Annotated in this window: 48 protein-coding genes, 1 tRNA gene and 1 other RNA gene (1 of these 50 running past the window's edge); 24 read left to right on the forward strand and 26 right to left on the reverse strand. The window is 44.9% G+C overall.

Annotated elements, in window-relative coordinates:
* Window positions 1-30: 30 nt before the first annotated feature.
* Window positions 31-115: transfer RNA gene (locus CSW98_RS00005), tRNA-Tyr, on the reverse strand.
* 345 nt (window positions 116-460) lie between these two features.
* Here CSW98_RS00005 and CSW98_RS00010 point away from each other — a divergent pair.
* The 3 genes from CSW98_RS00010 to CSW98_RS00020 all read left to right on the forward strand — a co-directional run bounded on the left by CSW98_RS00010 (window position 461) and on the right by CSW98_RS00020 (window position 5,176).
* Window positions 461-1,489, forward strand: a complete 1,029-nt coding sequence (locus CSW98_RS00010) for an efflux RND transporter periplasmic adaptor subunit (protein WP_100798403.1) — start codon at window positions 461-463, stop codon at window positions 1,487-1,489.
* Window positions 1,489-4,602 carry a vibriobactin export RND transporter permease subunit VexH gene (gene vexH / locus CSW98_RS00015; RefSeq protein WP_100798404.1) on the forward strand — a complete coding sequence of 1,038 codons (3,114 nt, stop codon included), beginning with the start codon at window positions 1,489-1,491 and terminating at the stop codon, window positions 4,600-4,602. The genes CSW98_RS00010 and vexH overlap by 1 nt, the downstream gene beginning before the upstream one ends.
* Window positions 4,603-4,717: 115 nt before the next feature.
* Entirely contained in the window at window positions 4,718-5,176 is a 459-nt protein-coding gene (locus CSW98_RS00020) for an Lrp/AsnC family transcriptional regulator (protein WP_100798405.1), read from the forward strand.
* A 54-nt stretch (window positions 5,177-5,230) separates the two neighbouring features.
* Here the strand turns inward: CSW98_RS00020 and CSW98_RS00025 are convergent, their stop codons facing one another.
* Window positions 5,231-6,535, reverse strand: coding sequence for an L-cysteine desulfidase family protein (locus CSW98_RS00025; protein ID WP_100798406.1), 1,305 nt, complete (start codon window positions 6,533-6,535; stop codon window positions 5,231-5,233).
* A gap of 161 nt (window positions 6,536-6,696) precedes the next feature.
* Between CSW98_RS00025 and CSW98_RS00030 the strand changes: the two genes are divergently transcribed.
* The 6 genes from CSW98_RS00030 to CSW98_RS00055 all read left to right on the forward strand — a co-directional run bounded on the left by CSW98_RS00030 (window position 6,697) and on the right by CSW98_RS00055 (window position 11,336).
* Window positions 6,697-6,987, forward strand: a complete 291-nt coding sequence (locus CSW98_RS00030) for a hypothetical protein (RefSeq protein WP_100798407.1) — start codon at window positions 6,697-6,699, stop codon at window positions 6,985-6,987.
* Between the two features lie 31 nt (window positions 6,988-7,018).
* Entirely contained in the window at window positions 7,019-7,369 is a 351-nt protein-coding gene (locus CSW98_RS00035) for a hypothetical protein (RefSeq protein ID WP_100798408.1), read from the forward strand.
* Between the two features lie 159 nt (window positions 7,370-7,528).
* Entirely contained in the window at window positions 7,529-9,814 is a 2,286-nt protein-coding gene (locus CSW98_RS00040; protein ID WP_157810295.1) for a CHAT domain-containing protein, read from the forward strand.
* 30 nt (window positions 9,815-9,844) lie between these two features.
* Entirely contained in the window at window positions 9,845-10,384 is a 540-nt protein-coding gene (locus tag CSW98_RS00045) for a hypothetical protein (protein ID WP_157810296.1), read from the forward strand.
* A 54-nt stretch (window positions 10,385-10,438) separates the two neighbouring features.
* The gene (locus CSW98_RS00050) at window positions 10,439-11,029 is read left to right on the forward strand and encodes a hypothetical protein (protein WP_100798411.1); all 591 of its coding nucleotides are present in this window, start codon (window positions 10,439-10,441) and stop codon (window positions 11,027-11,029) included.
* A gap of 19 nt (window positions 11,030-11,048) precedes the next feature.
* Window positions 11,049-11,336 (forward strand): ssr3402 family protein, encoded by a 288-nt coding sequence (locus CSW98_RS00055; protein ID WP_157810297.1) that lies wholly within the window; start codon window positions 11,049-11,051, stop codon window positions 11,334-11,336.
* A 56-nt stretch (window positions 11,337-11,392) separates the two neighbouring features.
* Here the strand turns inward: CSW98_RS00055 and modA are convergent, their stop codons facing one another.
* Window positions 11,393-12,139: a molybdate ABC transporter substrate-binding protein gene (gene modA, locus CSW98_RS00060; protein WP_100798413.1), complete on the reverse strand. Its 747-nt coding sequence runs from the start codon at window positions 12,137-12,139 to the stop codon at window positions 11,393-11,395.
* A gap of 405 nt (window positions 12,140-12,544) precedes the next feature.
* Here modA and CSW98_RS00065 point away from each other — a divergent pair, with 405 nt between their 5' ends.
* On the forward strand, window positions 12,545-12,787 hold the full coding sequence (locus CSW98_RS00065) for a hypothetical protein (protein ID WP_157810298.1): 243 nt from the start codon (window positions 12,545-12,547) through the stop codon (window positions 12,785-12,787).
* A gap of 162 nt (window positions 12,788-12,949) precedes the next feature.
* On the opposite strand, the gene CSW98_RS00070 is transcribed toward CSW98_RS00065, so the two are convergent.
* Both CSW98_RS00070 and CSW98_RS00075 read right to left on the reverse strand, forming a co-directional pair.
* Window positions 12,950-13,531: a methyltransferase family protein gene (locus tag CSW98_RS00070; protein WP_100798415.1), complete on the reverse strand. Its 582-nt coding sequence runs from the start codon at window positions 13,529-13,531 to the stop codon at window positions 12,950-12,952.
* 264 nt (window positions 13,532-13,795) lie between these two features.
* Window positions 13,796-14,443, reverse strand: a complete 648-nt coding sequence (locus tag CSW98_RS00075; protein ID WP_100798416.1) for a peroxiredoxin — start codon at window positions 14,441-14,443, stop codon at window positions 13,796-13,798.
* A 483-nt stretch (window positions 14,444-14,926) separates the two neighbouring features.
* On the opposite strand from CSW98_RS00075, the gene CSW98_RS00080 reads away from it, so the two are divergent.
* Window positions 14,927-16,243 (forward strand): FAD-dependent oxidoreductase, encoded by a 1,317-nt coding sequence (locus tag CSW98_RS00080; protein ID WP_100798417.1) that lies wholly within the window; start codon window positions 14,927-14,929, stop codon window positions 16,241-16,243.
* On the opposite strand, the gene CSW98_RS00085 is transcribed toward CSW98_RS00080, so the two are convergent.
* The 3 genes from CSW98_RS00085 to CSW98_RS00095 form a co-directional block, all read right to left on the reverse strand.
* Window positions 16,221-16,676: a TnsA endonuclease N-terminal domain-containing protein gene (locus tag CSW98_RS00085; protein ID WP_232733450.1), complete on the reverse strand. Its 456-nt coding sequence runs from the start codon at window positions 16,674-16,676 to the stop codon at window positions 16,221-16,223. The two genes, CSW98_RS00080 and CSW98_RS00085, sit on opposite strands and share 23 nt — an antisense overlap.
* A 112-nt stretch (window positions 16,677-16,788) precedes the next feature.
* An RNA gene (gene ffs, locus CSW98_RS00090) (signal recognition particle sRNA small type) lies at window positions 16,789-16,885 on the reverse strand.
* A 132-nt stretch (window positions 16,886-17,017) separates the two neighbouring features.
* The gene (locus CSW98_RS00095) at window positions 17,018-17,758 is read right to left on the reverse strand and encodes a VP0952 family biofilm-associated protein (RefSeq protein ID WP_100798418.1); all 741 of its coding nucleotides are present in this window, start codon (window positions 17,756-17,758) and stop codon (window positions 17,018-17,020) included.
* A gap of 57 nt (window positions 17,759-17,815) precedes the next feature.
* Here CSW98_RS00095 and CSW98_RS00100 point away from each other — a divergent pair, with 57 nt between their 5' ends.
* Window positions 17,816-18,118 carry an MGMT family protein gene (locus CSW98_RS00100; RefSeq protein ID WP_100798419.1) on the forward strand — a complete coding sequence of 101 codons (303 nt, stop codon included), beginning with the start codon at window positions 17,816-17,818 and terminating at the stop codon, window positions 18,116-18,118.
* 44 nt (window positions 18,119-18,162) lie between these two features.
* On the opposite strand, the gene CSW98_RS00105 is transcribed toward CSW98_RS00100, so the two are convergent.
* Entirely contained in the window at window positions 18,163-18,822 is a 660-nt protein-coding gene (locus CSW98_RS00105; RefSeq protein WP_100798420.1) for a YbaY family lipoprotein, read from the reverse strand.
* Between the two features lie 153 nt (window positions 18,823-18,975).
* On the opposite strand from CSW98_RS00105, the gene tesB reads away from it, so the two are divergent.
* On the forward strand, window positions 18,976-19,851 hold the full coding sequence (tesB, locus tag CSW98_RS00110; RefSeq protein WP_100798421.1) for an acyl-CoA thioesterase II: 876 nt from the start codon (window positions 18,976-18,978) through the stop codon (window positions 19,849-19,851).
* Between the two features lie 76 nt (window positions 19,852-19,927).
* On the opposite strand, the gene metE is transcribed toward tesB, so the two are convergent.
* The 3 genes from metE to CSW98_RS00125 form a co-directional block, all read right to left on the reverse strand.
* Complete coding sequence (gene metE / locus CSW98_RS00115) at window positions 19,928-22,210, reverse strand: 5-methyltetrahydropteroyltriglutamate--homocysteine S-methyltransferase (RefSeq protein ID WP_100798422.1); 2,283 nt, start codon at window positions 22,208-22,210, stop codon at window positions 19,928-19,930.
* Between the two features lie 215 nt (window positions 22,211-22,425).
* Window positions 22,426-26,295, reverse strand: coding sequence for a two-partner secretion domain-containing protein (locus tag CSW98_RS00120; RefSeq protein ID WP_100798423.1), 3,870 nt, complete (start codon window positions 26,293-26,295; stop codon window positions 22,426-22,428).
* Between the two features lie 58 nt (window positions 26,296-26,353).
* Window positions 26,354-28,060: a ShlB/FhaC/HecB family hemolysin secretion/activation protein gene (locus tag CSW98_RS00125; RefSeq protein ID WP_157810299.1), complete on the reverse strand. Its 1,707-nt coding sequence runs from the start codon at window positions 28,058-28,060 to the stop codon at window positions 26,354-26,356.
* 413 nt (window positions 28,061-28,473) lie between these two features.
* Here CSW98_RS00125 and CSW98_RS00130 point away from each other — a divergent pair, with 413 nt between their 5' ends.
* The 5 genes from CSW98_RS00130 to CSW98_RS00150 all read left to right on the forward strand — a co-directional run bounded on the left by CSW98_RS00130 (window position 28,474) and on the right by CSW98_RS00150 (window position 36,102).
* Window positions 28,474-29,787 (forward strand): CitMHS family transporter, encoded by a 1,314-nt coding sequence (locus tag CSW98_RS00130; protein ID WP_100798425.1) that lies wholly within the window; start codon window positions 28,474-28,476, stop codon window positions 29,785-29,787.
* A gap of 45 nt (window positions 29,788-29,832) precedes the next feature.
* Window positions 29,833-32,412 (forward strand): bifunctional aconitate hydratase 2/2-methylisocitrate dehydratase, encoded by a 2,580-nt coding sequence (locus CSW98_RS00135; RefSeq protein WP_100798426.1) that lies wholly within the window; start codon window positions 29,833-29,835, stop codon window positions 32,410-32,412.
* 215 nt (window positions 32,413-32,627) lie between these two features.
* Window positions 32,628-34,271, forward strand: coding sequence for an ATP-binding protein (locus CSW98_RS00140; RefSeq protein ID WP_198517239.1), 1,644 nt, complete (start codon window positions 32,628-32,630; stop codon window positions 34,269-34,271).
* Window positions 34,258-34,947 (forward strand): response regulator, encoded by a 690-nt coding sequence (locus CSW98_RS00145; RefSeq protein ID WP_100798428.1) that lies wholly within the window; start codon window positions 34,258-34,260, stop codon window positions 34,945-34,947. Before CSW98_RS00140 ends, CSW98_RS00145 begins: the two co-directional genes overlap by 14 nt.
* 9 nt (window positions 34,948-34,956) lie before the next feature.
* Window positions 34,957-36,102, forward strand: a complete 1,146-nt coding sequence (locus CSW98_RS00150) for a PrpF domain-containing protein (protein ID WP_100798429.1) — start codon at window positions 34,957-34,959, stop codon at window positions 36,100-36,102.
* A gap of 111 nt (window positions 36,103-36,213) precedes the next feature.
* On the opposite strand, the gene CSW98_RS00155 is transcribed toward CSW98_RS00150, so the two are convergent.
* Window positions 36,214-37,380 (reverse strand): iron-containing alcohol dehydrogenase, encoded by a 1,167-nt coding sequence (locus tag CSW98_RS00155; protein ID WP_100798430.1) that lies wholly within the window; start codon window positions 37,378-37,380, stop codon window positions 36,214-36,216.
* 182 nt (window positions 37,381-37,562) lie between these two features.
* Window positions 37,563-38,606: an alkene reductase gene (locus tag CSW98_RS00160; protein WP_100798431.1), complete on the reverse strand. Its 1,044-nt coding sequence runs from the start codon at window positions 38,604-38,606 to the stop codon at window positions 37,563-37,565.
* Between the two features lie 150 nt (window positions 38,607-38,756).
* On the opposite strand from CSW98_RS00160, the gene CSW98_RS00165 reads away from it, so the two are divergent.
* Together CSW98_RS00165 and CSW98_RS00170 are read left to right on the forward strand one after the other, a co-directional pair.
* Entirely contained in the window at window positions 38,757-39,332 is a 576-nt protein-coding gene (locus CSW98_RS00165; protein ID WP_198517264.1) for a TetR/AcrR family transcriptional regulator, read from the forward strand.
* Between the two features lie 62 nt (window positions 39,333-39,394).
* Window positions 39,395-39,874 (forward strand): LabA-like NYN domain-containing protein, encoded by a 480-nt coding sequence (locus CSW98_RS00170; protein WP_100798432.1) that lies wholly within the window; start codon window positions 39,395-39,397, stop codon window positions 39,872-39,874.
* Window positions 39,875-39,959: 85 nt separating this feature from the next.
* Here the strand turns inward: CSW98_RS00170 and CSW98_RS00175 are convergent, their stop codons facing one another.
* From CSW98_RS00175 to CSW98_RS00190, 4 genes are all read right to left on the reverse strand, one after another.
* Complete coding sequence (locus CSW98_RS00175) at window positions 39,960-40,427, reverse strand: RDD family protein (protein WP_100798433.1); 468 nt, start codon at window positions 40,425-40,427, stop codon at window positions 39,960-39,962.
* Window positions 40,427-42,037, reverse strand: coding sequence for a PTS transporter subunit EIIC (locus tag CSW98_RS00180; RefSeq protein WP_100798434.1), 1,611 nt, complete (start codon window positions 42,035-42,037; stop codon window positions 40,427-40,429). The genes CSW98_RS00175 and CSW98_RS00180 overlap by 1 nt, the downstream gene beginning before the upstream one ends.
* Before the next feature lie 361 nt (window positions 42,038-42,398).
* On the reverse strand, window positions 42,399-43,013 hold the full coding sequence (locus tag CSW98_RS00185) for an RraA family protein (protein ID WP_100798435.1): 615 nt from the start codon (window positions 43,011-43,013) through the stop codon (window positions 42,399-42,401).
* Between the two features lie 25 nt (window positions 43,014-43,038).
* Window positions 43,039-44,139 carry an AbrB family transcriptional regulator gene (locus CSW98_RS00190; RefSeq protein ID WP_100798436.1) on the reverse strand — a complete coding sequence of 367 codons (1,101 nt, stop codon included), beginning with the start codon at window positions 44,137-44,139 and terminating at the stop codon, window positions 43,039-43,041.
* A 167-nt stretch (window positions 44,140-44,306) separates the two neighbouring features.
* Between CSW98_RS00190 and CSW98_RS00195 the strand changes: the two genes are divergently transcribed.
* The gene (locus CSW98_RS00195; protein ID WP_100798437.1) at window positions 44,307-45,155 is read left to right on the forward strand and encodes an AraC family transcriptional regulator; all 849 of its coding nucleotides are present in this window, start codon (window positions 44,307-44,309) and stop codon (window positions 45,153-45,155) included.
* 51 nt (window positions 45,156-45,206) lie between these two features.
* Complete coding sequence (locus CSW98_RS00200; protein WP_100798438.1) at window positions 45,207-45,833, forward strand: LysE family translocator; 627 nt, start codon at window positions 45,207-45,209, stop codon at window positions 45,831-45,833.
* Window positions 45,834-45,953: 120 nt separating this feature from the next.
* Here CSW98_RS00200 and CSW98_RS00205 read toward each other — a convergent pair whose 3' ends face one another.
* From CSW98_RS00205 to CSW98_RS00220, 4 genes are all read right to left on the reverse strand, one after another.
* On the reverse strand, window positions 45,954-47,480 hold the full coding sequence (locus CSW98_RS00205; protein ID WP_232733451.1) for a PTS transporter subunit EIIC: 1,527 nt from the start codon (window positions 47,478-47,480) through the stop codon (window positions 45,954-45,956).
* A gap of 279 nt (window positions 47,481-47,759) precedes the next feature.
* Window positions 47,760-48,992: an ABC transporter substrate-binding protein gene (locus CSW98_RS00210; protein ID WP_100798439.1), complete on the reverse strand. Its 1,233-nt coding sequence runs from the start codon at window positions 48,990-48,992 to the stop codon at window positions 47,760-47,762.
* A 23-nt stretch (window positions 48,993-49,015) separates the two neighbouring features.
* Window positions 49,016-50,461 carry an ATP-binding protein gene (locus CSW98_RS00215; RefSeq protein WP_100798440.1) on the reverse strand — a complete coding sequence of 482 codons (1,446 nt, stop codon included), beginning with the start codon at window positions 50,459-50,461 and terminating at the stop codon, window positions 49,016-49,018.
* A complete protein-coding gene (locus tag CSW98_RS00220; protein WP_100798441.1) occupies window positions 50,451-51,158 on the reverse strand; it encodes a response regulator in 708 nt (235 codons plus the stop codon). Before CSW98_RS00220 ends, CSW98_RS00215 begins: the two co-directional genes overlap by 11 nt.
* A 199-nt stretch (window positions 51,159-51,357) precedes the next feature.
* Between CSW98_RS00220 and lplA the strand changes: the two genes are divergently transcribed.
* The gene (lplA, locus tag CSW98_RS00225) at window positions 51,358-52,374 is read left to right on the forward strand and encodes a lipoate--protein ligase (RefSeq protein WP_100798442.1); all 1,017 of its coding nucleotides are present in this window, start codon (window positions 51,358-51,360) and stop codon (window positions 52,372-52,374) included.
* Window positions 52,375-52,558: 184 nt separating this feature from the next.
* Window positions 52,559-53,542, forward strand: a complete 984-nt coding sequence (locus CSW98_RS17780; RefSeq protein ID WP_269799016.1) for a methyl-accepting chemotaxis protein — start codon at window positions 52,559-52,561, stop codon at window positions 53,540-53,542.
* Between the two features lie 70 nt (window positions 53,543-53,612).
* On the opposite strand, the gene CSW98_RS00235 is transcribed toward CSW98_RS17780, so the two are convergent.
* The 4 genes from CSW98_RS00235 to CSW98_RS17475 all read right to left on the reverse strand — a co-directional run.
* Complete coding sequence (locus CSW98_RS00235) at window positions 53,613-54,311, reverse strand: response regulator (protein WP_100798444.1); 699 nt, start codon at window positions 54,309-54,311, stop codon at window positions 53,613-53,615.
* Complete coding sequence (locus CSW98_RS00240) at window positions 54,298-55,953, reverse strand: ATP-binding protein (protein ID WP_100799125.1); 1,656 nt, start codon at window positions 55,951-55,953, stop codon at window positions 54,298-54,300. Before CSW98_RS00240 ends, CSW98_RS00235 begins: the two co-directional genes overlap by 14 nt.
* A gap of 181 nt (window positions 55,954-56,134) precedes the next feature.
* Window positions 56,135-57,472 (reverse strand): citrate/sodium symporter CitS, encoded by a 1,338-nt coding sequence (citS, locus tag CSW98_RS00245; RefSeq protein WP_100798445.1) that lies wholly within the window; start codon window positions 57,470-57,472, stop codon window positions 56,135-56,137.
* A gap of 196 nt (window positions 57,473-57,668) precedes the next feature.
* Window positions 57,669-57,671 carry the final stretch of a hypothetical protein gene (locus tag CSW98_RS17475; protein WP_157810300.1) on the reverse strand. It continues 141 nt past the right edge of the window, so only the last 3 of its 144 coding nucleotides appear in the window; its start codon lies beyond the right edge, outside the window — the gene reads right to left on this strand; its stop codon occupies window positions 57,669-57,671.

The raw sequence follows: 57,671 nt of genomic DNA on the forward strand, positions 1-57,671 counted from the left end.
GTTTTCCCAACGCAAGCAATCAAGTAAAAATGGTGGAGGGGGACGGATTCGAACCATCGAAGGCGGAGCCGGCAGATTTACAGTCTGCTCCCTTTGGCCACTCGGGAACCCCTCCAGGGTATTTGATACAACAGGTTTCGACACAATCAGAACCGGAGTATCCTTAAGAATAGTTTTCCCAACACTGTTCTCAAGTTCGGAGCGCATAATAGCAAACTGCATTTTGCTGTAAAGCGATTTCTTATAAATTTGAATCAAATGCTGTCTTTTTGGGCAAAGATGGCAGAAAGTATTCAAATACTTAGTTTTGCCTCCGAATGCCTGTCCCTTTCCATGCATCGGAATGGTCTGATTTTCGGCCATTTCTGTTTTTTGTGACCCTTTACATTTCTTTACGTTAAAGGTTATAAACTGGTTGAATACTCTCAATACCAACCATAGTTTTTAAGAAGTATCTCTTATGAATATTAAATCATTATATGCAGTGGCTTTTTTCTTTGCAGTAGCAACGACGGGAATACCCGCCACAGCTCAGGCGGCTGCTATCAGTGTGGTGACGAAGCCAGTGGCGCAGCATTCTATTTCTCAGTCTCTTTCGCTGGTTGGTAAACTGGCCGCTCAGGAGTCGGTCACCATTTCTTCTGAAGTATCCGGAAAGGTAAAGGGGATCCGGGTAACAGAGAATCAGAGCGTTAAAACGGGTGATGTATTGCTTGAACTTGAAGATGATAAAGTCAGGGCGGCGGTGGCAGAGGCCAAAGCCTACTTGAGAGATGAGCAGAGAAAGCTGAAAGAATACAGCCGTCTGGCTCAGAAGGGGGCGATTACCAGCACAGAAGTAGATGCTCAGCAGGCCTCTGTGGACATGGCGCAGGCTCGGCTGGATGCGCAGAATGCTAATCTTGACGATCTGAATATCAGTGCGCCGTTTACCGGTACTATCGGGTTGATCGACTTTAGTCTGGGTAAAATGGTCAGCAGTGGTGAAAGCCTGATGTCACTGGATAACCTTATGTTGATGCAGCTGGATTTGAATGTACCTGAGCGTTATCTTTCTATGCTGAGAAAAGGGATGGCGGTGACGGCCACAACCAGTGCCTGGCCAGAGGAAATTTTCCATGGTGAATTGGTCAGTATTGATTCCAGGGTGAACAGCGACACGCTTAACCTCAGGGTACGGATCCATTTCCCCAATAAAGATGAACGTCTGAAACCGGGGATGCTGATGTCGGCGATTATCGGTTTCCAGCCTATTACTGCCCCTATTATTCCTGCTCAGGCACTGGAGTATTCTGGAACGAAGCGATTTGTTTATGTCGTAGATAAAGATCATAAAGCCAGACGGGTACAGGTTTTCCTTGGCGCTCGTGTGGGTAATGAAGTTGTGGTTGAAAAAGGCGTGAATATCGGTGACCGCATTGTCGTTCAAGGAACAGTAAATATGCGTGACGGTGTGACGGTTAAGGAAGCTATTGAGGGAACAAACTAATGTGGCTGTCAGATGCGTCAGTAAAGCGGCCGATCGCTGCGATAGTACTCAGTATGCTGCTGTGTGTGTTTGGTCTGGTTTCTTTTAGTAAACTGGCGGTGCGGGAGATGCCGGATATCGAAAGTCCGGTTGTGTCTGTCTCGACCCGCTATGACGGTGCTTCTGCCAGTATTATCGAAAGTCAGATCACCAGTGTGATTGAAGATCAGCTTTCCGGTATTAGCGGTATTGATGAGATAACCTCGACGACCCGAAACGGAATGTCCCGGATTAAGGTGACGTTTGACCTAGGCTACGATTTGGACTCCGGGGTCAGTGATGTCCGGGATGCTGTGGCCAGAGCCCGCCGCAGTCTGCCGGATGAGGCGGATGAACCTATTGTGTATAAGAATAACGGTAGCGGTGAAGCCTCTTTGTATATCAATCTGAGTTCTGCTGAGATGGACAGAACCCAGTTAACGGATTACATAGAGCGGGTACTGGTTGACCGATTCAGTCTGCTCACTGGTGTCAGCTCAGTCGATATCTCCGGTGGATTATATAAGGTAATGTATGTGCGCCTGAAACCGGAACTGATGGCCGGACGGGGAGTTACAACGGCGGATATCTCTTCCGCACTTAATGCTGAAAATCTGGAAAGTCCCGGAGGAGAAGTACGCAATGATGCGATTGTGATGTCGGTGAGAACAGCCCGCTCATATCGTACCGAGCACGATTTCCAGTATCTGGTGATCAGAAGAACCTCTGACGGTGAGCAAATCTATCTTAAAGATGTCGCGGATGTCTTTCTCGGAGCAGAGAATGAAGATTCAACTTTCAAAAGTGACGGGATAGTAAATGTTAGCATGGGGATAGTGCCGCAGTCGGATGCTAACCCGCTGGAAGTGGCACAACTGGTGCGCAATGAAGTGGAAAAAGTACAGCAATTCTTGCCGCAGGGTACCCGCCTGGCTATAGATTATGATTCTACGATCTTTATTGATCGTTCCATCAGTGAGGTCTATAGCACGCTGTTTATCACCGGTGCTCTCGTGATTCTGGTGTTGTATATCTTTATCGGTCAGGTCCGAGCGACACTGATTCCGGCAGTGACCGTTCCGGTATCACTGATTTCAGCGTTTATTTCTGCCTATTTCTTCGGTTTTTCCATCAACCTTATCACGTTGATGGCGTTAATTTTATCCATCGGACTGGTGGTCGATGATGCCATTGTGGTGGTGGAAAATATTTTCCACCATATCGAACAGGGAGAAAAACCGTTACTGGCAGCCTATAAAGGTGCCAGAGAAGTCGGATTTGCCGTTATTGCTACCACATTAGTGCTGGTTATGGTGTTCCTTCCGATCTCCTTTATGGATGGAATGGTCGGACTGTTGTTTACGGAATTTTCAGTCTTGCTTGCTATGGCAGTGATCTTCTCTTCTTTGATTGCATTGACTCTGACACCCGTGTTGGGCAGTTATCTGCTAAAAGAGAAAGCACGGCAGAACCGCTTTAACCGTGGTCTTGAGAGAATGTTTACCCGACTGGAGCATGCTTACCGCTCTGCTCTGGGAAAAGCGATGCGGGTAAGGTTGGTCGCTCCGTTAGTCATTTTGGCTTGTATTGCCGGCAGTTACGGTGTGATGCAACTGGTACCGAGTCAGCTCACGCCACAGGAAGACAGGGGACTGTTGTTTGCATTTGTTCGTGCTGCCGATGCTACCAGTTATAACCGCATGGCAACGAATATGGAGCTGGTGGAAGACCGGCTGATGCCTCTGCTGGGAAAAGGTGTGCTCAAATCGTTCAGTATCCAGTCTCCGGCATTTGGTGGCAGTGCTGGTGATCAGACCGGTTTTGTGATCATGATTCTGGAGGACTGGGATGTACGAAAAGCGACCATACAACAGGCTCTGGGCGTAATCAGAAAGGCGTTGGGAGATATCCCTGATGTGCGTATTTTCCCTCGTATGCCCGGATTTCGTGGTGGCTCCAGTGAACCGGTACAATTTGTTTTAGGAGGGTCGGATTACCCGGAACTTCAGCAATGGGCAGAGTTACTAAAACGGGAGGCGGAAGCCAGTCCAATGATGGAAGGGGCTGAAACCAACTACTCAGAGAAAACCCCGGAACTGATGGTAACGATTGATAAAGCCAGAGCATCTGAGTTAGGAATTTCAGTGGCGGATATTTCTGATACGCTGGAGATTATGTTAGGTGGTAAAAGTGTTACCACCTTTGTTGAGCGGGGCGAAGAGTACGATGTTTATCTGCGGGGAGATGAGAATAACTTTAACAATGCGGCAGATCTGAGTCAGATCTATATGCGGACCAAATCCGGAGAACTGGTAACACTGGATTCAGTCACCCGTATTGAAGAAGTGGCTTCCGCACACCGGCTTGCGCATAATAATAAACAGAAATCGATTACCCTCTCAGCCAACCTGTCGGCAGGGTACACACTCAGTGATGCTTTGGATTATTTAGACGCTGTTGCAATAGAAAAACTTCCGGCCGATATTTCTGTCAGTTATTCCGGGGAGTCGAAAGATTTTAAGGAAAACCAGTCCAGTGTTGCGATAGTGTTTGCTCTGGCTCTGCTGGTGGCGTATCTGGTTCTGGCCGCTCAGTTTGAGAGCTTTATCAATCCGCTGGTGGTGATGTTTACTGTGCCAATGGGTGTTTTTGGCGGCTTTATGGGGTTGTATCTGATGCAGCAGGGGCTGAATGTCTATAGCCAGATTGGCATGATCATGCTGATTGGGATGGTGACCAAGAATGGTATTCTGATTGTGGAGTTTGCCAACCAACTGCGTGATAAAGGTGTCGTATTTGAGAAAGCGATCATCGATGCTTCTGCCCGACGTCTGAGACCTATTCTGATGACCGCATTTACGACTCTTGCCGGTGCCATTCCACTGATCCTGTCTACAGGAGCGGGTTATGAAAGCCGGGTCGCAGTGGGAACGGTGATCTTCTTCGGAATGGCGTTTGCCACACTGGTCACCCTGTTTGTTATTCCTGCTATGTACCGGTTATTGTCAGAGAAAACATCGGCACCGGGGCATGTCGAAGCGCTGCTGAATAAAGAGCTGGCCGGAGACGTGAAGGGCAGAATAAGTCATCCATAACAATGTCTGGGGGAAGGGGGCTGACGACAGAACTCTTCCTCTTTTTTTATTAAAGCGAGCTATTTTTCCTCATATATGGAATGATATAAGGAAGATTTTCTCTACTGGCTTTGTTATGAAACTCGATAAAACGGATAAGAAATTGCTTTCTCTGCTGCAGTATGACTGCACGCTTTCTCTGAACGATCTGGCTGAGCAGGTTAACCTGACGACAACACCGTGCTGGAAACGGTTAAAACGCCTTGAAGATGAGGGGGTGATCAGCAAACGGGTTGCTCTGCTGAACCCGGAAAAACTGGGGCTGCTGTTTACAGCATTCGTTCTGGTTAAAACCAGCGATCACTCCCATGAGTGGTATAGTCGTTTTGCCGATACTGTCTCTGACTTTCCTGAGGTGATGGAGTTTTACCGGATGGCAGGTGAGTACGATTACATGATGAAAGTGCAGGCGGAGGATATGAAGCGGTTTGATGAGTTTTACAAGAAGTTGGTGAACAGCATTGACGGGATCTCCAATGTGACCTCCACCTTTGCGATGGAGTCACTGAAATATACTACGGCTCTACCGATCTAACTGTATACTGAAGCGCTAAATAGTGAGATGGCTTCGGTACAATCGGTCTGCAAGTTATTTACTCACCATAATCTCTAGGATTTGACGGTCGGTTTGGGTCATGGCTCCGTTCGCCAGTGCCGACAAATTGCGGATAGAGGTATCAACATCATCAGCAACGATACCTTCACGACCAGTGACATAGACCCCATCAATGGCCATTAATGCTGCTTTTACAGCTGCTCCGGCGGAAGAAGAAACTTTCATCGCGCATGCTGCTTTGGCTCCGTCACAGATGATCCCGGCGATATCACCGATCATACTGCTGATGGCATGGCTGATTTGCTGATAACTGCCACCCAGAAGATAAGTGATCCCTGCAGCAGAGCCCATAGCCGCAGTCGTTGCTCCACATAAAGCCGAAAGCTTGTTCTGTTGTTTTTTGATATAGATAGCCATCAGATGTGAAAGGATCAGTGCCCGGAGAGTTTGCTCCCGGTCGGCTTTCAGATAGTCAGCCGCGACAACTACCGGCATGGTCGCTGTGATCCCTTGATTGCCGGAACCTGAATTACTCATGGCCGGTTTCATGGCACCGTCCATACGTGCATCAGAGGCAGCTGATGTTCGGATCAGTACCTCAGTCAGTAGACCTCCACACAGCAATCCGCGTTCGACATTGCGTAAAAAAGTTGCCCCGACTTTCAGACCATAGCGGCCAGATAGTCCTTCACGTGAAAGAGCGTCATTCAGGTCTTTGGCCTGTTCAATAAAATCGATCTTCTCTACCGGGATATGCAGAGCAAACTGGTAAATTTCTTCTGCTGTCAGTTGTTCAAACAGAGAATCATCGGCCGTCAGGTGTGTCTCTGCCGGAGAAAAGCGGTTGACTGATGGTTGACTGATAAATGTGGTAATACCATTTTCTTCAATAGAAACGACTTGTGTATGATGATCTGCGATCGTTACCGCAATATGGTTGGTTCCGTCACTGACCACCACTTTGGCATAAAGAATATGGCTGACATCTGCAACCTGAACCGATACAGAACCGGAATCCAGCAAGATTCTCGCCTGAACAACATCATCTTTGGTAATATCTTTCAGTACTTCTAATCCGGCATTTGGATTACCGGCAATGGCACCTATAGCTGCTGCAACAGGCAGTCCGACCATTTCTGTTCCTGGTACGCCTACTCCCATACCGTTTTTCATCAGGTTTGGAGAAACATAAGCAGCAATATGGGTTGGCTGGCCAGATAATTTCCCAGTCGCAATTGCGGCAGCCAGCGCCACCGAAACCGGCTCGGTACAGCCCAGAGCTGGTACGACTTCCTGTTTAATCAATTTTATTAAATTATCCCACATGTGCTTTTTCATCGGTATGTCCTGGTTACTGCTAATATCAGTTACGGTAAATATATGCATTATCATGGGGAAAGTTTTTGCTTTGTTTTCTTTAATAGTGTCTGTCAGGAGAAATAATTTCTCTTTATGGAGAGATATACTAATATAACGTTAATGTAATAAGAGAGATTAGAATGGAAACAACACCTTATAGCCATTTCACGGTATTAGCTGATGGTGAGGTTGGGGAGCTGACCGATGGCTTTGAATGTCCGAAAGGGATGGCAATTATGTCGATGAATATATGGGCCTTAAATGAAAAACAGTCAGTGGATGTCTGTATAGCTATTGGTAAACAGATCGGTTTTCAGGTTTCAGGGGAAGTTCAGATATATCAAACTGAGCCATCAGAATCACCGGGAGATAATCCTTTTGGGTATGGTATTAAATTTACGCCCTATGAAGAAATAGATGAACCAGATTGATACGATTTCTTATATTTAAACGATAATGATTATGTATAAAAGAATTATTTCCGGTACCGGGTTGCTGTTAGTTCTGGCTTTTAATGTCGTTGCTGCTGATGACTCTGTAACTACTTTAAGTGGTGGTGATGTTATTTTACCATTAACTAAAATAATCACATCTCCGAGAAGGGAGCAGATGTATGGGGTTATTGGCGTTAATAAAGACATTGGCATGCTGGTAAAATACCACTGTCTGACTAGCAAAGAAGCGAAAATAAAAGCCAATAAATTGCGATCTGATAAAAAGATTCGGGATGTCTCAATCTATAGAATTCCCCGGGATATAATGTATGTCGACAAAGATAAAGGCCCTGTTTATGCGTGTGAGTCTAGACAGTGAAAATATACCAACATTTTTGAGTTCATCACTTATACTGATAAATTGGTAATTCTGGAATAGTATCTACTCCGAATCGTAATTGTTAATAAAGGGATTTTTATGCGTTATTTAATTTTACTGCTGCTATTTTTCCTTCCATTTCTCTCAGGGTGTGTTGATATGAGAGGTGTGAATGCAATGAAAAATGGTACACAGAGCGAATATATAGAAAGCGTCGGTGGGAAAGCCTCATTTGAAACATTGAATGCAGAGGATCTGTCGTGGTTGTGCTCTATGTATGCTACCAGTGGAAAGATCAGTAGTTTTATTGACTGTACAGAAACGCTTATCCGTCGTTTCAGAAACAGCCCCGATGCCAAAATACATTTTCTTGTTGTCAACGGTCATGAATCCATGGCGTTGACTTATAACGGTTTTGGTAATAATGCATATGTGGATAAAACGATTGATGAAGGTCTTGCTCTGCTTGAAGAAAAGAATATGCGTGAAGACTGGGTTTATGGAAGCCTGATTAGAACGGTTGAAATAGAGTTGTATGCACTTAAAGCGGTTACAGCACACAAACGTGGTGATGCGGTTGCTGAGGCTAAAGCCCTTTCTTTTGTTGAGCAGTCGATGCCATGGCTGAATGAGCAGAACAGAGGATTGCGGCAAAAAACCAGAAAAACCCTGTCTCAGTCTTACCTTGCTCTGGAGGATTATGAAAAGGCGGCTGAGTTTGCTGAAAAGCTTCCGCCGGATGAGCCTACAAATTGGGATAAATTTGAAAAAATCGCGGATGCAGTGACAACATTCGGGTTAAGTCTTGCGATAGATGCTTATGGGGAGAAAAAGCTGAAAGAAGCAGAAAAAGAAGCAGATCTGGCTTTTGATACCAGTCTCTATTTTATGGGACGAGCCGATTTGGAAGCTCGGCGGTATGAGAAAGCTCTGGAACATTTTAAGGCTCTTGAATCTTATACTTCCATTTCTAAAGATTTTAATCTGCATTGGATGTATTGGTATGACTACGCCAGAATTTATCAGGGGTTGGGTAACCATGAGCTGATGATGGAAATGCTGAAAAAGTCGGTTGATGTGATTGAATCTCAGCGCATGGATTTTAACAGCGAAATGGGAAAAATGGGTTTTGCACGAAGTAAGCAGCAGGTTTATGAGCTGATGGTTAAAACTCTTCTTGAAGCCGGTAATACCGATGAGGCATTTTCTTATGTGGAGAGAGCCAAAGCAAGGGCTCTGGTTGACCTGCTGGCAGGGAGAGAAGACATCAACTTTAGTGACTCTCCTGAAGCACGTCAGTATCTGGCGCAGTTACAACAAGTCGAATCTCGGGTTCCGATGAGTATCAAGCCGAATCCGGAAGAAAATATACGAAGCTTGTCCCGTGTACCAAAGGAGCGGTTAGAGACCAATTATCCTGAACTGGCTTCATTGATCAGTGTTGATACCTTGTCTCGTGCTCAGGCTGGAGAGCTACTGGAAAAAGATGAAGTCTTGGTTGAGTACTATATTGCAGGCGATGATCTGTTTGCTTTTGTGCTTGAAAACCAACAGCTGAAAGTGTATCCGCTGGATGGTAAAAATTTAGCCGGAAACATTCGTGATTACCGTAAGAAACTAACTGCGTTGGATAATGGCTGGAAAAAACCGTCAATGGCTCTTTACCGGCAATTGATCCGTCCTTTTGGCCGGCGACTTTATAATAAAAACCTGGTTATTGTGCCCCACGGAGCCATGCACTATCTTCCGTTTGCTTCACTGTTTGATGGGAAGAAATTTATGGCCGATAAAGCACGTATCCGCTTAGTGCCAAGTGCTTCGGTTATGCGCTATATCGGCAAACATACTCAAACATCAGCTCAGATGATGATTCTGGGTAACCCTGATTTGCATAACCCGGCCACGGATCTTCCCGGAGCTGAAAAGGAAGCTCAGGCGATTGCAAAACTCTGGTCTGGATCCGATATTCGGTTAAGAAATCAGGCCACTGAAACGGCGTTAAAAAATGGTACCAAAAATTATGGGATGTTCCATTTTGCCAGTCATGGGGTTTTTGACCCGGTTAATCCACTGGATTCGAGCTTGCTTTTGGCTGCTGATCAACAAAATGATGGAAAACTGACTGTTGCTGAAATCTACGGAATAAGACTTAACGCAAATCTTGTGACTCTGTCGGCTTGTGAAACCGGGCTTGGTGATGTTGTCAGCGGTGATGATGTTGTTGGTTTGAACCGGGGATTTCTCTATGCAGGGGCGGATACCATTCTTTCCAGTCTCTGGTCAGTCGAAGATGAGCCAACAGCTTATTTTATGCAGTCCTTCTATGGGTATCTTAAAAAGCATAATAAGGTTGATGCATTACAACTGGCGCAGTTGAAAACCCGTAAAAAATATCCTCACCCATCAAGGTGGGCTGCTTTTCAGCTGACCGGAGCATCGCAGTAATCGGATGAATCTGTATCGGACATATAATGAATGACTAAAATATATTTGCTTTGTTTTATGTTGCTTATGGATCTCCCGGTTTGGGCTGATGACTTAAGTTTCCAGCCTGAGTTTGTGCATCCTCGTTCAGATCAGCAAGATATTATCGCCAATACTCTTGGCGATGATTTTTTGAATGCCGTCGGAGTTTTTCCGGCAGAGCTTTTGGTGTCGGAAGTTGATCTGAATAGGGATAGAAAGATGGATTTGATTGCGGTGCAAAAGGCTTTTTGCAGCAACCATGCTTGTACATTTCATTTTCTGATGAATAAAACTTCCGGCTACTGGATACGTCTGGCAACTATTGAGAGCTGGGCGATCCCGTTTGTTGTACCGAACCTTGAGCAAGATATGCCGGATATTATCCGGTTTGACCATTTGACGGATGATTGCTGTTCCTGCTCGGAGCCACAACCGATTCGGCTGATATGGCAATCGGCCAGCGGGACTGAATCATCCGGAAAATACGCTGAGACAGGTGCTTTGTCAGAAGAGGATATGCTGGTATTTAAACCGGACTGGCAGTGGTAAAATTGTATAGGAATATTTAGTTATCAAGCTGGAGCAAAGAAAACAGGAGGCGCAATGTTAGCAGCGAACATTAAAAAGATAATTACGAAGGTGGTTCTGTGTTTAAGCATTTTTGGATTAAATCATTCAGTTTTTGCCAATGATTCTTTGCAGACTCAGTCTTTTATGATTGGTGTTTCAGCCACATTCCCGGCTGACTGGACGTTTCTTGAGTCTTGGGATCCGAGTGACCTAAGTATAGAAATTGCCCCAAGAAAAGAAGATTCACCAGCATTTGCACTGATCTACCCACCCAACCCGGTTTTACCGGAAGAGAGCCTGGTTTCATACATGAATGATATGGCTCATTTAATGATGACTCATGACCATGACTCGGTATTAGTCAGGGTCGGAGAGTACCAGATCGGTGGCAAAACAGGTTATGAAACGGTCTATACAGCGAGTGATTTTGAAGGTACACCAACGGTTAATGCATTTTATGGTCTGATTGCTGATGGTTTTTTCTTTGTAATCACAACTTCAATTCCTGTTTCTGATGTCGAAAGAATTCAGCCATTGATGTCCGATCTTATTCGATCGTTCTCTTATGATGTTGAAGAGCTGACATCAGGGAAGAGTGCTTTGATGCGTGCAAATGGTTATTGAATTTAAATCGGAGAACTTAATGAAAAAAGGCGTTTTATTTTTAATCTGTTTCTGCAATTTATGTTATGCAGCACTTCCTCCACGAGCTCAAAATGAGAGAGATTTAGATGCTCTTATCGGGTTTATAAAAAATCACGAGTTAGTTCTGGAAACATTAGAGCTGATAGACTTTGAACATTACACTATTTTTTACCGGAAAGGCTGCAAGGTTATTTTTGAGCGCGAAGCGATAATAAGGCCGAAGGGATGGGTCGGCCCGGAAGCACCCCTAAAATATCAGGGAGCAACATGTGAGATAGATTATTGATTCAGCTTAAATTTACCCAACTCAATTGCGGTTAAAAATAAGATTTTCTATTTTGCTCAAAATGTTTTATAACCATAATTTTCCATGATTTTTTTTCCTTCAGGGGATCTTAAAAATGCCAATAACTTTATAGCGTAAGAATTATTTTTACCTCTTTGAAGTAACTGAGCCTGCTGTATTACCGGGCTATATAAATTCGATGGAATAATCCAATAGGAACCTTTTACCGGCTGTCCTTTACGGTAGATCATCGACCAGCTTATGACGCCTAATTCAGCAACACCGGAATCGACATACTGTGTTGTCTGGAGCATATTTTTACCCTCTACTACCATAGATTTAATCGAAGAATACAACCCCAGATTCTTAAACACTTCAATGGCTGAACGGCCATGGACACCTACCTTGGGATTAGCAATTGCAATATGTGAAAACGTTTGTTTTTGGAGAATATCTCCGTCTTGGTCGACGAGGTTTGATTGAGGAGACCATAATACAAGAGTACTTTCACAGTAGGAGAATCTTGTTCCTTTGACACCAATTCCTAACTCTTCCAGTTTTTCCGGACTGTTGATATCTGCACTGATAAATACGTCAAACGGTGCATTCTGAGTAATTTGAGCAAACAAACTGCCGACTGATGCATAGGAAACAAGCAGTGTTGTGTCATTTTGTTTTTCAAATTCCAGTTTAATCTGTTCCATTGCTGGTTTAAAACCTCCGGCAACGGCAACAGAAATTGATTCGGCTTGTGCTCGTAGTGTCACAAAGACAATACTTAACAGTAAAAAATATCGATACATTTTTAGCCCTCTTTTCTGTGCTGCTTATAGACTATATGCATATAGGAGACCAAAGCTGGGAAATGGTTATAAAAATAAAACACTTATATTTCAAATGGATATTTTATTGCTGTGTATGTTCTTGTGAAGAAATAAGCAACGTTTGTTTGATCTAAAGAGTGAAATGTCTGTTTTCCGACAAGGTGGGTTCGTAAGGCATTTATGATGGTTGTTGAATACAGGTGTTATTGCATATCAGCTACCAATTCTACTGATATAAAGTGGTTAATTTAAGTTCGATAAGCATTCCTACGGAGCCGTTGGGACGAGGTGAATCTCATCGTCTATACTTTGAGTGATATATGGTAAAGACACATGAATCTTTATTGTCAAAACGTTTCCATGGTTAAAGCTAGGGAGTTTATTATGGCTACAATGACGATTAGAACATACCATACTGGTGAAGAATTCTCATTTTGGCTAGATGCTGATACCGGCTATATTTATTTAGAAGGTGAAGAACTCAAAGAGTGTCTGGGGCGGCAAATTTGTGCGGGTGGTGGCTTTAGCGGTACTCTACTCTATGCGGATAGTGACGAACAATTCGAAAACCTATGTAGCCAATGGGTTCGATCTCACCAAAGAGAGAAAGAGAGGTATGACTACTAAAAAGGGCACTCACCCTTTGCCTGAACGGAAGGCCGATAGGCTTATTTTCTGTTGGCCTTCTTCTTGACGGGTCGTGGTTGTCCCTTGATGCTGGCGAAACCTCTCATCTTCTTGAAGAAGCAGTATTCTTGCATTCAAACTTATGCGTGCATGGTTATGCAATTATACAATAAATGGTATAAATCGCTTTGTTGTAGCCATGTACTTCAAGTATTCATTCCCAAACCTATTAATAAGTGCATTTTCTTCTGACTTCATCCGATAAAGGATACTCACAAGGTTTGGACAAAGTATTACGATAAATGAAATCCAGTTTGATAACGCAATACAGAATCCGGTCAATTCTAAAATTAACCCGCAATAAATCGGATGTCGGATCATTTTGAAAATACCACGCTGAACCAACTTCGATTTATCTGTAATTTTTATATAAACTGTCCATTCTGATCTTAGCGCCCACATTCCAGAAGCATGCACGACCAAGCCAAGAACAATAACCAGAAAACCCACGTAATTTAAATATGGAAATCCGAATTGATAAAGTGTGATAGTACTGTATTCAAAATTACCTGTTAAATATTGAATAGTTACCAGAAAGGGACTCAATGTTATAGCAATAAAATAAGTGCTCTTATCTTTAGTTTCACGGTCATTTTCCGTAGGTTGTCCAAATAAAAGAAGAAGTACTAACAGAAAAATCCATAGAACGGAGAAAAGCTTTACTAGGTAAAAAACGTTGTCCATGATGCTTATGCCTCAATATTACAAATAGTGGGTAGCCTTGAACAAAGCCATGTTCACTATGCGCCATATAAAATACTTGACAAGCTAATTGTTTCAGGAGCGTGATTTGCTCTCCCTAATCTATTCACCATTTGTCACCGATGACAGCTTTTGTCCATATTCTTTCATACTCGTCTTCCCGAGAAGTGGTGCTGCTTTTCTTTTTATAATAATGCGGGTGCTGATAACACCCGCATAGATATCCAACGTTTCAATCTTCTCTGATTAAAGGTTTTTTTTGCTGAAGTACCAGTCAACGTAGTTATAGCCTTGATCTTGACGTACATCTGCTTCTTGAGTGGTTGCTGGAGGTGGAACAATGACTTCGTCACCAGGTGTCCAGCTTTCAGGAGTTGCGCATGCGTTGGTATCTGTTGTTTGTAATGCTTTAACCAAGCGCAGGATTTCAGCTACTGAACGACCGTTGCTCATTGGATAATAAAGCATTGCACGCAGCACGCCTTCAGGATCGATGACAAATGTTGCACGAACAGCAGATGTGTCACTTGCTCCTGGCTGAACCATGCCATAGGCGCTTGCTACTTTCATGTTCAGGTCGGCAATAATTGGGAAGTTGATTTCAACACCAAAGTTATCTTTAATGCTGCGAACCCAAGCTATGTGAGCGTGAACACCATCGATTGACAGACCCATTAATTCACAATTGAGTGCGTTAAAATCCTGACTTGCTTTCGCAAAAGCCATAAATTCAGTTGTACATACAGGAGTAAAATCTGCTGGATGCGAGAAAAGAACTAACCATTTCCCTTTGTAATCTTTAAGACTAAGTGTGCCGTGAGTTGTTTTAGCCGTAAAAGCCGGAGCCGCCTCATTTAAAAGTGGCATTGCAACGACAGTTGTTTGTTCAGTCATAATTTGATCCTTCTCTCTAAATTAGATTTTGTTGCATTAGGGTTAGCTAATATTTGAATGTTACCGATATTCTTTGAATTAAAAAAATTGAGAAAACCAATTAATTCAATAGAAGAAACCTTTTATTTACTGCTTATCTGCCGCGAGTTGATGTCAACAACGTATGTCAAAGCAGGCTCGTTACTCTTACTAGAATAGGTAATTATTTGTGGCATATGAAAATTAAAAGAGAATCACTATACTATTATTTTTAATAATGATAACTGAGATAACAATTTGTGCGTGGGGGCAAATTTTCGTCAAAAAATTAGCGGGATATATGGCGAAATTGCGGTCAATCTGCGAAATTAACGTCTGCGTAAAAATAATTGTCATAAGCTAATAATTATCAACTTTCGTTGTTACTCTAATTAGAGAAGAACAAAAAATTAAACAATTCTTCGTCTGATAAGTCTTTAGATTTTATCGAGAAGGGAGCAGTTTATGTTTATAACACGTAGAACATTATTGAAATCCGGCCTGGCTGTAGGTGCCCTTGGGGCAGTTGGGATTGGATATACTGAGATCAGTAAAATTGATACTAAAGCCAAAATTGTCATCGTCGGGGGGGGAGCGGGCGGCATTGGTATCTCTAACATGCTATTGCGCAAGCTTAATGGTGCACATATCACAGTGATTGAGCCGCGAGACTTTCATTGGTATCAGCCTGGACAAACTTTACTGCTTGCTGGGACCTACGATACCAAAAGCGATGTGATTGCGCCGTTGGATCGTTATACCGACAGCGATATTGAGTGGATAAAACAAACGGTGGTGGCATTTCAACCTGATGCTAATGTCGTTATTACCGATAGCGGAGAAAAAGTTGCTTACGATTATCTGATTGTATCCACCGGTCTTGAGCTTCGTTATGACCTGATTGAGGGGATGGATACCGCTTTAATTGGTAAAGACGGTATTACAAGTATTTATTTCAGTCCCGAAGCCGGGTTGGCCAGTTATGATCAGGCTCAGCAATTTGTTCAAAATCCTGGTAATGGGCAGGCTGTCTTTACTCGTCCTTTCGGTGCAATGAAATGTGCCGGAGCTCCTATGAAAGTCACCAATCTTGTAGAGTATTTTGCTTCTCAAAGTGAGCGCAGGAACGAGATTGAATTTAACTATTATACCGCTGAGAATAAATTGTTTGCTGTTAAAGCATTCGATAGCAAATTAAAAGAGATTTGGCAGCGTCGTCAGATTAATCCCAATTATTTGCAGATCATGACCGGGATAGACAGCAGTACCAAGACAGCTTATTTCTCGCAACAAGATGGTTCGACTAACAAAGTTGAATGGGACTTTATTCATGTTGTTCCTCCTATGAGTGCGCCACAAGTTATTCGTCAGTCAGAGCTGGCGGATACTCAGGAGTTTATTGGCTATATCGACGTTGACAACTTCACCATGCAGCATAAACGTTATCCGAATGTGTTTGGATTGGGTGACTGTGTCGGCACTCCGATAGGAAAAACGGCAGCATCAGTGAAATCACAGTTACCAGTAGTGGCAGAAAACCTGTGCAGTATTATTAGCGGTAAGGAACTCACCGCGAAATGGGATGGTTATACTTCATGTCCCATGATTGTCGATGTTGGTCATGCCATGCTTTGGGAGTTCAATTATGATTTACAACCAGTAACGGCTTTACCGTTTGAAGTTGTTGATCCATTGAGTGAAAGCGCACTTGCCTGGCGTTTTGAAGCAACTTTGCTGCGTCCGGTTTATGATGTGATGCTTAAAGGATATACACCGGTTTAAGTCTAGGTGTGTTAACCCAGTTTGTATCTGCGACTTGGCTTTTTAGAAGGTATGTTTTTTTGAGACTAAATCGATCCGTGACTAATACCAATGGTTTTCCTTGGTGCTGTGCTGCAATACGCTTTAGAGCGAAGGAACGTTTGAAATCTTCAAAAAAGATTTTAGCTATAGGTTTAACTTCAAGGTAATATTCCGAACCATCTTGGTTTCGGACGAGAAAATCAGGAGTGTAAGGACAACGCTTGTTACCTGAAGAGTAATAGAAACCTTCGGGTTGTGATTGGAATGAAATAACGTCCTTAGAGTATTCGAGATGGTAACAACAATCTCGTTCTAAAGAACTTTCACACAAAATGACACTTTGATTTTTAGAACTCGCAAACTTGTACACATTTTTTGTTGCGGATGGTTTACGGAGATTGCGAACGTACATAACTTGTCCCTTAACGTTGTAATAAAACAACCAAATTAAGTTTAGAACCCTAAAAGGGTATCTTATGGTTTTTTTGGGGGATAGGATATGATTTCAGCGACAAAAAGGGTGGAAGCCCCAGCCACATCCCGGCACACAAGTCACCCGCCTTGGCTGCTTCCTTCCGGACCTGACCAGGTAAACGGGGTATTGTTGCGGGAGGACCAGGGCCTCCATAGATTTTGCTTCTCAGGTTTGTTACCCGGAGAGTGCGAAGGATTATGAGCTATCCCTTTCCCCATTGCAAGGGGATGGGTACGCAATTCCCGGAATTTGCATTTAAGTGCTTAATTCTTACTCTTTCAATCGTCCATTTCTTCTTCCTGAGAGCTCAGGACATAATCTGCAGCCCAGGCACTACCCAGAATAAACAGCCAGGCCACCAGTATTTGTGGTGGTACGTCTACATCCGGGAACATCAGCAGAGCGGCAAAACTTACTGTGGGTAGGGTCCATATCAGGAGCTTTTTCCACAGTCCAGAATCAATATGTTGCATCGTTTGGGAAGCCGCGAAAATACCGGTAACCGAAAGTGCGACCAGTGCGGCTTCCGGCCATCCTGCTAGCCACAATACCGGGATAAAAGCCAGCAGCCACCAACTGTGCCGGGAGGAACTTTTCCAGTTGGCAGAGGCGTACCAGATCAGAGAAACACAGAGAAGTTGCAGCAGCGTTGCCAGCGCATGCCCTCCCAGACGGCCATTTAACTGGGTTATCATTATACCGGCCTCCATCGATAAAACACACAGACCCAACGTGACACGCACGAATGTGCTGCTGTATTTTGAGAAGGCGACCACCAATGCCGGAAAAATTATCCATGTGCTGAGAGAAAGTGTTGCTGGTTGAACCGGAAGCAGTAAACCGTATATGCTCATAGCAATAAGGAGCAGACCTCCGGCGATACCATTTTTAGGCAGGATCCATAGTACCGGAATGATAAGGGCGATAAGGGGAATATTACCGTCGCTGACACTGACGGTTCTGGTACATACTATGGTCAGTAAGAGTGTCATCATAAACTGGATAATGCGTATAACCATAGTCACTCCTTTACAATCATTTTCAGGTGAACACATACCTGACAGGGTACAGACAGTATGGAACAATTTTTGGCACAAATCTTTAGCGTAATTCACCAAATTCCAATCGGAAAAGTGACAACATATGGTGATGTCGCTCGCATGAGCGGTTTCCCCGGCTACGCAAGGCAAGTTGGTAAGGCTTTAAGCCAGCTTCCTGAGGAGACAACACTTCCCTGGCATCGGGTAATTAATAGCAAGGGAGAGATATCTCAGTCCGGTGGTGCAATGATCCGCCAGAAGGAGAAACTTGTTCAGGAAGGTATTCACGTTTCTGAAACGGGAAAGATTGCACTAAAACAATACAGGTGGCTTATATAGTGCCACCTGTATTTGTTTTTATAACTGGAGTGATCTGAAAATAATTAAGCGCCAACCAGAGACAGATTAATCTGTTTGGTATTATTCACATCGGTAATAACCGGATATATTTTATCGGTTGTTAATTTAAGCTTTCCATCAACTTCTACACCTACCCGAACACTATATTGATGTGTTTCTTCGATTTTATTTGTGTCAAAGTTTAACTCAAAATCGATAGGCATCATTTCGCCCTCGGCCAAAAAAGTCTGCTGGGATACAACTTCAGCAGGAACGTCAGCGGTTGATACATCTTCCAGAGTTACGGTGACAATCGCACCTTCAGGAAGTGGTTCCTGAGCATCTGCAGAGATATTACCTTTAATTACATCAAGGATGGCCGCCTGATCCGTTGCTTCTGTTTCCTGTACTACTTCGCTTTCAGCAATAACGGGTTGTTCCGTTATGTCCTGTACCTGTTCTTCAATAGTCGCTTCTGCCTGTTCTGCAACATCTTCCTGCACAATGACATTAGCGGTGTCAGTCGCTGCAGTTTCTGTTGCATCCTGAGAGACCAGAGTATCCGTAACGACGGTTGCCGTGTCCTGAACAACTTGAACTTCACCTGCCATATCAGTTGACCCTGCTATTACTTTTTCTTCTGACTGGCAGCCGACGAGCAATACCAAAAATACTGAACTGACTAGAATTAATAACTTTTCCATAATATTTTTCCTGTTATTTGTTGGGGCATATATTAAGGCAGAAGATTGCCTCGAATAATTAACTCGATCGGATTATATGTTTGTCTTGCAGTTAAATCTTTAGCAAGGTAACTTCTTTACAGAAGTCTGACGGCAAATTTACGGAGATAATAAATGAGTCAATCATTAGAGTCGCTTTTGGCATTATTACAGTTGGAAAAACTGGAACAAGGGCTGTTTCGTGGTCAGAGTGAACATTTAGGGTTACCCCAGGTTTATGGTGGCCAGGTCGTTGGTCAGGCACTCTCTGCAGCCAGATACACGGTTGAAAGTGACAGAATGGTTCATTCGTTTCATAGCTATTTTTTGTATCCGGGCGATCCGCAAAAGCCGATTATTTATGATGTTGAAAATCTGCGGGATGGGAAAAGTTTCAGTACCCGCCGGGTTAAGGCCATTCAGAATGGCAGACCAATTTTCTTTCTGACGGCTTCTTATCATGGTGAAGCGACAGGATTTGAGCATCAGAATACCATGCCGGATGTTGCCGGCCCCGAGCAGTATGCTTCGGAAACGGATCTGGCCAATATGGTGGCGGATTATTTGCCGGAGAACATTAAGCAGATGTTTCTGGGAGATAAGCCTATTGAGGTGCGTCCGGTAAAAGTCATCAATCCGCTGAAACCCGCCAAAGAAGAGCCGAAGCAGTACCTGTGGATTAAAACAAATGGTGATATGCCGGACAATTTGCTGATTCATCAGTACCTGCTGGCCTATGCCTCTGACTGGGGATTTTTACCGACGGCGCTTCATCCGCATGGAGTAACCATGCTCACGCCAAACCTCCAGGTTGCCACAATAGACCATTCCATGTGGTTTCACCGCCCGTTCAAAATGGATGACTGGCTGTTGTATGCGATTGAAAGCCCGACAGCAAGCAACACCCGGGGACTGGTTCGTGGTGAAATATATGACCGGCAGGGTAATCTGGTGGCTTCTGCTGTTCAGGAAGGGGTGATGCGCTTTACTGAACCCACAGATAAAGAATAAATGAGATAAATAAATCCGGATTACCTTTTTAGATAATCCGGATTTTACGCGAGAGCGACGGATTCAGTTTGGTGATTTAAGCACGGGTCAGCTCTCGCAGAATACCCGCTGCTTTTACCATATTAGTTAATGCCGGGGTGACTTCCGCCCACTGGCGGGTTTTCAGACCACAGTCGGGGTTAACCCATAAGCGTTCCGCCGGAATACGTTCCGCTGCTTTATTCATGAGATTGACCATTTGTTCCACAGATGGAATGTTGGGTGAGTGAATATCGTACACACCCGGACCGATTTCCGTCGGATACTCGAATGCCTCAAACACATCCAGAAGCTCCATATCTGAACGGGATGTTTCTATGGTGATCACATCTGCATCCATATGAGCAATGGCTTCAATGATATCGTTAAATTCGGAGTAGCACATATGCGTATGGATCTGTGTTTCATCATTCACTCCGTTTGCGGTAATACGGTAAGATTCGACAGCCCAGTCCAGGTATTCCTGCCATTCAGAACGGCGCAGTGGTAAACCTTCGCGCAATGCGGCTTCATCGATCTGAATGACGTTAACCCCTGCGGCTTCTAAATCCTGAACTTCCTGACGGATCGCCAGAGCCAGTTGTAGACAGGACTGGCTACGAGGCTGATCGTCGCGGACAAATGACCAGTTAAGAATGGTTACCGGACCGGTGAGCATGCCTTTCATTGTCTTATCAGTTAATGACTGAGCGTACTTGATCCAGTCAACGGTCATTGCATGCGGGCGGCAGATGTCGCCAAACAAGATGGGGGGTTTGACACAGCGGGAACCATAAGACTGTACCCAGCCGAACTGGCTGAAAGCGTACCCCTGTAGTTGCTCACCGAAGTACTCAACCATATCATTGCGTTCAGCTTCCCCATGTACCAGTACATCCAGTCCCAGTTTTTCCTGTTCACGCACGGCAAATTCAATTTCTGCTTTCATTTTGGTTGTATATTCATCAACCGATATTTCTTGTTTTCTGAAAGCCAGACGGGCTTTACGGATCTCTGCCGTCTGGGGGAATGAACCGATAGTTGTGGTTGGGTATAAAGGTAAATTCAGATGTTCGCGTTGCTTTGCCGCTCTGATCTTATAAGGGTTTTGACGTTCGCCTAGTTGTGCTGTGATGCTGCTGACGGCTTCTTTTATTGCCGGATTATGTACTCGCTCTGAATGGTTACGGCTGTCAATTGCAAGCTGGTTTTCAGCCAGTTCTGCTGCAACAGCCTCTCTGCCGTGGTTAATGGCTTTACCCAATATTTGCAGCTCGACCAGTTTTTGCCGGGCAAACGCCAGCCAGTTTTGTATGTCTGCATCCAGCTTTTCTTCACTGTCCAGATCCACCGGTACGTGTAGCAGTGAACAGGATGGTGCAATCCACAGACGTTCACCCAGCCGTGCAGCAACAGGTTCCAGCCAGTCCAACGTGGTGTTTAAATCGGTTTTCCAGATATTGCGTCCGTTAATCACACCGACAGACAATACCTTATATTCGGGTAGGGTATCGAGTAGGGCTGCAATTTCATTGCGTCCTCTTACGGCATCCACATGCAGACCTGCAACAGGCAGTTCACAAGCCAGTGACAGGTTATCCTGCAGAGTACCAAAATAGGTTGCTAGCAGCAGATGAGGCTGAGCAGAGTTCAGAGCATGATAAGACGTAATAAAAGCTTGTTTCCATTCCGTGTTCAGTTCTGTCACTAAGACAGGCTCATCAATCTGTACCCATTCGGCTCCTGCTAATGCCAGTTTTTTCAGCAGTTCACAATAAACAGGCAGCAACCTATCCAGCAAATCCAGACGATCTGAATCGTCTTTTGCTTTGCTCAGCCACAGATAAGTGACGGGGCCAATGATTACCGGTTTGGCATTGACGTCGGCTTGCCGGGCTTCTGCTAATGTGTTCAGAAGGTGTTCTGCATTTAAAGAAAATACCGTATCAGCGGTGACTTCCGGCACGATATAGTGGTAGTTTGTATCGAACCATTTGGTCATTTCACCGGCATGAACACAATGACATCCGCTATCGTTAGCAGAGCGGCCACGCGCTATGCGGAAATAGTTATCCAGTTCGTTTCCTCCGAGCTCGGCAACACGTTTGGGTAAGTTGCCCAGCAGGAAGCTCATGTCCAGAATCTGGTCATACAGAGAGAAATCACCGACTGGTACAAGGTCAAGTGATTTCTGGGTTCCCCAGTTAATTGCACGAATATTGTGTGCGGTATCCTGTAGTTCATCGGCGTTGATTTCGCCTTTCCAGTATTTTTCCAAAGCAAATTTCAATTCGCGTTTTGCGCCAATGCGCGGAAATCCTAAATTATGTACGAGAGCCATATTTTTCTCCGATAGTGTCTGTTGATAAAAATACTAAAGGAGCCGGTTCCGGTTTGATAATGGTATAAATTAATGAAATAAATGAAATTTGTTCATGATTTACAGGAAGAGATTGAGCTGGATATAAAGAGGATATCCGCATTCACAGCGGATATCCTCTAATAAGGTGAAGGTTGTTATTAAAATTTAACCAGCAGCATATAGACTGATTCTGTTTAGATATTAGTACTGGTTCCCCCCTGCCCGGGGGTCAGAAGTATGGCTTTTATCCCTTTCAGGGTTATACCAAGTTCTTGCTTCACAGTTTTTAGCCCCATCAGTACGATTTGTTCTGTATCCAGTTGGATTGAAGAGTTAGCACCAGAGATGATCAGAACGCCACTTTCTGTGATGGTTGCTGTCAGTTCTAACGTTGCCACATCAGTCATTCCAAGACTGAAAGAAACACTACGATTCAGCTCTGTATTGGTTTCAGTTGAAAGGCTTATATCTGCACCGGTGCTGACGCTGGTCAGAGCAATGGAGGATGAATTCGCGTTGACCCGATATCCCCCTTCAAGAGAGATGGTGCCATTGGCTTCGCTGGTGAATACGGGAAGATAATCGACCTGTTCCACTAAAGAACCATTTCCGCTGGTTTCTGTGCTCAGAGTTAGTGTCCCGTTACTGCGCTGAAAGTTTACAGTAGCAATTTCACTGTCGGATACCAGGGTCAGAGTTCCACCAGTATTCAGAGTCGGTTCGGTCAGACCGGAGATATCTGTATTGCTTATTTCAGGGTTAAGAGACGTATGACTGACAGGAGAATAATGTGCATCGCCATTTGGCTCTAAAGCGGTATGAAGAGGTGTGTCAATGATCTCTTCAGAGGTGGCTTCAGAGGCGGCTTCACCAACGGTTATTGATGCATTTGTAAACCCGGTTAAATTATATCCGGTTCCTGAACTCAGAGAGCCCTGTGCGATTGTCAGTGTATATGGACTGCCATCAGTGTTTGCTCCTGACGAAGCTCCTTCTGATGTCATTACAGGGGTTCCCGTCAGAATGTCAGAAGCAGTGTCCTGAGTGAATACATTACCGTAGACTGAGGAATCTATGATGCCGCTCACTGTATAGTGAGTACCAAGAACAGGATTGCTGAGATCGATAGTTTCTCCATACGTTTTATCCATATTCAGAGCAGTAACCGTTGCTGTCGGTTGAATGCTGAAGAGATAGCGGTTTCCTGTTTGAGTAACACTTTCTGCCGGATAACTCGCATATGTTTTATTCCAGAGAGCTGAATTACCACTAATCAGACCACCAAAGGTATTTGTAGCAGGATCGGTGGAATAGATCAGCCAGCGTCCGTCGCCACTGGTTGTGATAGCTCCGGAACCCGAATTATTGATGAAATTTCCACCAGCTGCCAAAACTCCGGTGCCAGTGCCGATATCGAGAGTTACGCCATTGCCCAGAGTAATATTTCCTCCGGATAGAATACTCAGAGTATCAGTTGTCGTTGTAATATTGCCGTCGAAATTGACATCACCACCATCGGTTCGGCCAATTTCCAGCGTCCCGGCAGATATCTGGCTGAGTTCTGCGTTACCGATCACTGACCCCAGAGTAATCGCATTGGCTGCAGTGAGTTGCTGCATAGTCACTTTTCCTGTTCCACTGTCGGCAGAAATACTTTGTGATATGTTGAATGTATCCCCGGTAAGGACAATATCTCCGCTGGTGTTTGTCAGGCTTCCTCCGGTTATATTCACTGTCTGGTTGGCCAGTTCAAAATAACCGCTGGTGGCTACACTGGTATCTCCAACTACAGTGGTCGTCCCGGTTCCGTCACTTCGTCCGACGGTAATGTTGGAGAACCCGGTAAGGTGAGTGAAATTCGTACTGCTGAATGTCATATCACCACTACCGGCAGCGCCAATATCAACATTAGTGCTGGCGCTATATGGTTTAATGGTGATTGATGCTCCGTTACCTGTAATATCTTGTTGGATATCGAAAGAACTTGCTGTCAGTGTCAGCGTTGATAAGGCATTCTGCATGTATGATGTACTGCCAAATGTTAACTGGCCGGTGGTCTCAATTTCGGCACCTGTTCCGAAACGTAGAGGACTGTTGATGGTAACATCGCCAGTACTTGCTATTTTGGCATTGAGGTTGACATTGAAATTACGGACGGTTCCGAATGTATCAAAGTAGACCCTGCCTGCACCTGTTGTGATATCACCATTGATAGTGATACCACCGGTGCCCGAATCAAGATAGATATCTCCACCATTGGAATTAATTGCATTGCTTAGAGTAAAAGAGCCTCCACCTAAATCATCGGAGTCTGCCCAGAGTTCAATAATCCCGCCGTTAGTAGTAACGGTGTTTCCGACAATCAGCCCATTATCACCAAATAATCTTATTTTACCTGAACCAGTAGCGGTCAGTTTCCCTGCATTTAACCCACCGAATCCTGATGCCTGGATGGTAATATCCCCTGAGCCTGATGTCCGGATTTCATCATTGGTATCTACGGTGTTATAAGAACCCCGGCCACCAGATGCGTATACTCCTGCTCTTATATTTAAGCTTACATCCGTTTGTAAAAGCAGAAGGTTATCAGTCAGGTCTTCCAATGTAATGTTACCGGAAGAGCTGGCATCGGTCTGCAGATCGATGTTGGTCAGTTGAGCTTCCAGATTTTCTTCATAAAAAGTATTTGCAGTATTAACCCCTGAGCCGTTTTTAATATTGATAGTCGTAGGATCCAGTAGCAAAGTACCCATTTCACCATTTGCTGCCCGAGTATCTGTAAGGCCGGAGTATCCTAGACGTTCTTTTCCTGAAACTTCAACCTGACCGCCGTTACCTCCGTTAACACCACCATTGGCCAGAATGGTTCCCTCAAACATATTTTCATAATCACTCCAGAAGACGACGGTACCACCATCACCGTTGTCAGATGCAGAAGCATTAACAGTGACGGTATTATCTGCATTGATGTAAGTCGCATTGGTAATGGATGAGTCCTGGCCTTGCCATCCACCACCAACCATAATAGTCCCACCGCCAGAGGTACCGGAGGCGTCCAGATAAGCACCGGATGTTACCTCTATTCGTTCTCCGGTAATGATAATTTCACCGCCCTGAGATATTGTGGAAGAAACATCTAATGTTCCTGCTACAGCTGTCTGCCCTCCGTCAGCTGTTAATACAATGCGTCCATTGTCTTCGGAAAGTCCTTGGGCTTCGATTATTCCTGTTGTATTTATTACAGCATTGGTCAGTTCATCGACAGCTTTAGCCGTCAGAAAGACAGTGCCACCATTGGCCTGAATAAGGCCGCTGTTCTGGATTTGAGCATCAACAGCACCTTGGTCAACGGTAAAGGAGATAAGTCCATCACCTGAAAAATCAAGGTTAACCTTATCCCCGGCGGCCATGGCTACAGTACCGCGATTGACTGTGACGGTTCCGCTGTTGTCTATGACCGGAGAAATAAAGGCAATATAACTGCCTTCTGCGGCATTAATGATTCCGGCGTTGCTGATACTGCCGGCTAATTCGTTCGCTGAAAACTGATAATTACCATTCAGGAAATCTTCGTCTGTAATGTTTAGGGAAGAAGCAATTAAGCCACCCACATTCACCTGAGCAGAAGAACCGAATATGATGCCTGACGGATTAATCAAAAATATTTGTCCGTTGGATGAAAGGTTGCCCAGAATCTGGGTTGGATTTTGATCGGTAATTTGGTTCAGTGCGGTAGCTGCGCTGTTTGGCTGATAGAATGTCACTCCGGCACCGGAACCAATGTTGAAGCTATCCCAGGTCGCGACCATATTCTGACTGGTCTGATTGATAGTCATCTGATTGCCACTACTGGATATGCTAGCCGTTCCTGATGTGACAGTACCGCCTGTAGGCAAGGTGGTTGTTTCAATAGCAAGAACAGAGTTGGTGGTGAAAAGTAAGATTACAACACAAATTGTGGAGGTATTTGATCGGGAGCTTTTGACTCTCGTTGATGTCAGTTCAGACACAACTTGCCACTGGTTTTTGACTTTGGACCAGATGACGCGAAAAATTTTATTCATGTACTATCTCCTGAAAATATAAAAAAGGAGTAACTATTTAAATTCTTTCAGTAATGCGTCAAAAACGCCAAAGAGCCTGAAACAAAACACGATTTTCATCATTCTTACCGTCAGAGTCATTATCGTCAGTACTACGACCATCGTTATTGCCGATGACATGAGCCCAGGATGTCCTGATTGTCAGATTATCATCGTAGCTGTAGTCAAATCCTGTTCCGGCACCTTGCAGCCAGTATCGGTTTTTGTTCGTTGCTGTGCTGATTGCATTCGCCCAGGTATTTTTATGCAGCACGATTTGGCCTGCATCGTAAAAGATATTCCATTTTAGATCTCCGAAACGTTCCGGAATAGCAATAGCATAGCTAGCTTCAAGGTTAAAAAGATGTCCTTCGTCTCCCATTGCTTCACTTACCGGATAAGCTCTCACGCCATATGGTCCTCCAAGAGAAAACTGCTCACTGGAGTCTAGATTGTCCAGACTGTATTGAGAGCGCAAAGAAACACGCATCATTAAATCTTTGGTCAGCTTTTGTAAGCGCGCCAGATTTATGTTGAAGAACGTATAGCTTCCTTCAGTATCTGTTATGGCAATATCTGCTGTTCTTTCATTCATTGAACCGTGAGTAACAGAAGCTCCCCAACTGGTCACCCCTCCTCCGAAAAACACATCAGACATATCTCCGGCAGTACCCAGAGTCGCACTGTGCAATTGCTTATCGTGTAATTTTGTACCGGAAGCACTATCTGAAAGATCTTTAAATTCGTAGTTTACTGTTGTGGTAATGTTTGCTCTGCGACTACGGATCCAAGGATAACTGACCCCTACATTCACTGTGTGTGCATTACCGTCAGCATCCAGAGAGGAGAGTTCTTTACCGAGTTCATAGCGGATATCCGTGTAAGATAAGTCGGCACGCAAGCCACTGGTAGAGATAGGGGCTGAATAGCTGACTTGTCCGACCTTCAGATGTTCTGCCGTTGTGAATAGAAATGTAAAGCGATCTCCTATCCGGTGTGGGTCATTGATGTTAACCATAGCATTACCACGTTCAGCTCCGGTATAGCGGTTGCCGTAGTTATCAAACCAAAGAGAGCCATCAAAAAGTGCTCCCTCGGTGGCTTTTATCTTTACTGCTGTTGTTCCTGGGGCTTCTCCTGGTGATAGTGAGGCCTTAGCTGAGATGCCGGGTAGGTCATTCATAAGGAGCAGGCTGCGTTCTAAGTCCTGAGCTTTTAAGGGGGTATTTTTTTGTATAGCATGTTCACCAATATGCTGCAGATGTTCTTTACCGATCCGGAGGGTTTCATCTCCGATGACGGTCAGGCTTCCATCGCTTTTCCCCTGAATAATTGCGATGTGTATTACACCAGAAGTAATATCCTGATCGGGCAAATAAGCACGTGCGAGAAGCCAACCTTGAGATCTGAGGTAGTGAGTTACCCGGGTGACAAGGCTTTGAAGCTCATCGAAGGAAAGTTTTTTACCTATATCTTTAGCTACTAGGCTCTGTAGTTCAGGTTCAGAGAGAAGTCCTTCATAACCACTAAAAGTAAAACCTTTAACCAGAATGCGTATACCGTTTTCAGTTTTTTCGGGTGTTTTCTCAACGTCAGCTTGTGGGGGGAGTTGGCTAGGGAGTGGTTTCTGAGAGCGTTGTTCTTGAAGAATTTGCCCGGCATCAGGGGGAGCAGCCAAAACACTAAGCGGCAGGATAAGTGGTAAAAGGCCTGTCAGGGATAAATGTTTCGGCGATATGTTTTGCATAGAAAAAGACTCCTGTTTTGTTTTTATATCAATGAAGTACAGGCCTGACAGGTATGTCATACTAATCGCTTATTAGGAAGAACATCACATTGTTGTCAGATTTTATATTTAGTTTTTTCTGGCTGATGGTGAATAGACAGTTAGTCAGCCAATCGTAAAGAATAGCTGGTTACAATTAAGATTTATAGGATACATTTGTAACGAAAGAAAGCGGTTTGTTTCTTTTGTGTTTGTTTTTTCACAAAAAACAAACATGTAATGCGTAAAAGTTGTGGTGCTACTTTTAATCCATAAAAACCCTAGGTGCCTTAGAAACGTAAATTCTATTTGAATTATTTCACAATCGGTTTGCCGGTTAAATCTGACAATGACTGCTCCTAACAGAAACAAACCCTGCTTAAAAGGAGCAAACTATGTTAATGGCAATATCGGGATTCTTGATGCTTGCAACCATCATGTATTTCCTGTTCAAAGGGCGCACTATTCCGGTCGTCGTCTTTATCACTATACCTGTAATCGCTGCATTTATTGCTGGTTTTTCTATAGAAGAAGTCGTCGCTTTTATCGAATTCGGTATTAAGAAAACCAGTAAAATGGCCGTGTTATTCATCTTCTCAGTAACATTTTTCGGCATTATGTCTGATGCGGGTATGTTCGATGGCCTGGTTAATAAACTGGTTTCGAAAGCGGGAACGAACGTTGTTGCGGTTGCGGTTGCAACTGCCATTATCGGTATCGTTTCACACTTGGATGGTGCAACCGTTACTACGGTTCTGGTTACGGTTCCGGCTATGTTACCTGTGTACAAAAAGCTGAATATCAGACCTCATCTGTTACTGCTGATTGTCGGTTGTGGTATGGGGGTAATGAACCTTCTGCCATGGGGTGGTCCGGTTGCCCGTGCTGCAATCGTTCTGGGAATGGATCCTACCGATCTGTGGCGTGAGATGATCCCTCTGCAGGTTATGGGCATTTTTGCAACGATTGGCCTGGCTGTCGTTATGGCTATTCGTGAGAAGAAATTCCATAACGCAGGATGTGTAGATCTTGTTGTTGACGAGGCCAGTGGCGAAGTTGAAGTAAAAGAAGACAATAAAGAAGTTCTGAGCCTGAAGCGGTATAACCGTACCTGGGTAAACCTTGGAATTACGGCAGTACTTCTGGCGGTACTTCTGATGGATATCTTCCCGACTTATTTCACCTTTATGCTGGGTGTGTGTGCTGCGCTGATCGTGAACTATCCTGACGTAAAAGAACAGAAACGTCGTATGAAAGCTCACGCGCCGGCTGCACTTGATGTTGCTTCCGTTATGCTGGCAGCTGGTATCATGGTTGGTGTACTTGGTAAAAGTGGCATGCTGGAAGCCATGACAGTACCGCTTTTGGAAATCATTCCATCAGCACTTGCACAATACCTGCAAATCATCATGGGTATTATTGCTCTGCCTCTTGGCACCATGCTGGGTACAGACTCTTACTTCTACGGACTGCTGCCTCTGGCGATCAAAGTGGGTGAAAACTATGGCATCAGCGCTATGAGTATGGCGATTGCAATGACGGTGGGTAAAAACCTGTCTCTGCTGATCAGTCCACTGGTTCCTGCAACCTATCTGGGTATAGGTCTGGCAGAAATCGAGCTTAAAGATCATATCCGTTACAGCTTCTTTGGTCTGTGGATAGTCGGACTGATTATGTTCGTCTTTGCCTGGGGCCTCGGAATGTTCTGATACAGAACAAATACCAAATACGCTGTAAAAAATTAGGAAGCAATGATGTTAAGCAATTACTATGAAATGAAGCACGAGCGTGAGCAGCAGGGCATTTACCCTAAGCCTCTTACGGTCAGTGATACCGAAGAAGTTATCGGTAAACTGCAACATGCGGATACCGGTAGCGAGACTCTGGCTGAACTGAAACAGTTACTTTCTGAGCGGGTTCCGCCAGGGGTCGATGAAGCCGCACAAGTGAAAGCAGAGTTTTTGCATAAACTGGCAATCGGTGAATTAAACACTCAGGCTATTTCACCTAAAGAAGCCATACGGCTGCTGGGAACTATGCAGGGCGGTTATAATATCGCCCCTCTGGTCTCTCTGCTGACTCATCCGGAATTCAGCCGTGATGCGGTTGATGCCCTGAAACACGCCATTCTGGTGTTTGATGCGCTGGAAAATGTGTCTCAACTGGCCAAAGAGAACTGCTCTGCGGCACAGGATGTACTGAAAAACTGGGCTGACGGTGTCTGGTTTACCGACCGGCCTGACGTAGCGGAAAAAATCACGGTTACCGTATTTAAGGTTCCGGGCGAGATCAATACCGATGACCTTTCTCCGGCTCAGGATGCCTGGTCTCGGCCGGATATCCCGCTGCACGCTGAAGCCATGCTGAAAATGCCGAGAGAAGGTATGGTGGATGCGCCGTTAGCGAAAATCCAGCAACTCAAGGAAAATGGTTATCCAGTGGCTTTCGTCGGGGATGTAGTCGGTACCGGTTCTTCAAGAAAGTCGGCGGCCAACTCACTGATCTGGCATATCGGGCAGGATATTCCTTATGTACCGAATAAGCGCTTTGGCGGGGTGGTATTAGGCAGCACTATTGCGCCGATTTTCTACAACACGCTGGAAGATGCCGGGGCTTTACCCGTGGAAACCGATGTCACACAACTGGAAACCGGACAGGTTATCGACATCTATCCTTACAAAGGTGAGGTCAGAGACAATGCCAGCGGTGAACTGCTCAGCCAGTTTGAGCTGAAGTCTCCCATGTTGCTGGACAGCGTTCGTGCCGGTGGCCGTATCCCGCTGATCCTTGGTCGCCAACTGACCGATGACAGCCGGACAATTCTGGCGCTGGATCAGAGCAAGCTGTTTGTGCGTCCGGAAAAGATAACCAAAGACGCAGGGTTTACGTTAGCCCAGAAAATTGTGGGCAAGGCGTGCGGTGTCGACGGGGTTTATCCGGGACAGTACTGTCAGCCTAAGGTCACTTCCGTTGGCTCTCAGGACACGACCGGTCCGATGACCCGGGATGAAATTAAGGATTTGGCTTGCCTGAACTTTAATGCGGATCTGGTACTGCAGACTTTCTGTCATACCGCACCGTATCCTCGTCCGATTGATGCGGAAAACCATGCGACTATGCCGACGTTCTTTGAACAGCGCGGCGGTGTAGCCATCAAACCGGGTGATGGTATTATCCACTCCTGGCTGAACCGGATGATCCTGCCGGATACGGTCGGAACCGGCGGTGACTCCCACACCCGTTTCCCGATGGGGATTTCATTTCCGGCGGGCTCTGGTCTTGTGGCCTTTGCCGCCGCAACGGGTATGATGCCGCTGGATATGCCGGAATCGGTTCTGGTGCGTTTTAAAGGCACCATGAAAGACGGTATTACACTGAGAGATTTGGTGCATGCTATTCCGTATTTTGCTCAGCAAGCGGGTCTGCTGACGGTCGAAAAGTCGAATAAGAAAAACATCTTCGCCGGTAAAGTGGTTGAGATTGAAGGCTTATCGGAATTGTCTGTAGAGCAAGCATTTGAACTGGCGGATGCGACAGCGGAACGTTCAGCTGCCGGATGTACTATCGAGCTCGGACAGCAGAGTATAGCGACGTATCTGAAATCGAATATCACCTTACTGAACTGGATGATCAGTCAGGGGTACGAAAGCAAGGCTTGTTTGGAAAAACGGGTCCAGGAGATGGAAAACTGGCTGGCGGATCCAACACTACTGAAAGCGGATAAGGATGCCGGTTATGCTGCCGTACTGGAGATCGATATCGATGCGATCACCGAACCGCTGCTGTGTTGTCCGAATGATCCGGATGATGTGAAGCCGCTTTCTGCGGTGGCGAATACCGCTATTGATGAAGTGTTTATCGGTTCCTGTATGACCAATATCGGGCACTTCCGGGCAGCGGCTAAGATCTTGGAGCCGTGGGACGGAGCAAACCAGAGTAAAACCTGGATAGCGCCACCGACGAAGATGGATGAAAAGCAACTGATGAGCGAAGGTATTTATAATATCTTTGCCCGTCGCGGGGTAAGAACCGAAATGCCGGGCTGCTCTTTGTGCATGGGTAATCAGGCTCAGGTAGCGGAAAATGCGACCGTTATTTCGACCTCAACCCGTAACTTCCCGAACCGGTTAGGGAAAGGTTCTCAGGTGTATCTGGGCTCGGCGGAACTGGCTACAGTAACGGCCATGCTGGGACGGTTACCTTCAGTGGAGGAATATGTACAACATATTCAGCCCCTGAAAGGCAGTGAAGATAAGATTTACCAATATCTGAACTTTGACCAACTTGAGTCCTATCAGGCGCCATCGGAACTGGTTATCCGTCAAGTAGGCTAGTCATCTGAACTTATGTCACTCTTGATCTGTATCACGGAGATGGAGTGGCATATCCTTTCAACTCATATTAGCTATCCGTAAATGCCTAAAAAACACTTAATACCATAAAAACCACAAAAAATTTTTAAGTTTGTTATGTGTTATTTGCGCAAAAGGCTTTATCATCAGCTCCTCAAAATTATTGTATGTTTTATGCTCATTCAGATACCGACCAGATGATGTTTATAGGCAGTAAGTTATGCAACTCACTCAAGTTTAAAACCCGTGTCGGTTTGCTGCTGCTTTTCCTGTTTTTGACACTTATCGGCTTTCAGAGCGGCCTTTTTCTCTATTTTTTCGAACAGACTGTTGTGCAACAGGTGGGAACTCGCGCATTAGTGCAGGCGAAAGAGATTGCCTCTGATCCCCAGGTGATAAAAAGCCTGAATACAAACGATCAGGAACAGATCAATCAGATATTCAGACGCCTCAATCTGGAAAGTGATTCAGATTATATTGTGGTGGCGAATCAGAACGAAATTAGATTCTATCATCCGAATCCTGACTATATAGGAAAAAAAATACACAGTCAGGATAATGATGATGCCCTGAATAACGGGGACAGTTATATCTCAATTAAAAGAGGTGAATCTGGTTTATCTATCCGGGGGAAAGCCCCGGTTATCAGGCATGATGGAAAAATTATTGGTGTTGTCTCCGTAGGATATTTAATTACAAAACTCAGTAAACGAATATTTGAATATTCCATGCCGATATTTGCTACGGTAATTATTGCCATTATTACTGCCGTCATAGGTGCATATTATTTCTCTAATCATATAAAAAGTCAGATGTTTGATATGGAACCGGTTGAAATTGCCCAATCCTTACAGATCAAAGACAGCGTAATGCAGTCAATGCATGAAGGTATTATTGCCATAAGCCGGGATGGAAATATTCTTAATATTAATCGCTCAGCATTGAGCATGCTGTCTATATCTCATATGGTTTCCTATCTGAAAGGACGCTCGATTCAGGAATATGTTACTCCGGCGAATTTCTTTTTACCCTGTAGAGAAGATGAAGAAGCGCCTGATGTTTATGATGAGGTTATCGTCTGTAATGGTGAAAGTTTTATTGCGACCAGAGTAAAAATGCTGAGTGCCGATATGGTTGTGGGGTCGATAGTCAGCCTCAGGAGGCAGGATGATATAACCACACTGACGACCAAACTGGCTCAGGTACAACATTATGTGGATAACCTCCGGGTTTTGCGCCATGAACATAACAACCAGTTGTCGACTATCAGCGGGCTTTTACAGATAGGTGCATACAATAAGGCATTAGAACTGCTGGAAAATACCAGTAAGAAACAACAGGACTTTATTGATTTTGTTACTCAAATGTTTAAGCCGAAAATTGTGGCCGGATTGCTGCTTGGAAAAATAAGCCGGGCTGAAGAGCTGGGTTTGAGGCTGGAAATAGACAATATTTCCGGACTGGATGGGGTTGGTTGGCCGATTAATCAGGAAGAGTTATCAACGCTTCTTGGTAATCTTCTGGATAATGCTTTTGAGGCGACGATAAAAAATCCGGAGAGCAATAAAGTGGTCTCTCTGTTTCTGACTGACCAGGGTGATGAGCTGATTATTGAAGTCAGTGATAACGGCATCGGTTTTCAGGGAAAAGAGCCTGAGGATTTATTAATTAAAGGGGTAACATCTAAGGATGAGGATGGTCATGGTATCGGGCTGTATCTGGTTACCCAATATGTAAAAAAAGCGAAGGGAACGATGCTAATAGAAGAATCAGACCCACAAGGTGCGATATTTTCTATCTATATTCCTAAAAATAAAGAGAAACAAAATGAAATCGTTTAACGTGTTAATTGTTGAAGATGAGCCTAATATTGCTGAGTTTCATTCCGAGTTTTTTCGGGAGGCACCCAGATTTAATCCGGTCGGTATTGCCAGAAATATAAGAGAAGCGAAAAGTATGATAGCGACTTTGAAGCCGGATCTGATTATATTGGATAATTACCTTCCCGATGGTAAAGGGATTAGCCTGATGAAAGAAATGGCAGCCAAGGAAAGCCCAACCAATATCATCTTTGTGACAGCAGCAAATGATATGGAGACTGTCCATAAAGCCATAAGAGCTGGGGCATTTGATTATCTGCTAAAGCCGATTTCTTATGACAGACTGAATAATTCTCTTAAGCGGTTCCTTCAGTATATCAGTACGATAAATTCAACCGATTCTGTTAATCAGAAATACGTTGACCAAATGCTTAACTATCAGGCTAGTCCGGATGAGAAACTGGCCAATCTACCCAAGGGGATCGATCAGATAACTCTGGACCGGGTTAAGGGTATTTTTAATAATGATCAAATAACCCATACCGCTGATACATTAGTGGAAGCGGCTGAAATCAGTAAAACAACCGCCAGACGCTATCTGGAATTCTGCACACTCTCTGGTTTTCTTAAAGCAGAATTAGTTCACGGAAAAATCGGTCGTCCGGAAAGACGTTACAGGAAGAAAATCAATCTATAAGGAAGTCATATGTTAAATAATGCAGTTGAAATTCCAGTTTATTATGTAAGGGGGGGGACTTCGACGGGAGTTATTATTAACCGGAGTGACTTACCTGCGGATAAACATCAGATAGAAGCCATTCTGACAAATATAATGGGTGCAGAAGATGATGAAAAAAATTCTCAGATAACAGGTCTGGGGAGGATCATTCCGACGAGTAATAAAGTATTTATTGTCGATGTAACGGATAAATCAAAAATGCAGGTCAGGAGTGAACTGGCCCAGTTGGCTTATAACAGAACATCGGTAGATTGGAATGTTAACTGTGGAAACATGACCTCTGCTATTCCTCTGTATCTGCTGGAATCCGGTGAGCTGGAGTTTAACGATGGGTATAACAAGATAGATATCTATAATGTAAATACGGATAAAACGGCTTCAGCTTACGTGTCAGTTAAAGATAATCAGATTGCCGGATCTTGTAAGATACCCGGAGTTATAGGGGATTATCCTCAGATAGAGCTTGAGTTAAACGATCCTGAAGGCTCGAAAACCGGTATGGTTTTTCCGACAGGAAACCTCACCGATGTTATCGATGGTGTCGAAGTGACCTGTATGGATGTATCGGTACCTATGGTGATTATACCGGCCAGAGCCGTTGGGAAAACCGGGTATGAAAGTGGCGATGAACTGAACGATAGCGAATTTATTAATAAGATTAAAAGCATATGGATTCAGGCCGGTCAGTTAATGAAGCTGAAAAACTCAGAAGGCCGGTTGATGACCGATGAGGAACTGGCAAACAGTGAGACGATCCCTAAGGTCTGTATTGTTTCAGAGCCGGTGAATGGCGGACATATCAGCACACGCTATTTTACGCCACAGAAGATGCATAGTTCACTGGCGGTTTCCGGTGGTGCCTGTCTAGCGGCTTCAGCGATTATGCCGGGAACAGTGGCTAATCAACTGTGTCAGCATTCGGATGAGCATTTTTCAGACAGAGATTCGGTGGCTATTGATATTGAAAATCCGGCCGGGGTCCTTGAGACAGAGATCATAAAGCATGATGGTAAAATAATAAGTGTGAAGTATAAGAGAAGTGCTCAGATCCTGATGAAAGGTTTTGCTAAGGCATATAACCTTGATAAAGAACTGTCGGAGTTTTATCCGTAGGGACAGTAAACCGGATAATTTGATAATGCTAGATGTGCAAAAGCGGTGATATTTTGAGGGTGTCCAGAATATCACCGTTTTGGGTTTAATCAATCACGTCTGCAACAGAGATCAGAAACAAGCTTCCAGAATACTGAGTACTTCTGCTGAGGTCAGTTTTTTATATCCGCCACCCAGAATGATGGTTGATTCAGCAATTTTCGGCAGCATTTCTTTTGTTGCTCCCAGTTTCTCAAGGGAGGTGACAATGCCGCATTCTTTCGTGAACTGCTCTAGAGCATCCAGACCTTCCAGCGCAATGTCGTCTTTGGTTTTTCCCTCTGGTGATACGCCCCAGATTTCAGTAGCAAAACGGACAAACTTATCAATACCTGCCGCATAGATATGGCGGTAGTAAGGCAGTGAAATTGCCGCCAGCCCCATGCCGTGAGCACAATCCGTGTATGCCCCTAACTGATGTTCAATCATGTGTACCTGCCAGTCCTGAGTTTTAGACAGGCCGGTCAGAGTATTAAGAGCCATGGTGGCATTCCACATGATATTACTTCTGGCTTCGTAATCGTGGGGATTTTGCAGTGCAAGCCTAACATTATCAACAGACGATTTGAGCAGGCTTTCGATCAGATAATCACTGGTATTTACACCTTCATCGGAAAAATACTGCTCCATCAGGTGTGACATGGTATCAAACACACCACTGACCATCTGATATTGAGACACGGTGAAAGTATACTCAGGATTCAGAATGGAGAATTTAGGATAGACATTCACAGGAAAAACCCGGCCAGCTTTATATTTCATTTCATCATGAGTGATCACTGAACCGCCGTTCATTTCCGAACCAGTACCGACCATAGTCAGGATAGAAGCGACCGGTACGATTTTGTTGTTTACATCCTGAAAGTTGACCCAGTACTTCTGAAACGGATCTTCATCACAGTATGCGGAAACAGAAATGCCTTTCGAACAGTCGATAACAGAACCGCCACCCACAGCAAGGATCAGACTGACGTCATGGTCACGAACCAGTCTGGCACCTTCCATCATTTTTTCATAGGTCGGGTTCGGCATCACTCCGGACAATTCGATGGTTTTCTTTCCTGCCTCATTCAGAATCGAAGTCACCTGATCGTAGAGACCATTTGATTTAATCGCATTTCTTCCATACACAAGCAGGACAGTTTCTCCGTACTCTGCTAATTCTTCTTTCAGCTTTTCCAGAGAATGTTTACCGAAATGGATTTTGGTTGGATTGTAGTATGAAAAATCTAATTGCATTGTATGCTTCCTTTTTGTGTCAGCGAATCTGCATATTATAGTGGATGACGTAGAGTGCAGGATGTCTGATTTTCTTTATAACTTGCCTGATTCTGTATTTTTGTCCGGATCAGCCGTCGGTGATCCGGAAATAAAAGTCGCAGATACATTCTGCGACTCTGGAGAGCAAATGGAGCCAAAAGCTACACAAGGGTGTCCAGCATAGCCGGATCGTACTCTGTCAGTTCCAGTCTTTCCTGTATACGGGTAACATAATCCGGATTTGCAATAAATGGACGGCCGATAGCAAGCAGATCAAAGCGGGCATTATTTATCGCATCGGCTCCGGTTTCTGCGGTATAACCGCCAACAGCCAGCAGCGTTTTCGAATAGTTTTTCCGCATATAGTCAGAGACTTTTCCGCCTAGATGTTCGAATTCCATCTTGTCATCAAACATGCCTTCGTGCAGATAAGCCAGTTCGCGGTTTTCCAGTTCCGAGAGCAGGTAGTCAAAGACATCACGATCACGCGGATCCGGATTCAGGTGTGCATATCCTCCCGGAGAAAGGCGCAGGCCGGTACGGTAACTGCCGATGCGTTTGCTGACAGCATCAATAACCGCCAGAGGGAAACGCGCCATATTTTCCGGTGTCTGACCATATGCGTCGTCACGTAAATTAGTGTCGTAATGCAGGAACTGGTCAAGCAGATAACCGTTAGCAGCATGAATTTCTACACCATCAAAACCGGCACGAATCGCATTGTCTGCCGCAGTGGCATAGTCCTCGGTCAGCTGCTCGATTTCTTCTTTCGTTGCTGCTTTAGGAACGGTGTAAGTCAGTTCACGCATGCGGGGGACTGTCCCTTCGAAAGCCAGCGGAGAAGGCGCAAGTACATACTCACCGGTAAAAAAATACGGGTGGGCAACACGGCCGGTATGCCAGAGCTGAGCAAATATTTTTCCGCCATTTTCATGTACGGCAGCGGTAACCTTCTTCCAGCTTTCCACTTGCTGCTCTGTAAACAGTCCCGGAGTATTCGGGTAGCCCTGACCATCGGCGCGGATAATTACCGCTTCGGAAATAATGAGTCCTGCTTCTGCCCGGCGAGCATAGTAGGCCGCCATTTGATCGGTTGCTGTCAGCCCTTCTCCTGCCATACAACGGGTCAATGGTGCCATTACGATACGATTCGATAGGGTGATTTGGTCGTTCAGATGATAGGGTTGGAACAATATCTCTGTCATGGTGATGTCCTGATTTGGGATAAGTGACACTATGCTAAATCATATTTGAACAATCATTCAAGATATTTTTGAATGATTGTTCAAGAATCTTTGTCAGACCTTCTTTTTCGGGGTAGAATTGCGGCCGGGCCAGACGATGAGAGAAATACTGTGCGTGTAGCAGAATTTGACAGAAAACAAGTGTTGCGCTCTGCGATGTATGCCTTTATGTCGAAAGGGTACAATAAGACTAGCATGCAGGATTTGAAAAAAGCGACCGGATTGCATCCAGGTTCTATTTATTGTGCTTTTGACAATAAACGTGGATTGCTGCTGGCCGCACTTGAACATTATGCGGAAGAGAGAGCGGAAGAATTTGCTGCTGTATTTGCAACTCAGCCGACGGTGATAGATGGTTTACGCAGCTATTTTTCCATGATCGTGGATGAATGTGAGCGTGACGAAATTAAGGACTGTCTGTTACAAAAAGCACTCAGTGAACTGTCTCAGCAGGATGAAGAGGTTGAACAGATGATCCGTGTTACCCTGAATCGCTGGAAGCTTGGTATTCTGGAACAGTTACAGGAAGCACAGCGCCTAGGAGAAATCGCCTCTGATTCTGACTGTTGTTTTCTGGCGGATTACTTAGTCATGGGGATCTATGGCCTACGCTCTTTTGCTCACACCCGGCCGGAAAAAGGGTTGTTAGAGAGAATGGCCTTGAAGCTACTCTCCTCTATCCAGTAGTGGTTTTGGCGCGGTTATCCGGATTCGATAATTAATACTAGCCATAAAGGCGGAGAATTTACATGCAGTCAGTTGCTGTTCTGGTGGATGTGCAGAACGTTTATTATACAACACGTGAGAGATATAACGCCCATTTTGACTATAACCTTTTCTGGCGTCAGGTTACGTCCGGGCGAGATGTTATTAAGGCGAACGCTTATGCTATCGCCAGCCGGGATGAAAAACAGCGGCAGTTTCATCATATTCTGCGCGGCATCGGATTTGAGGTGAAACTTAAACCTTTTATTCAGCGCATGGATGGTTCAGCGAAAGGTGACTGGGATGTTGGTATTGCTGTCGATGCGATAGAGCTCGCAGCAGAGGCTGATGTGATAGTACTGGTCTCTGGTGACGGTGATTTTGATTATCTGGCACAGCGAATCCGTGAGAAGTATGGTAAAGAAGTGGAAGTGTACGGGGTTGAATATCTTACTGCACAGTCATTGATCGATTCGGCAACCCGTTTTTATCCGATTGATGAGAACCTGCTTAAGACCAGATAATATTTTTTACAGAATAATTCAGAGTGTAATAAAAACCCTCACCAGGTGAGGGTTTTATATATTAAACAACAAATCAGGATGCTGCTCAGGCTTGAGTTATCCGGGTATGATTCCGTTTGTCATGGTAAGGGGGATAACCAAAAGCAACAAACTGTGCCGCACTGTAAAACAGGTACATACCAACCGTTGTTACTCCGAATACCACCTTATCAAACTCTCTTTTCAAATACCGGCTTTGAGTCATTGGTTCATTGTCGTCAGATACGACTTTCAGGTGAAGAAAATATCTCGACAGAGAATTCCCCAATAACCGATAGCACAACCAGTGATAACCGACATAGGCTCCGATAAATACAAGCAATGCCGCGATGACCAGCAACAGTAATACCGGCAGGGCGGTTCCGTCACCGGGGGAAAGAGACACGCCTGTCCCCTGACCCAGATAAACGACCACACCGAAATAGACCTGTATTCCGAGCTGGGCAAACATTTTCACGATGGCCAGATCGATCATAAATGAGCCGATACGCCGATATTTGAACCCGATATTCATTATTGACCTAAACGAGCGTTAATCTGTGCTTTGTACGTCGCAGCTTGCGCACCGTAGATAGCCTGAATACCGGTATCACCAACTTTCACCAGACCTTTTGCGCCCAGTTTGGTTGTCCAGTGTTCATTGTCTTCCACCAGAGAGGCATCTTTTACCGTGATACGCAGACGAGTAATACAAGCATCGACATCAACGACGTTTTCTTTACCGCCAAGGGCAGCAATCATAGCGTCAGCCATGGCTGTATCGCCGGCTCCGGCTTTTGCATTGCGGTAGTCCTGTTTAGAAACTACAGCCACAGCACTGCCTTTACGGCCCGGAGTTTTCACGTCAAATTTAACGATGAACCAGCGGAAAGCAAAGAAGTAAACAAATGCGTAAACAACACCTACAGCAGGAATAAAGTACCAGTTATTGTTGGCACCGGTTACACCTGGAAGGATACCAAACAGTGAGAAGTCGATAAAGCCGCCGCTGAATGTCATCCCTACTTTAACGTTTAGGATATCCATCAGCATAAAGCAGATACCAGCCAGAGGTACGTGGATTGCGTAGTAAAGCGCAGGAGCCAGGAACAGGAAGGTGAACTCGATAGGTTCAGTAATACCTGTCAGGAATGCTGTTAGTGCGATAGAGAATAACAGGCCACCAGCCGCGCTCTTGTTCTCTTCATCAGCCAGCGTATACATAGCGTAAGCTGCAGCAGGCAGACCAAACATCATGAATGAGAATTTACCCGTCATGAAGTTAGTTGAAGTGAATTGAGAGAAGTCACCGCTACCCAGAGATGCGAAGAAGATATTCTGTGTACCTTTCACAGTTTCCCCTGCGATCTGAGCAACACCACCGATATCTGTTTGCCATAGAGGCAGGTAGAACACGTGGTGCAGACCGATAGGGATCAGCGAGCGTTCGATAATACCGAAAATGAAAGAAGCGATATAGCCGTAGCCGGATGCAGTCATTTCACCCAGAGCTCCGCCGATCCAGCCGAAAGCTGCACCGATAAATGGCCAGATAAACGTTAATGCGATTCCGTAAAATAGTGCAGAGAATGCACTAACGATAGGAACAAAACGAGCGCCACCGAAGAAACCCAGGTAGTCAGGCAGTTTTACATCGTGATATTTATTGTGCAGAACAACAGTAAATGCACCCGCAATAATACCACCGAAAACACCCATACTCAGTGTGCCGTCGATGCCCAGAGTTGAAGTTAGCAGACCGTTGTAGGCATCACCGAACAGAACGACTGAACCATTTTTAACCAGACCACCAACAACCAGTGTTTTGGCAATGGCTACGTTCATAACCAGGAATGAAATTAATGATGCAATCGCTGCCGCGCCTTTCTCTGCTTTTGCAAAACCAACAGCAATGGCCAGTGCAAACATAACCGGAAGGTTAGCGAAAACAATACCGCCAGCGGCATTCATGATCTGCAGAAAGCTGTTTAGCCATGTACCATCCTGCAAAATAGCAATCTGATATGCATTAATCATGGTTTCATTCGTGAAACTACCACCAATACCCAGCATGATCCCGGCGGCAGGCAGCAAAGCTATTGGCAGCATCAGTGCTTGTGAAAGCTTACTAAAAAAGCCTTTCATTTTGTGCTCCTCATAAAGTTTATGGAATTTATGCAGGATACGGAAACGAAACCTAGTAGCAGACTAACGCTGCCTTTTTTTAGGTTTTTAATTATGTTTCGAGGTGTAGGTGGCTATCTTTGTGAACCGGTTCTCATAAATGAGATGTTATCAGTATTTTCACTGGGGAATATATCCTGCCCACACAGGATTTACTACATAAGCGGGCAGAATTGTAAGAAAGTACTACATGGATCACATTTGCTGGGCGATAAAAAATTGGTGTGTTTATATTAATAGCTTGTTTTATTTGCCATTCTTATGGGTTGTATAAATTATCATCAAAAAATAAGTGGTATGATTTGTGATAGAGGTCGCGCTGTTATGGTTTTTTGGCTGCTTCGAGTGCTCGCATGACATTGGCCTGATGTTTTTCTCCCCACTGAGCTAACGACATACGAAGATCGGCATCGTATTTTGCTTTAGCCATCTCATATGTTTTTTCTGCCTCAGCATGGGGAATTGCAACAATGCCCTCCATATCAGCCACAATCACATCTCCTGTGCAAACAGTCACTCCGCCACAGACAATGGGGGCTTCCAGCTCGAAATACTGTTCTTTTTTACCGGGAACAGGAAAAACGCCTTTGGCATAGACAGGGAAATTCATCTCTGTCACTTCGCTCAGATCTCTGATAACACCATCAACAATAAAGCCCTTGATCCCTCGTTGTTGTGCCAGAGCACAAACATTTCCACCGGCAACGGCATAAGTGCAGTCAACCGCATCCACAACGATGATTGAGCCTTCTGGTGCTTTATATATTGCATTGTGCAGCATCAGGTTATCACCTGCTGCTAATTGCACCGTGTAGGCCGGTCCTGAAATTCGAGGCATTCCTGACCATAACGGGCGGATTGATATATCAAAGAAGTGCGAGCGTTCTAATACATTTCCATAATCAGTTGTGGCTAATTCTGCATATTTATAAGTCATATAATTTTTCCTCCAACGATGGTGTTTATCCGGGGATATCCGTCATTCGTTGCTGGCGTAAGGCCAGCCATCGGGCCATTGCTGGGCCGCAAATCAGAACCAGAATCAATCTTGCTGTCTGCATCGTCATAACAAACGACATATCGGCCTGCCCCGATGCGGCAATGATGGCAATGGAGTCAGCTCCGCCCGGACTCATTGCAAGATAAGCCGTCAGCGGATCGATATCCATTGTCATCACCAATACCTGAGACAGCAAGGCACAGGCTGCGATCAGCAACACAATAGAAAGCAGTATGCTCGGCAGGATCCTGAAAGCATACGAAAGAATCGCGCGGTCAAAGCGGGAACCGATATACCACCCGACCATAGTATAAGAAAGCAGTAGTAACGGTTGAGGAAGTGTTAGCTGAATAATATTTGCACCACTGCAGACCAGTCCGAGTCCGAGTGTCAGCAGCATTGGACCGGCAGGAAGGCGAAGTATGCGGCCAATACCAATACAAATAATAACCAGTAACATGGTTTTCAGAAATTCAGCCGGATTGCCGATATGCCAGGAAAAATCAGTGAGCGCCGGTTCTGGTGTTGTTGCTGGACTGATCGCCCAGAAATGGGTAACCAGCACGGCGGTGATTGTTACAATAACAACTCTGAGGTATTGCATCAGAGCGACAAGCCGGACATCGGCATCAAAACTTTCAGCCATAATAGTCATTGCCGTTGCGGCTCCCGGACTGGTTCCCCAGATAGCAGTCGAGCCGGGAAGCACATTACTACGGGCAAGTAACAGACCCAGTCCGTTACTCAGCAGTTGGACTGAGCCGATGCCTAAGGTAAACAACAGCCAGTGGTCGGCAATATTACCCAGAGTGGCTATCGGAATGGTACTGGCAATCATAATCCCCAGAAAACTCTGGGCGGCAATCAGCCCGGGTTTGGGAAGGCGGATTGACTGGTTAGATATGGAAAAAATCACGGCACAGAGTAGTGCACCTAATAAATATGCGGCCGGAACGGCGTGGTAATCCAGATAAAGAGATAAGGCGGCTGTTGCCATAAAAAGAGTCACCCATCTGAGTAGTGAAGTCCAGAAAGAGGGTGGTGGTAAGATGACTTTTTTCATAGCAAAGCTTCTTTGGTTACAGAGGATATTATTCGGAATATATCAGTAGCGTATGATTACTGCCGTGGTAGTATATCGCCCGGAATAACCTTATGAAATGAGTTTTAATGGTGTAAACTCATGCGCATCAGCACAAAAATATCCATAACAGCAATTAGTTACTGAAAATGGCCAATAATACTCGAGATATTAAGCAGGGTTACCGGAGCTGTGATGCTCTTCCTCAATTGATGATCCGAACCACGTATAACAGCAGCAAAAGTTATAAGGCACACAGCCATGCTTCGTTATCGCTTGGAATTATTGAGGCCGGGCAAACCTGCCTGTCGGTACGGAACCGGCATATTATCCTGAACCCCGGAGAGATGGTTCTTATTCCGCCACACTTGGTACATGCCTGTAATCCTGTGCAGCATCTTCCTCGCAGCTATCATATGCTTTATATCGATCAACAATGGTGTCGAGATGTCCTTGCAGAGGTTCACCAGCAGAAGGTGACGCATTTTACTTGTGAAACCGAGCCGCTCTCATTCACCGGGAAAATAAATAGTCTGCCGGATGTTATCCGGACTCTGATAAGGAAAGAGGGCTCCGTGGATATTTCACAGGCAGATGCTATGCTGCGTTTTATTGTGCAATCTTATTGCTTTCCCTCTCCGGATGATAAAAACGACAGTACGGCGTTTCGGGTGAGAGATTGGCTGCAGGAACAGATTGAGGATCCCCCTTCGATAGATGAAATTGCCCGACAGGAGATGATGACTCAGGAATCTGTTATCCGCAGTTTCAAACGTAGTTTTGGGATTACGCCCAGAGCATTTCTGAATAACTGCCGGGTTGAAAAAGCAAAATCCTTACTCCGGGACGGAATGAATATTGCCGATGTTGCTCTTGAAGTCGGGTATTCTGATCAAAGTCAGTTGCATAAGGCATTTGTCAGCTATACCGCATCCACTCCGGGGCAGTATCAAAATATCTGCAGTCCAGACAGAAGGTCAATTTCTGACAATAATTGATATAGAAGACAGCATATTGTGGTATCACGATTTGATTTCTGGTGATACCTGATGACACTGACGACGCTTTTTCCTTCGGCATTTCCGGCTCTTGCTTTAGCCCATTTTTTGGCATTACTCAGTCCTGGACAGGACTTTTTTCTGATAGTTTCTCATGCGATCCGGCACCGTCTGAAAGGTAGCCGTCATATCTGCACAGGGATTGCACTGGGAAATGCAGTCTATATTGGTGTCGCTATCTTGGGATGGTCGGGGATAAGGGATAATCCGGTCATTTTTTCTGCTGTAGAAGCATTAGGTGCCGGTTACTTATTATGGGTTGGTTGTCTCTTGCTGAGAAGTAAGAAAAATAATCAGATACCGGAAGAAGAAACCGGAGAGATGTCTTCCATACCTAAACAGCTATTACTCGGGATCAACTCTGCGTTGTTAAATCCAAAGAATGCACTTTTTTATATGAGTCTGATGACCGTTATTCTGGGGAATAAGACAAGTTTGCTGCAGCAGGTGGTATGTGGTGTTTGGATGGTTTGTGTTGTATTGGTCTGGGATCTATGGCTCGCTGCCATGATTGGGCATCCCCGGGTTCAGTGCGGTCTGAAACAGAGTATTCATCTGATAGAAAGAGGTGCAGGTGTTGTACTTATCGGTATTGGAATGGGTATTTTTCTTTTGTAGAAAGAGGTCGTAGTTATTCCACTTCCACTGAAGGGGGGAGTCATGATACAGATATAAAACGTCGCACCCACAGTGCGACGTTTAATCAGATCTCGTATTGTCGATAATTAACCGGGATGGCTAGCTTTCATTGATTTTATCAGCGATAAACTGAGCTTTGGCTCCGAACACGACCTGAACACCATTTGTTCCCACGTTAATCACTCCCATGGCTCCAACATCCTCTAATCCTTTTTTGTTGATAACAGCCGGATCTTTGACTTCCAGTCTCAGTCGGGTAATACAGGAAGTAACAGAAGTGAGGTTGTCTTTACCGCCAAGGAAATCAACGACCAGTTTGGTGAGCTGGTCGATACTTAGCTCAGTTTCTTCTTTTATCTCTTCAGACCGTCCCGGAGTTTGCAGGTCGAATTTTCGAATGGTATAGCGGAAGGTCACATAATACAGAATCGCCATTGGTACGCCGACGATGATAGCTGCAAAGTAGTTGGTATCAAACCCATTCATAGCAGGCATAATACCCAGAGTCACGTAGTCGATAAAACCAGCGGAAAATGACTTAGCTAAATGCGCATCCAGCAGGTACATGAACATATAAGCAAAGCCTGCACTGACGGCATTAAATAGGTACAGAAGCGGTGATATAAAGATAAAGGTAAATTCTACCGGCTCTGTAATACCTGTCAGGAAGCAGGTTAGTGCTGCAGAGAATAAAATACCCGCAGCATATTTGCGGCTTTTGGTTTTTGCTTCATGGAACATGGCCAGACAGGCTGCCGGTAATGCAAATAGCATAAGTGGGAATTCACCCTGCATAAATTTACCGACACCGTGATATGTAGAAGCGTCAAAATCTTTTACGCCGTCAGCCAGCATCTTGAACCAGATAACCTGATCACCATTCACCGCAGCACCCGTTTCCGGAGTATATTCACCGAAACTGAACCAGAATGAAGGGTACCAGATATGATGCAGACCTGTTGGTATCAGTGCGCGTTCAGTGAAGCCAAAAATAAAGGTAGACAGTGCCTGATTTCCGCCGTTAACAATACCGGATAATCCGTCGATACCTGCCTGAACATAGGACCATATGTAAGGAAGGATCAAACCGAGGATAAAGGCTGAAAATGCAGTAGCAATAGGTACAAAGCGTTTACCAGCGAAGAAACCGAGGAAAGCGGGAAGCTGAATAGTATAAAAGCGGTTATACATACTGGCGGCCAGCATACCGGCAATTAACCCGCCAAATACACCGGTTTGCATACTTGGGATCCCGAGAACCAGAGTATATGCTCCACCATTTAATGCCATTTCCTGAGTGACTCCGGCTGAAACACCAATAGTCATATTCATGACTAACATGGCGATAACGGCTGCCAGAGCGGAAACCCCGGATTCTTTTGTCAGACCGACAGCGGCACCGACGGCAAAAAGCAATGGCAGGTTACCGAAGATGACTTCTCCGGCTCCCACCATCAGCGGAATTCCCAGTTTATCGCCGAAAGCCAGTAGCAGACCTGCAGCAGGTAGTATCGAAATAGGCAGCATTAACGCACGCCCGACGGTGGACAGTTTGGAAACACCTTGTTTCACTGCGGAAAAAGGTGATGAGCTTTTTGTCCGGCTCATTGCGGCTTGAGTAGTCATACAAAACTCCGTTTATGATAAGTTCATTGCCTAATCTAGTGATTTAAAAAAGAAAAAAAGTAGAGTTTTGTAATCTGAATGTAAGTAAAAACTTACGTTTCGTCTGAATGTAATGATGTTATTAACGTTAATTGACATCGACAAGCACAGATTGTAGCTCTGACTGCTTTTTGTCGTTGTTTTTCATATGGTTGCATAGGTTGTGTGAATGTGAGATCTCGCGTGCAAAATGGAACATTAGCGATACTCAAGTATCCGGAGGTTACTTGAGTATCGTTTCTAATTACTTTCAGCAATGGCAATAATTCGTTTGATTAAATCTTCTTCTTTAAACTGCATATCACGATAGAAACGGTATATTTCAGAGTTAATTGCCTGCTGAGCAACCGGGTTAATCGCCATGGAATCGGTCATACTCGGAACCGCAGTAGCATATTGTCTGGCGGCGGCGTAGTCCCGGAAAGACTGCTTTTGGCAGAGATTAAAATCGGTCAGATCAATATCAGTACGTACCGGGATTGAGCCTTTTCGTTTATTAAACTCAGCCTGAAATGCTTTATCACTCAGGGCCCTTGCGACTTTATCTACCGTTTTCTGGCTGAAATTTTTGCTCTTCAGAAAAATAAGGCTGTCCATATTGTACAGATAACTTCCGTCAGCAGGGGGGGCCGGATAACAGCCGATATGTTCAGGAACCTGAATATTCTGACTGATAAGTTCCCCTAAAACCCAGTCTCCTCCGATCTGAAACAGGGCTTTGTCCTGAATCAACAGGGATGTTGCTTTATCCCATGATATATCCTGCAGTGGCTGTTCCGTTACCATGCTGAGACGGCGGAACTGTTTTAGTACATACCTCATCTGGGATGAGTTGATCTTACTTGGGTTAAGGTCAACCAGTGTAGCCTTATAAAATTCAGCACCACCAGTGCCTATAACGATGCTCTCAAAAAGCTGTGCAATTTGCCACGGACGGGCTCCGACAGCCAAAGGAATGATCCCGGCATCTCTGGCTTTTTCCATTGCTGAGAGCATCTCTTCCCAATTTTGTGGAATAGGTATGTTTATCTGTTTAAGGAGATGGTGATTGACCCATAACCAGTTTAGGCGGTGTAATACCAATGGCATGGAAACATAGCCGTTATCTGTTTTATTGATCTGTATAGCCAGAGGATATAGTACCTTATCCCATTGTTGTTCTTCGGCAATATGGTTGAGGGAATGCAGTACGCCGATGGCGTCCCAGGCTTTGATTACCGGTCCCTCTATTTGGGCGATATTGGGACTGTTGCCAGCCAGTGCTCGCGCCTGAAGAACCGTCAGTGCTGTATCTCCGCCACCACCAATGACTGGAGATGGGTGGTACTGGATTTGGTTTTCAGACAGCTGTTTTTCCAATATTTTCAGAGCAGATTTCTCTCCTGTGGATGTCCACCAGTGCAGAAATTCAATATTCTGACCGCAACAGGCGGGAGAGATAGCCAGCAAGGCAATAATAAGTGATGATTTCATGATAATTCTCGTGGAAAAGGTAATTATTCTTTTGGAAAAGAGAGTATGACCCGCAGGCTGCCATGCCGGGTTTGACTCAGATGAATATTTCCACCATGAGCCTTGGCGATGCTTTGTGAGATGGTAAGGCCAAGCCCGTTTCCTTCTACATGGTCTGTGGCCCGAAAATAAGGGTCAAAGAACTTATTCAGCAACGCAGAATCCACTTTCGGCCCATGATCCTCAATAAGGATAGTCAGTGATTCTGAATCGTCCAGCAGGGTAATATCTGCTTTATTTCCATACTTCAGGGCATTGTCTACCAGATTCTGCAGGCATCGTTTTATGGCCAGAGGCTTTCCGGCAAAAAGCGTGTGTATTTGTCCCTGAATCTTTATATTTTCATCAGCACAGGGAATCGTACTTTTGATATGCAGAATCAACTGATTAAAATCTATCGGTTCAATATCCTCATGAATATCGGTCTCTTTAATGCTTTGCAGTGCTCCTTTGACCATGAGATCGAGATCATTGGCAATTTTACAGAATCTCTCTCTGTCGGTCTGATTTTCCAGCATTTCCGCACGTAGCTTCAGACAGGCAATCGGTGTTTTTAGATCATGAGATATGGAGCTGAATAGCATCTCTCTGTCTTTAATATGGCTATCAATACGCCGGTTCATCTTGTTAAAAGCTCTGACGGCAGCTCTGAGTTCGGCACTGCCTTCCTCCTTTACCAACGGAACTTTCAGACGACTGGACATGAGTGTGGCGGCTTTTGCCAGTTTGCGGATAGGGCGGATTTCTCTCCGGACGATAAACCAGGTACAAAGCAGCAATAACAGGGCAGAAAACAGGAGAGTCAGCCATTCTCTTGGTGCAAAATATTCGGTTTCAAGATTGACATAGGGAGCGGGCAGTACGGCGGCCAGATAAAACCATTCCTGTGGGGCAACTTGAACCTGAGTCACCAAAATAGGAGGATTCAGGCTGCCATAGGACAGGGAGTAATGAGCCCATAACTGGGGAAGATCATCGATGGGCAGCTCATTATTAAATACTTTCAGATTATCACGCAGTGTAAAATCAACGTTGATTACCGGATTACCCTGCAGTTCATTTTGTAGTAGTGCTTTGACTTCATGGATAACCAGAGTTTTTCTCTGGCTGTCGGGCAAAGGTACAATGGGAATTTCATGATCATTTAATGAGACGAAGAAACGTGTACCGCCTATGTTGCGTAACTGATTAAGAACCAGGTGCCGGTATTCTGCGGGTAGAGTCTGAAAAAAGGCGATCGTAGATGAAGCACTTAATGCCAGACTGTTGACTGTGGTCAGTAATCCTTTTTGATCTCTTTCACTGCTCTGTTGATACCAGATAAGGCCAGCCAGAAGCTGAGCGGCGACAATGACGGCAAGCAGAAAAATACTGGCACGAACGGCCAGAGAATTAAAACGGAATCTGATTTTCCTGAACCTAACTTTCATAGTGCACTCTAGCTGCCAGCATATAGCCTCTGTTTCGTACCGTGACGATCAGTGTGCGGTCTTTATCTTCCAGTTGGTGACGCAGGCGGCTTATCTGTACATCAATACCGCGTTCTAATGGCTCTGCATCACGTCCCCATATTTCCCGGGCAATATCATCACGGCTCAGGACTGATTCTGCATGAGAAATGAATAGGCCTAACAAGGATAGATCTGCTCCGCTTAATTGTTTGACGGATCCTGTCGGGGTATGAATCAACTTTCGGGTGACCGTATCCAGTTGCCAGCAGGCAAAGGTCGCCTTTCTGGCTAACATAGGTTGTACGGGAGCCTGACTGCGGCGTAGAATTGTTTTTATGCGTGCCAGCAGTTCCCGGGGACTGAATGACTTAGTGATATAATCATCAGCTCCCATTTCTAAGCCTGCCACTCGGTCAGTTTCTTCTGTGACGGCTGTCAGCATAATAATAGGGACATCAGAGATGCGGCGTAATTGCTGACATAAAGTCAGACCATCATCACCGGGCATCATAATATCCAGAATGATCAGACAAACATCCTGTTTTTCCAGTATCTGCCACATGGCTTCGCCATTTTCGGCACCAATAACAGCAAATCCAGCTTTTCCAAGGTAATCGGAAAGTGCATCACGTAAGTCCTGATTGTCATCGACGACAAGAATTGGCTTATCTTTCATAAGTTACCCTAAGGCAGATCTACACGTTCTGGTTATTATGCCGTGTAATCCGTCAGGAAAAAACGCATAACAGGAACTGAAATGTAAGGGTTCCGATACATTTCAAACTCAGACCAGTCGTGTCTGTGATTTCATGCTCGTTTTTCAATGATAAGAGAGGTAATATCTTTAACCTCCCATCTATAAAGTAAGCCGAATAATGACTAAGACTCGTATTTTAATCTCTGAATCAACGAATCCCTGGTTTAACCTTGCCGTAGAAGACACCATTTTCCGTTCAATGCCAGCGGATCAGAGGGTGCTTTTCTTGTGGCGTAATGCTGATACGGTTGTCATTGGCCGGGCGCAGAATCCGTGGAGGGAGTGTAAAACTGACCGCATGGAGCAGGATCTGGTCAAACTTGCTCGTCGTCAAACTGGTGGGGGAGCTGTGTTCCATGATTTGGGGAATACCAATTTTACTTTTATGGCGGCTAAACCTGAATATGATAAAGAGGTTTCAACCAGTATTGTTTTATCCGGACTGGCAAGGCTGGGTATTAATGGCGTAGCAAATGGTCGTAATGATCTGGTACTGGAAGATGACGAAGGTATCCGCAAATTTTCCGGCTCGGCTTACCGTGAAACGGTTGACCGTGGTTTTCATCACGGAACTCTGCTGCTCAGTGCTGACCTTAACCGGCTGGGAGATTATCTGAATCCGGATAAGAAAAAACTGCAGGCAAAAGGTATTACATCGGTTAAATCACGGGTGATTAATCTCGACAGTGTTAAACAGGACATTGATCATCAACAGGTATGTGATGCCATTATGCAGGCTTATCAGGACTACTATCAGGAGTCTGTAGAGGTTGAGTATATTTCTCCGGAACACTTCCAGGATCTGCCCGGATTTGAAGATAAGTTTGCTTTTCAGAGTAGCTGGGACTGGAATTTTGGTCAGACTCCTCCATTTACCCATAATCTGGATGAACGTTTTGCATGGGGGGGCGTGGAAATTCTGCTGGAGGTAAAAAAAGGAATGATTGAGCAGTCCCATATTTTCAGCGATATGCTTGAACCGTACCCGATGGAAGTTCTGGCTGGCAGGTTGTCGGGTCTGGCGTATAAAAAAGAAATGCTTGAAACCTGTCTTCAGGATCTGAGCGAGGAGCTGTATCAGCATAAAGATCAACTGCATGAACTGAAACACTGGCTTGTCAGGCAGGTTGACTAGACTTGTAGGGTAAAAGCCTTTTGACAAATCATGCAGAAAACAGGTATATCTACGCGGCAATCAATTTGTCATGCTTTTGCAGCACAATTTGTTTTTCTTTTTCCCACAGGATCTATCCTGAAATATAACGATACCATAAGGGTTTTCTATGCTTTTTAACCTGCCGATTGTTCGGAAATTAGTCATGGCTGATATTGCAATTTTAGCCATTGTGTTGGCGCACTCCTTTTTATCTGAAAACGCAGCGGAGACCATGACCTATGTCGCCATCGTCTGTGCTGCCGGATTGATTAGTGCAGTCGTGGTTATCCTGCTTTTGCAGGGAAGTCTGCAAACATTGGAAAGTCAGTTGTCTTCGTACCTGCGGCGTAATACCCGCGGCGTTCAGACTCCGGATCAACTGAGCCGGGCAATTCAACAGTTACAGGAAGCGGCTCAGTCAGCAGAACAAAGAAGTGAAGCGCTGGAGCTGGATATTGCCCGCTGTCAGGCGGAAATCGCTCAGTGTGAAGCTTCTGCGAAACAGAGAGAGGTAGAACAGGAACGTTACCTGCAGAAAGCCACACATATTCTGGATGATATTGCTGGACTGATTGAACAGATAATCTCTGTTGCCGGAAATGCAGCAGAAGGTTCGCTTACCGTAAAAAATGATCTTTTTGGCTGCTGTGAGAATTTGGCAGCATCAGCTAAAGCAACACAGGCCGATGCCGATTTTATCAATGGTGTTAAGGGACAGATCCAGCAGTTGGGGCAGGGTGTGGCGACTATTAATAGCCTAGCGCTTGAGATTAACGATATCTCAGATCAGACTAATCTTCTGGCGTTAAATGCTGCCATTGAGGCTGCCCGAGCCGGAGAACAGGGACGTGGATTTGCCGTGGTAGCGGATGAGGTTAGAAATCTGGCAACCCGTGCCCGTGCATCCAGTGCTAAAATCGAGCAAAGTATTGCCTCCGTCGTACAGGAAGCGCATGCATCTTCCGAAGCGATAGAGAGGATCAGTTCGAACGTAGATAAGGCCGTGATTTACACGAATGCAGAGAAAGACACGATGGAAGGTATCAGTCACAGACAAGAAAATGTGGCCAGACAGATTGCTGAAGCAGTTGCTATGATTGAGCAGCAAAGAAACTTGATACAGAGTGCTCTGAGAAATCGTTACTAGTGAGTCGTTAATAGTGGCACACCCCTCAGGCCAATTATACTGGCTCTGAGGGGTGTCGGTTCTTTCCTAATCAGTTGCCTGTTTTTCCGCTGGCAACTTTCTGGTAAACCCGCTCAGGCCGGCCGATTCGTCCATGCTGGATAACAGCTTCCACCATTCCCCGGGCAAGAAGATATTCCAGATAGCGGCGAGCGGTTGTTTTGCTGATGCCTAGTTCTTTGCCTAAGGTTTCTGCAGTATAGACAACACCGGGTTCATCAAACGCACGGGTGACTTTATCCAGGCTGAGTTCATCAATACCTTTCGGCAGTTGTTGCAGGCGCACGGATTTTGACTGAAAATTAAACAAAGCATCAACATGACGCTGATTGATATGTTCGCTGGCTTTAAGGGAACTGGTGTACTTCAGATAACGATCCAGTGAATCGGACAGACGATCGTATGAGATTGGCTTCATCAGGTAATCAAATACACCGCTACGTACTGCTTCACGTACGGTATCGATATCGTTTGCTGCAGTAATGAAAATAACGTCAGGCGCGCTATCCATTGCTGTAATTTCTTTAAGCAGATCAATCCCTTTTCCATCCGGAAGATAGTTATCCAGCAGCACCAGTTTAGGTTTTAACAACCGGATCATCGTACGGGCTTCGGATATTTTCTGGGCAATTCCGACAGCCCGGAAACGTTTTGTCTGTGTAATATAGTGAGAGTGAAATTCAGCAATATTTGCTTCATCTTCAACAATCAAAATGTCATAAATTTCCATTTTTCGAAATCTCATTCGGAATAAATATAGAAAAAATCGTACCGGATGGTTCTGCATCATCAATCAGTATGTAGCCACCGGCTTTGATGACATATTGATGGACGAGATACAGACCGATACCATGGTTCGGCTTTCCTTTGCTGGTAATTCCTCTGTCAAATAAGGTGTCTGCAATTTCCGCAGGGATCCCTATCCCATTGTCTGCAACTTCAAGCACCAGTTCTTTCCCGTTATCATCGGAAAGAAAGATAGAGACGCATTTATTGCTGTCCGGATTTTTAAGGGTCGCTTCATACGCATTATCCAGAAGGTTGCCGATAATCGCAGCCAGCTCATCTTCTGTTATTCTGACGGGTTGTCTTTGTAGTAGACAACTGGGATCAAACTCCAGTGTCAGCCCTAATTCTCTGGCTCGGCTGTATTTACCCAGCAGGAGAGCAGCAACGACTTTAGAGCGGAATGCCGCTGTAATAAAATCAACGAACTGCTGATGTGTTTCTGTTTCTTCTCTGGTGGCTTGTAAAGCCTCTTCATAGGCACCTATCTGGATCAGACCACTGATGGTGGACAGCTTATTCGCATATTCATGACTGACTACACGTAAGTTATCCGTCTGCTGGCGGATATGTGTAAGCTGAGAGGTTAATACACTTAAATCATTTTTAGGACGGAAGCTGATAACCCAGCCGGAATGCTGTTCATTTTCCCAAATTTGGACACGTGTCGCAATCAGGGCCTCACCGTTACAGGTAATTTCTTTATGTTGTTGTTCTAGATTATCGGAATCATCATTCATTTTTACACCGATAAAAAAATCTACCGGTGTGATGTGCTCTTTGATTTTCTGCCCCTGAAGCTGGTTGGGATGATATGGAATACCCAGAATTTTCAGAGCGTGCTGATTGACAGAGATAATATCTCCCTGATTATCCACCGCAACAATGCCTTCGTAGACCGCTTCAAACACGGAATTCTGTACATGTAAAGACATGGCAATTTCTTCCGGTTCCATACCGTACATCTGGCTTTTTATGTGTTTGGTAAACCACCAGGCACCGATGGATGAGCAGAAAAAGATACCCGTCAAAGCGGTAAAAAAAGGAATAGAGTAGCGTAATATGAGGGTGCTGATGGTATCCAGCAGATACCCGACAGAAACGACGCCGATGATCTCTCCTTGCGGAGAAAATACGGGGGATTTGCCGCGAATAGCAAAACCAAGGCTGCCTTCACGAACGGAATAGTAGTAATCGCCTTCCTCCAGTGCTCTGGCACTGTCGCCTCCCTGCATAGGAAAACCGACTTTCTCCGGATCCGGATGGGAAAGGCGGATTCCGTTTTTGTCACCAGCCACGATAAAATCAGCGTCAGAAATCTTGGTCAGACGTTCAATCTGGCGATGAATCGTATCGAGATCATTTGCCTCCATAGCCTGAATAAAAACAGGATCGCTGGCAATTTCTCTGGCTTGAGCTACGGCTCGGGTACTGATCTGACTGTGTAACGTATCGGACAGAATATAATGGAAATAGCAGCCAACCAGCAGAAGCAGAGAGGACACGACGACAAATAACAATCCCCAGACCCGTTGCCGGAACGAGAGGTTTGCACATAAACGGTGATGAATAGCTTGTCTGGGCATGAAAGCAGGTTGTGGATTTGAGATCGGCATAGTGTAACAAGTGATTAATATGTCAACAAATCAAAAATACTGCATAAAATGCGATAAACCGATAAGCCCGTAATATAACAGATATTTTTTCTTGCTGATAAATGAAACGGGAGCAAGGCCAAGCCTTGCTCCCAGTCTTTTAACGCTTGTATCAGCTCATCATGCCAAATACAACACTGGCGATAACCAGAACAATACCACCACCAAGACGTGATGAAATTTGTGCGTAAGACAGCAGGCTCATTCGGTTTGCTGCCGCCATAACTTCAAGGTCACCAGAACCACCACGGTTAGCCATACACAGACCAGCAGTGATAGACGATTCGATAGGGTAGAAGCCCATTACCCAGCCACCAAGAGCAGCACCGATAATTGCACCCAGAACGATCAGAGTTGCAATGATCAGGTTAACGAAAGTAATTGCATCAATGATTTCCTGAAGATCGGTATAAGCAATACCAACACCAACCATCAGCACCCAAAGCAAATGCTTAGAGAAGAAAGAAGACAGACGTTTTGCCCCTTCTTTGATTTCGTTTGAACAGATACCTGTACCGTTCACAATAGCAATGATGATAACCATGTAAGCGAAGGTGTGGATTTTTACATCTCCAAAACCCGGCAGGATAGATTTTGACAGTGCTGCAGCCAGTGTGTATACACACGCAGCCAGCATCAGACCGATCGCAATTTCACGTGGAGTGATTTTCGGAGCAACTTCTTCTTCACCCACATCAAAGCTGGATTTACGCAATAGCTCACCGTTACCAGTCAGAGATGGCATTCTTTCACCGATATTGTTCAGTACGGCTGCCGCAACGATAGCAACGATGTTAGCAATAGTCAGGATAGCGATAGCAACAGAGTAATACTGCTCTTTTGAACCGCCGGTTACAGATTCATAGATCTCTGACAGCGGAATTGCACCAGCGCCGTTACCACCGCCCATAATAGGCAGTACATACAGCATCATGATATTGGCAGGAGAGATACCGAAAACCATACCAGCGAGGATACCTAGCACAGAAGCGCCCAGTACAGCAGCAAGAATAGTCGGGATATAACCAACCAGAGACTTGAGCAGTAGTTTACGGTTAACCGCCAGGATAGAACCAGTGATCAGAACAGCAATGAAAAGATCCAGGAAGTCTGTCTTTTTCATTACAGCAGTCACTGTTGTAATTTCTCTTTCGGTCAGCAGACCTGCGTGTACAAACCAGGCAGCAGCCAGAAAGATCATAACCGGGGCACCACCAATGTACTTGTTAAAAATTGGCAGGCGTTTACCGATTTCACCGAACAGAGCACCAACAACAAACATAAAGCCGAAGCCACCAACGATGTTGTCTGGAAGGGTATCAGTAAAGTGTGCGATCAGAACCACTGCCAAAAGGATGGCATAAAGGTGCAGCGGGATCCCGAAGAACGAGATTTTCGAAAGCAAACCCGAAGGCGACTTCTCGCTTAGGATCATTGTTTCTTGAGTCATAATAAATATTCCATAGTTGATGTGACTATGGAACATTTTATAAATAAGATCGCCTTGTAATTGTGAGAACTCGCATTTAACGCCGTAGAATAAAAATCGCTTAAAAATTAAAAGTATTTAAGTCGGAAAATGTATATGCACACGGTGTCCGTCAGCATTCAGTCATCTTTTTCTGGCAGACAAAAAACACGCAGTATTA

It is taken from the genome of Vibrio sp. HA2012, assembly GCF_002812955.1.
GTDB lineage: Bacteria > Pseudomonadota > Gammaproteobacteria > Enterobacterales > Vibrionaceae > Vibrio.

Excerpts from the sequence above, each read along its gene's own strand:
- CSW98_RS00010 (WP_100798403.1), top strand. The coding sequence starts at position 461 with ATGAATATTAAATCATTATATGCAGTGGCTTTTTTCTTTGCAGTAGCA.
- vexH (WP_100798404.1), top strand. The coding sequence starts at position 1,489 with ATGTGGCTGTCAGATGCGTCAGTAAAGCGGCCGATCGCTGCGATAGTA.
- CSW98_RS00020 (WP_100798405.1), top strand. The coding sequence starts at position 4,718 with ATGAAACTCGATAAAACGGATAAGAAATTGCTTTCTCTGCTGCAGTAT.
- CSW98_RS00025 (WP_100798406.1), bottom strand. The coding sequence starts at position 6,535 with ATGAAAAAGCACATGTGGGATAATTTAATAAAATTGATTAAACAGGAA.
- CSW98_RS00030 (WP_100798407.1), top strand. The coding sequence starts at position 6,697 with ATGGAAACAACACCTTATAGCCATTTCACGGTATTAGCTGATGGTGAG.
- CSW98_RS00035 (WP_100798408.1), top strand. The coding sequence starts at position 7,019 with ATGTATAAAAGAATTATTTCCGGTACCGGGTTGCTGTTAGTTCTGGCT.
- CSW98_RS00040 (WP_157810295.1), top strand. The coding sequence starts at position 7,529 with ATGAGAGGTGTGAATGCAATGAAAAATGGTACACAGAGCGAATATATA.
- CSW98_RS00045 (WP_157810296.1), top strand. The coding sequence starts at position 9,845 with ATGACTAAAATATATTTGCTTTGTTTTATGTTGCTTATGGATCTCCCG.
- CSW98_RS00050 (WP_100798411.1), top strand. The coding sequence starts at position 10,439 with ATGTTAGCAGCGAACATTAAAAAGATAATTACGAAGGTGGTTCTGTGT.
- CSW98_RS00055 (WP_157810297.1), top strand. The coding sequence starts at position 11,049 with ATGAAAAAAGGCGTTTTATTTTTAATCTGTTTCTGCAATTTATGTTAT.
- modA (WP_100798413.1), bottom strand. The coding sequence starts at position 12,139 with ATGTATCGATATTTTTTACTGTTAAGTATTGTCTTTGTGACACTACGA.
- CSW98_RS00065 (WP_157810298.1), top strand. The coding sequence starts at position 12,545 with ATGGCTACAATGACGATTAGAACATACCATACTGGTGAAGAATTCTCA.
- CSW98_RS00070 (WP_100798415.1), bottom strand. The coding sequence starts at position 13,531 with ATGGACAACGTTTTTTACCTAGTAAAGCTTTTCTCCGTTCTATGGATT.
- CSW98_RS00075 (WP_100798416.1), bottom strand. The coding sequence starts at position 14,443 with ATGACTGAACAAACAACTGTCGTTGCAATGCCACTTTTAAATGAGGCG.
- CSW98_RS00080 (WP_100798417.1), top strand. The coding sequence starts at position 14,927 with ATGTTTATAACACGTAGAACATTATTGAAATCCGGCCTGGCTGTAGGT.
- CSW98_RS00085 (WP_232733450.1), bottom strand. The coding sequence starts at position 16,676 with ATGTACGTTCGCAATCTCCGTAAACCATCCGCAACAAAAAATGTGTAC.
- CSW98_RS00095 (WP_100798418.1), bottom strand. The coding sequence starts at position 17,758 with ATGGTTATACGCATTATCCAGTTTATGATGACACTCTTACTGACCATA.
- CSW98_RS00100 (WP_100798419.1), top strand. The coding sequence starts at position 17,816 with ATGGAACAATTTTTGGCACAAATCTTTAGCGTAATTCACCAAATTCCA.
- CSW98_RS00105 (WP_100798420.1), bottom strand. The coding sequence starts at position 18,822 with ATGGAAAAGTTATTAATTCTAGTCAGTTCAGTATTTTTGGTATTGCTC.
- tesB (WP_100798421.1), top strand. The coding sequence starts at position 18,976 with ATGAGTCAATCATTAGAGTCGCTTTTGGCATTATTACAGTTGGAAAAA.
- metE (WP_100798422.1), bottom strand. The coding sequence starts at position 22,210 with ATGGCTCTCGTACATAATTTAGGATTTCCGCGCATTGGCGCAAAACGC.
- CSW98_RS00120 (WP_100798423.1), bottom strand. The coding sequence starts at position 26,295 with ATGAATAAAATTTTTCGCGTCATCTGGTCCAAAGTCAAAAACCAGTGG.
- CSW98_RS00125 (WP_157810299.1), bottom strand. The coding sequence starts at position 28,060 with ATGCAAAACATATCGCCGAAACATTTATCCCTGACAGGCCTTTTACCA.
- CSW98_RS00130 (WP_100798425.1), top strand. The coding sequence starts at position 28,474 with ATGTTAATGGCAATATCGGGATTCTTGATGCTTGCAACCATCATGTAT.
- CSW98_RS00135 (WP_100798426.1), top strand. The coding sequence starts at position 29,833 with ATGTTAAGCAATTACTATGAAATGAAGCACGAGCGTGAGCAGCAGGGC.
- CSW98_RS00140 (WP_198517239.1), top strand. The coding sequence starts at position 32,628 with ATGATGTTTATAGGCAGTAAGTTATGCAACTCACTCAAGTTTAAAACC.
- CSW98_RS00145 (WP_100798428.1), top strand. The coding sequence starts at position 34,258 with ATGAAATCGTTTAACGTGTTAATTGTTGAAGATGAGCCTAATATTGCT.
- CSW98_RS00150 (WP_100798429.1), top strand. The coding sequence starts at position 34,957 with ATGTTAAATAATGCAGTTGAAATTCCAGTTTATTATGTAAGGGGGGGG.
- CSW98_RS00155 (WP_100798430.1), bottom strand. The coding sequence starts at position 37,380 with ATGCAATTAGATTTTTCATACTACAATCCAACCAAAATCCATTTCGGT.
- CSW98_RS00160 (WP_100798431.1), bottom strand. The coding sequence starts at position 38,606 with ATGACAGAGATATTGTTCCAACCCTATCATCTGAACGACCAAATCACC.
- CSW98_RS00170 (WP_100798432.1), top strand. The coding sequence starts at position 39,395 with ATGCAGTCAGTTGCTGTTCTGGTGGATGTGCAGAACGTTTATTATACA.
- CSW98_RS00175 (WP_100798433.1), bottom strand. The coding sequence starts at position 40,427 with ATGAATATCGGGTTCAAATATCGGCGTATCGGCTCATTTATGATCGAT.
- CSW98_RS00180 (WP_100798434.1), bottom strand. The coding sequence starts at position 42,037 with ATGAAAGGCTTTTTTAGTAAGCTTTCACAAGCACTGATGCTGCCAATA.
- CSW98_RS00185 (WP_100798435.1), bottom strand. The coding sequence starts at position 43,013 with ATGACTTATAAATATGCAGAATTAGCCACAACTGATTATGGAAATGTA.
- CSW98_RS00190 (WP_100798436.1), bottom strand. The coding sequence starts at position 44,139 with ATGAAAAAAGTCATCTTACCACCACCCTCTTTCTGGACTTCACTACTC.
- CSW98_RS00195 (WP_100798437.1), top strand. The coding sequence starts at position 44,307 with ATGGCCAATAATACTCGAGATATTAAGCAGGGTTACCGGAGCTGTGAT.
- CSW98_RS00200 (WP_100798438.1), top strand. The coding sequence starts at position 45,207 with ATGACACTGACGACGCTTTTTCCTTCGGCATTTCCGGCTCTTGCTTTA.
- CSW98_RS00205 (WP_232733451.1), bottom strand. The coding sequence starts at position 47,480 with ATGACTACTCAAGCCGCAATGAGCCGGACAAAAAGCTCATCACCTTTT.
- CSW98_RS00210 (WP_100798439.1), bottom strand. The coding sequence starts at position 48,992 with ATGAAATCATCACTTATTATTGCCTTGCTGGCTATCTCTCCCGCCTGT.
- CSW98_RS00215 (WP_100798440.1), bottom strand. The coding sequence starts at position 50,461 with ATGAAAGTTAGGTTCAGGAAAATCAGATTCCGTTTTAATTCTCTGGCC.
- CSW98_RS00220 (WP_100798441.1), bottom strand. The coding sequence starts at position 51,158 with ATGAAAGATAAGCCAATTCTTGTCGTCGATGACAATCAGGACTTACGT.
- lplA (WP_100798442.1), top strand. The coding sequence starts at position 51,358 with ATGACTAAGACTCGTATTTTAATCTCTGAATCAACGAATCCCTGGTTT.
- CSW98_RS17780 (WP_269799016.1), top strand. The coding sequence starts at position 52,559 with ATGGCTGATATTGCAATTTTAGCCATTGTGTTGGCGCACTCCTTTTTA.
- CSW98_RS00235 (WP_100798444.1), bottom strand. The coding sequence starts at position 54,311 with ATGGAAATTTATGACATTTTGATTGTTGAAGATGAAGCAAATATTGCT.
- CSW98_RS00240 (WP_100799125.1), bottom strand. The coding sequence starts at position 55,953 with ATGCCCAGACAAGCTATTCATCACCGTTTATGTGCAAACCTCTCGTTC.
- citS (WP_100798445.1), bottom strand. The coding sequence starts at position 57,472 with ATGACTCAAGAAACAATGATCCTAAGCGAGAAGTCGCCTTCGGGTTTG.